The organism is Blautia sp. JLR.GB0024, from assembly GCF_037000545.1.
GTDB classification, from domain to species: Bacteria; Bacillota; Clostridia; order Lachnospirales; family Lachnospiraceae; genus Blautia; species Blautia celeris.
In genome coordinates, this window is the sequence record NZ_JBANBF010000004.1 from 57,672 (window position 1) to 115,342 (window position 57,671).

53 protein-coding genes and 1 other annotated feature (2 of these 54 cut by a window edge) are annotated in these 57,671 nt (G+C 45.0%); of the genes, 44 read left to right on the forward strand and 9 right to left on the reverse strand.

What is annotated here, in order from left to right; translation table 11 throughout:
• From V8Q34_RS11010 to V8Q34_RS11075, 14 genes are all read left to right on the forward strand, one after another.
• On the forward strand, window positions 1–1,233 hold the 3' portion of the coding sequence (locus V8Q34_RS11010) for a family 43 glycosylhydrolase (RefSeq protein WP_118593761.1). The gene continues 591 nt to the left of window position 1, outside the view; the window shows 1,233 of its 1,824 coding nt (coding positions 592–1,824); its start codon lies off the left edge, out of view; the stop codon is at window positions 1,231–1,233.
• Window positions 1,234–1,248: 15 nt separating this feature from the next.
• Entirely contained in the window at window positions 1,249–3,510 is a 2,262-nt protein-coding gene (locus V8Q34_RS11015) for a glycoside hydrolase family 3 C-terminal domain-containing protein (protein WP_335835431.1), read from the forward strand.
• 3 nt (window positions 3,511–3,513) lie between these two features.
• Window positions 3,514–4,878, forward strand: a complete 1,365-nt coding sequence (locus tag V8Q34_RS11020) for an MFS transporter (RefSeq protein ID WP_103733142.1) — start codon at window positions 3,514–3,516, stop codon at window positions 4,876–4,878.
• Window positions 4,879–4,985: 107 nt separating this feature from the next.
• Entirely contained in the window at window positions 4,986–6,125 is a 1,140-nt protein-coding gene (locus V8Q34_RS11025; protein WP_054352203.1) for an AraC family transcriptional regulator, read from the forward strand.
• Window positions 6,126–6,226: 101 nt separating this feature from the next.
• Window positions 6,227–8,611: a glycoside hydrolase family 3 N-terminal domain-containing protein gene (locus V8Q34_RS11030; protein ID WP_335835432.1), complete on the forward strand. Its 2,385-nt coding sequence runs from the start codon at window positions 6,227–6,229 to the stop codon at window positions 8,609–8,611.
• 56 nt (window positions 8,612–8,667) lie between these two features.
• A complete protein-coding gene (locus V8Q34_RS11035) occupies window positions 8,668–9,972 on the forward strand; it encodes a DUF5605 domain-containing protein (RefSeq protein WP_335835433.1) in 1,305 nt (434 codons plus the stop codon).
• Between the two features lie 19 nt (window positions 9,973–9,991).
• The gene (locus V8Q34_RS11040; RefSeq protein WP_054352206.1) at window positions 9,992–10,825 is read left to right on the forward strand and encodes an alpha/beta hydrolase; all 834 of its coding nucleotides are present in this window, start codon (window positions 9,992–9,994) and stop codon (window positions 10,823–10,825) included.
• A gap of 592 nt (window positions 10,826–11,417) precedes the next feature.
• Window positions 11,418–12,260 carry an AraC family transcriptional regulator gene (locus V8Q34_RS11045; RefSeq protein WP_335835434.1) on the forward strand — a complete coding sequence of 281 codons (843 nt, stop codon included), beginning with the start codon at window positions 11,418–11,420 and terminating at the stop codon, window positions 12,258–12,260.
• Between the two features lie 175 nt (window positions 12,261–12,435).
• On the forward strand, window positions 12,436–13,626 hold the full coding sequence (locus V8Q34_RS11050) for a Gfo/Idh/MocA family protein (protein WP_335835435.1): 1,191 nt from the start codon (window positions 12,436–12,438) through the stop codon (window positions 13,624–13,626).
• Window positions 13,627–13,731: 105 nt separating this feature from the next.
• Window positions 13,732–14,238: an SEC-C metal-binding domain-containing protein gene (locus V8Q34_RS11055; protein WP_335835436.1), complete on the forward strand. Its 507-nt coding sequence runs from the start codon at window positions 13,732–13,734 to the stop codon at window positions 14,236–14,238.
• Between the two features lie 68 nt (window positions 14,239–14,306).
• Window positions 14,307–15,083: a YdcF family protein gene (locus tag V8Q34_RS11060; protein WP_335835437.1), complete on the forward strand. Its 777-nt coding sequence runs from the start codon at window positions 14,307–14,309 to the stop codon at window positions 15,081–15,083.
• A 43-nt stretch (window positions 15,084–15,126) separates the two neighbouring features.
• A complete protein-coding gene (locus V8Q34_RS11065; RefSeq protein ID WP_244805889.1) occupies window positions 15,127–18,372 on the forward strand; it encodes an SNF2 helicase associated domain-containing protein in 3,246 nt (1,081 codons plus the stop codon).
• Window positions 18,373–18,799: 427 nt separating this feature from the next.
• A complete protein-coding gene (gene thrS, locus V8Q34_RS11070) occupies window positions 18,800–20,731 on the forward strand; it encodes a threonine--tRNA ligase (protein ID WP_033139449.1) in 1,932 nt (643 codons plus the stop codon).
• Between the two features lie 80 nt (window positions 20,732–20,811).
• Complete coding sequence (locus V8Q34_RS11075; RefSeq protein WP_033139417.1) at window positions 20,812–21,132, forward strand: DUF1540 domain-containing protein; 321 nt, start codon at window positions 20,812–20,814, stop codon at window positions 21,130–21,132.
• A gap of 54 nt (window positions 21,133–21,186) precedes the next feature.
• Here V8Q34_RS11075 and V8Q34_RS11080 read toward each other — a convergent pair whose 3' ends face one another.
• Window positions 21,187–22,542 carry a sodium-dependent transporter gene (locus V8Q34_RS11080; protein WP_335835438.1) on the reverse strand — a complete coding sequence of 452 codons (1,356 nt, stop codon included), beginning with the start codon at window positions 22,540–22,542 and terminating at the stop codon, window positions 21,187–21,189.
• Between the two features lie 404 nt (window positions 22,543–22,946).
• Between V8Q34_RS11080 and infC the strand changes: the two genes are divergently transcribed.
• The 5 genes from infC (at window position 22,947) to V8Q34_RS11105 (ending at window position 29,461) form a co-directional block, all read left to right on the forward strand.
• Entirely contained in the window at window positions 22,947–23,441 is a 495-nt protein-coding gene (gene infC, locus V8Q34_RS11085) for a translation initiation factor IF-3 (protein ID WP_033139419.1), read from the forward strand.
• A 37-nt stretch (window positions 23,442–23,478) separates the two neighbouring features.
• Window positions 23,479–23,676, forward strand: coding sequence for a 50S ribosomal protein L35 (rpmI, locus tag V8Q34_RS11090; protein ID WP_033139420.1), 198 nt, complete (start codon window positions 23,479–23,481; stop codon window positions 23,674–23,676).
• 36 nt (window positions 23,677–23,712) lie between these two features.
• Window positions 23,713–24,069 carry a 50S ribosomal protein L20 gene (rplT, locus tag V8Q34_RS11095; RefSeq protein ID WP_033139421.1) on the forward strand — a complete coding sequence of 119 codons (357 nt, stop codon included), beginning with the start codon at window positions 23,713–23,715 and terminating at the stop codon, window positions 24,067–24,069.
• 206 nt (window positions 24,070–24,275) lie between these two features.
• Window positions 24,276–24,524: a binding site (T-box leader), on the forward strand.
• Between the two features lie 95 nt (window positions 24,525–24,619).
• Window positions 24,620–25,126: a TRAP transporter small permease gene (locus tag V8Q34_RS11100; RefSeq protein ID WP_033139422.1), complete on the forward strand. Its 507-nt coding sequence runs from the start codon at window positions 24,620–24,622 to the stop codon at window positions 25,124–25,126.
• Complete coding sequence (locus tag V8Q34_RS11105; protein WP_335835439.1) at window positions 25,127–29,461, forward strand: DctP family TRAP transporter solute-binding subunit; 4,335 nt, start codon at window positions 25,127–25,129, stop codon at window positions 29,459–29,461.
• Window positions 29,462–29,574: 113 nt separating this feature from the next.
• Here V8Q34_RS11105 and V8Q34_RS11110 read toward each other — a convergent pair whose 3' ends face one another.
• Window positions 29,575–30,165, reverse strand: a complete 591-nt coding sequence (locus V8Q34_RS11110; protein WP_148392575.1) for a LysE family transporter — start codon at window positions 30,163–30,165, stop codon at window positions 29,575–29,577.
• Between the two features lie 172 nt (window positions 30,166–30,337).
• On the opposite strand from V8Q34_RS11110, the gene V8Q34_RS11115 reads away from it, so the two are divergent.
• The gene (locus tag V8Q34_RS11115) at window positions 30,338–31,024 is read left to right on the forward strand and encodes a polysaccharide deacetylase family protein (protein WP_033139424.1); all 687 of its coding nucleotides are present in this window, start codon (window positions 30,338–30,340) and stop codon (window positions 31,022–31,024) included.
• A 9-nt stretch (window positions 31,025–31,033) separates the two neighbouring features.
• Window positions 31,034–32,350 carry a replication-associated recombination protein A gene (locus tag V8Q34_RS11120; protein ID WP_103732140.1) on the forward strand — a complete coding sequence of 439 codons (1,317 nt, stop codon included), beginning with the start codon at window positions 31,034–31,036 and terminating at the stop codon, window positions 32,348–32,350.
• 67 nt (window positions 32,351–32,417) lie between these two features.
• On the opposite strand, the gene V8Q34_RS11125 is transcribed toward V8Q34_RS11120, so the two are convergent.
• Together V8Q34_RS11125 and V8Q34_RS11130 are read right to left on the reverse strand one after the other, a co-directional pair.
• Window positions 32,418–32,930: a DUF4364 family protein gene (locus tag V8Q34_RS11125; RefSeq protein ID WP_033139426.1), complete on the reverse strand. Its 513-nt coding sequence runs from the start codon at window positions 32,928–32,930 to the stop codon at window positions 32,418–32,420.
• A gap of 16 nt (window positions 32,931–32,946) precedes the next feature.
• Window positions 32,947–33,894: a TIGR01212 family radical SAM protein gene (locus V8Q34_RS11130; protein WP_335835625.1), complete on the reverse strand. Its 948-nt coding sequence runs from the start codon at window positions 33,892–33,894 to the stop codon at window positions 32,947–32,949.
• A 369-nt stretch (window positions 33,895–34,263) separates the two neighbouring features.
• Here V8Q34_RS11130 and V8Q34_RS11135 point away from each other — a divergent pair, with 369 nt between their 5' ends.
• The 11 genes from V8Q34_RS11135 (at window position 34,264) to V8Q34_RS11185 (ending at window position 44,530) form a co-directional block, all read left to right on the forward strand.
• A complete protein-coding gene (locus V8Q34_RS11135) occupies window positions 34,264–34,839 on the forward strand; it encodes a transporter substrate-binding domain-containing protein (RefSeq protein WP_227211639.1) in 576 nt (191 codons plus the stop codon).
• Window positions 34,840–35,034: 195 nt separating this feature from the next.
• Window positions 35,035–35,658: a DUF4867 family protein gene (locus tag V8Q34_RS11140; RefSeq protein ID WP_335835440.1), complete on the forward strand. Its 624-nt coding sequence runs from the start codon at window positions 35,035–35,037 to the stop codon at window positions 35,656–35,658.
• A 46-nt stretch (window positions 35,659–35,704) separates the two neighbouring features.
• On the forward strand, window positions 35,705–37,177 hold the full coding sequence (locus V8Q34_RS11145; protein ID WP_335835441.1) for an L-fucose/L-arabinose isomerase family protein: 1,473 nt from the start codon (window positions 35,705–35,707) through the stop codon (window positions 37,175–37,177).
• A gap of 112 nt (window positions 37,178–37,289) precedes the next feature.
• Window positions 37,290–38,759 (forward strand): xylulokinase, encoded by a 1,470-nt coding sequence (gene xylB / locus V8Q34_RS11150; protein WP_033141616.1) that lies wholly within the window; start codon window positions 37,290–37,292, stop codon window positions 38,757–38,759.
• 148 nt (window positions 38,760–38,907) lie between these two features.
• Window positions 38,908–39,627, forward strand: coding sequence for a phosphatase (locus V8Q34_RS11155; protein ID WP_118593757.1), 720 nt, complete (start codon window positions 38,908–38,910; stop codon window positions 39,625–39,627).
• A 135-nt stretch (window positions 39,628–39,762) separates the two neighbouring features.
• Window positions 39,763–40,071 (forward strand): YerC/YecD family TrpR-related protein, encoded by a 309-nt coding sequence (locus V8Q34_RS11160; protein ID WP_033141622.1) that lies wholly within the window; start codon window positions 39,763–39,765, stop codon window positions 40,069–40,071.
• Between the two features lie 243 nt (window positions 40,072–40,314).
• Complete coding sequence (locus V8Q34_RS11165) at window positions 40,315–40,827, forward strand: cupin domain-containing protein (protein ID WP_054352217.1); 513 nt, start codon at window positions 40,315–40,317, stop codon at window positions 40,825–40,827.
• Between the two features lie 16 nt (window positions 40,828–40,843).
• Window positions 40,844–41,527 (forward strand): 4Fe-4S dicluster domain-containing protein, encoded by a 684-nt coding sequence (locus V8Q34_RS11170; protein WP_256139213.1) that lies wholly within the window; start codon window positions 40,844–40,846, stop codon window positions 41,525–41,527.
• Window positions 41,528–41,558: 31 nt separating this feature from the next.
• Window positions 41,559–42,893 (forward strand): APC family permease, encoded by a 1,335-nt coding sequence (locus tag V8Q34_RS11175; protein WP_033141612.1) that lies wholly within the window; start codon window positions 41,559–41,561, stop codon window positions 42,891–42,893.
• Window positions 42,894–42,932: 39 nt separating this feature from the next.
• The gene (locus V8Q34_RS11180) at window positions 42,933–43,634 is read left to right on the forward strand and encodes a 4Fe-4S binding protein (RefSeq protein WP_052099498.1); all 702 of its coding nucleotides are present in this window, start codon (window positions 42,933–42,935) and stop codon (window positions 43,632–43,634) included.
• Window positions 43,635–43,858: 224 nt separating this feature from the next.
• Window positions 43,859–44,530 carry a TetR/AcrR family transcriptional regulator gene (locus V8Q34_RS11185; RefSeq protein WP_033141611.1) on the forward strand — a complete coding sequence of 224 codons (672 nt, stop codon included), beginning with the start codon at window positions 43,859–43,861 and terminating at the stop codon, window positions 44,528–44,530.
• Between the two features lie 96 nt (window positions 44,531–44,626).
• Here the strand turns inward: V8Q34_RS11185 and V8Q34_RS11190 are convergent, their stop codons facing one another.
• Window positions 44,627–45,355 carry a LytR/AlgR family response regulator transcription factor gene (locus V8Q34_RS11190; RefSeq protein WP_335835442.1) on the reverse strand — a complete coding sequence of 243 codons (729 nt, stop codon included), beginning with the start codon at window positions 45,353–45,355 and terminating at the stop codon, window positions 44,627–44,629.
• Between the two features lie 136 nt (window positions 45,356–45,491).
• On the opposite strand from V8Q34_RS11190, the gene V8Q34_RS27535 reads away from it, so the two are divergent.
• A complete protein-coding gene (locus V8Q34_RS27535) occupies window positions 45,492–46,064 on the forward strand; it encodes an accessory gene regulator B family protein (protein ID WP_442893848.1) in 573 nt (190 codons plus the stop codon).
• Here V8Q34_RS27535 and V8Q34_RS11195 read toward each other — a convergent pair.
• A complete protein-coding gene (locus V8Q34_RS11195; RefSeq protein WP_335835443.1) occupies window positions 45,989–47,323 on the reverse strand; it encodes a sensor histidine kinase in 1,335 nt (444 codons plus the stop codon). The genes V8Q34_RS27535 and V8Q34_RS11195 overlap by 76 nt on opposite strands.
• A gap of 128 nt (window positions 47,324–47,451) precedes the next feature.
• Between V8Q34_RS11195 and V8Q34_RS11200 the strand changes: the two genes are divergently transcribed.
• The 11 genes from V8Q34_RS11200 (at window position 47,452) to V8Q34_RS11250 (ending at window position 55,315) form a co-directional block, all read left to right on the forward strand.
• The gene (locus V8Q34_RS11200) at window positions 47,452–47,631 is read left to right on the forward strand and encodes a hypothetical protein (protein WP_227242662.1); all 180 of its coding nucleotides are present in this window, start codon (window positions 47,452–47,454) and stop codon (window positions 47,629–47,631) included.
• Window positions 47,632–47,699: 68 nt separating this feature from the next.
• Window positions 47,700–48,875: a C40 family peptidase gene (locus V8Q34_RS11205; protein WP_335835444.1), complete on the forward strand. Its 1,176-nt coding sequence runs from the start codon at window positions 47,700–47,702 to the stop codon at window positions 48,873–48,875.
• A gap of 32 nt (window positions 48,876–48,907) precedes the next feature.
• Window positions 48,908–49,921 carry a CapA family protein gene (locus tag V8Q34_RS11210; protein WP_335835445.1) on the forward strand — a complete coding sequence of 338 codons (1,014 nt, stop codon included), beginning with the start codon at window positions 48,908–48,910 and terminating at the stop codon, window positions 49,919–49,921.
• Between the two features lie 14 nt (window positions 49,922–49,935).
• Entirely contained in the window at window positions 49,936–50,334 is a 399-nt protein-coding gene (locus V8Q34_RS11215; protein ID WP_227242669.1) for a hypothetical protein, read from the forward strand.
• Between the two features lie 99 nt (window positions 50,335–50,433).
• Window positions 50,434–51,252 carry a hypothetical protein gene (locus V8Q34_RS11220; protein ID WP_227242671.1) on the forward strand — a complete coding sequence of 273 codons (819 nt, stop codon included), beginning with the start codon at window positions 50,434–50,436 and terminating at the stop codon, window positions 51,250–51,252.
• Complete coding sequence (locus tag V8Q34_RS11225; RefSeq protein WP_256139245.1) at window positions 51,242–51,994, forward strand: hypothetical protein; 753 nt, start codon at window positions 51,242–51,244, stop codon at window positions 51,992–51,994. The genes V8Q34_RS11220 and V8Q34_RS11225 overlap by 11 nt, the downstream gene beginning before the upstream one ends.
• Window positions 51,995–52,008: 14 nt before the next feature.
• Window positions 52,009–52,650, forward strand: a complete 642-nt coding sequence (locus V8Q34_RS11230; protein WP_335835446.1) for an ATP-binding cassette domain-containing protein — start codon at window positions 52,009–52,011, stop codon at window positions 52,648–52,650.
• Window positions 52,650–53,213, forward strand: a complete 564-nt coding sequence (locus tag V8Q34_RS11235; RefSeq protein WP_335835447.1) for a hypothetical protein — start codon at window positions 52,650–52,652, stop codon at window positions 53,211–53,213. Before V8Q34_RS11230 ends, V8Q34_RS11235 begins: the two co-directional genes overlap by 1 nt.
• 218 nt (window positions 53,214–53,431) lie before the next feature.
• The gene (locus tag V8Q34_RS11240) at window positions 53,432–53,896 is read left to right on the forward strand and encodes a helix-turn-helix domain-containing protein (RefSeq protein WP_335835448.1); all 465 of its coding nucleotides are present in this window, start codon (window positions 53,432–53,434) and stop codon (window positions 53,894–53,896) included.
• Window positions 53,856–54,587: an ABC transporter ATP-binding protein gene (locus V8Q34_RS11245; protein WP_335835449.1), complete on the forward strand. Its 732-nt coding sequence runs from the start codon at window positions 53,856–53,858 to the stop codon at window positions 54,585–54,587. The genes V8Q34_RS11240 and V8Q34_RS11245 overlap by 41 nt, the downstream gene beginning before the upstream one ends.
• Entirely contained in the window at window positions 54,584–55,315 is a 732-nt protein-coding gene (locus tag V8Q34_RS11250; RefSeq protein ID WP_033141608.1) for an ABC transporter permease, read from the forward strand. The genes V8Q34_RS11245 and V8Q34_RS11250 overlap by 4 nt, the downstream gene beginning before the upstream one ends.
• A gap of 61 nt (window positions 55,316–55,376) precedes the next feature.
• Here V8Q34_RS11250 and V8Q34_RS11255 read toward each other — a convergent pair whose 3' ends face one another.
• The 3 genes from V8Q34_RS11255 to V8Q34_RS11265 form a co-directional block, all read right to left on the reverse strand.
• Entirely contained in the window at window positions 55,377–55,973 is a 597-nt protein-coding gene (locus V8Q34_RS11255) for a DUF1836 domain-containing protein (protein WP_033141607.1), read from the reverse strand.
• Window positions 55,974–56,168: 195 nt separating this feature from the next.
• Window positions 56,169–57,281 (reverse strand): tyrosine-type recombinase/integrase, encoded by a 1,113-nt coding sequence (locus tag V8Q34_RS11260; RefSeq protein WP_054352222.1) that lies wholly within the window; start codon window positions 57,279–57,281, stop codon window positions 56,169–56,171.
• 174 nt (window positions 57,282–57,455) lie between these two features.
• A protein-coding gene (locus V8Q34_RS11265; RefSeq protein WP_052099715.1) for an Abi family protein crosses the window boundary here: on the reverse strand, window positions 57,456–57,671 show its end. The gene runs 798 nt beyond the window's last position; 216 of the gene's 1,014 nt are visible here — the last part of the coding sequence; the start codon falls outside the window, past its right edge — the gene reads right to left on this strand; its stop codon occupies window positions 57,456–57,458.

A 57,671-nucleotide genomic window follows, 5' to 3' on the forward strand; every position in this document is an offset into this window, starting at 1 on the left:
GTGGAAAACATGATTTCCATGATGAAGGATCAGGCAAAAGAAGAGGGGGCAGAACTGCCGCTTCCGGAGGAACAAGTAAAGGCGCAGCTTCGTGGATATTTCAGCAACCGGCCGTATATCGAGGGAGCCTGGATGACAAAACATGAAGGAAGATATTACCTCCAGTATGCAATACCAGGAACGGAGTATAATGTTTATGGAGATGGAACTTATATAGGAGATTCACCGCTTGGTCCATTTAAACCGGCAAATAACAATCCTTATTCCTATAAGCCCGGAGGGTTTATTACAGGTGCAGGCCATGGCTCAACCTTAGAGGACAGAAAAGGAAAGTATTGGCATATATCATCCATGCGTATCAGCCATAATGAGAATTTTGAGAGAAGACTTGGATTGTGGAAGGCCGGATTTGATGAAGATGGTGAACTTTTTTGTGACCAGCGGTTTGGAGACTGGCCAATTGCCATGGATGCTCCTGCCTTTGCAAAACCAGACTGGATGTTGCTTTCCTACGGAAAAAAAGTGAGGGTATCGTCCGGTGACGGTGCTCAGAACGTTACAGATGAAAATATCCAGACGATTTGGAAGGCAGCAGCGGCTGCTCCGGGAGAATGGGCAGAGATCGATCTGGGAGAAGTATATGATGTGTCAGCCGTGCAGATTAATTTTGCAGATGACGGAATTTTGCGTGAACTTCCAAAAGGACAAGAGCCAAAGGTGCTTCCATACGAAGAACGATGGCTGGATTTAGAAAAACAGGTTACTTGTTGGGTTATGGAAGGATCAACAAACGGGTCAGACTATGAGGTGCTTGAAGATAAATCACAGGCAAGGTCTGATCTGCCCCATGATTTCCTGGAGTGGGAAATCCCGAAGAGAGTCCGTTTTATAAAAGTGACGGTTATGAAGGTTCCATATGGTGCCAATCCATGCATTTCAGGAATCCGTATATTCGGAAAGGGAAATGGAACAATGCCTGCAATGGCCCGGGAAGTCAGCTTTGTACCGGAGAGTGAGATGGATTTAAAGGTGACCTGGGAGGCAGAAGAAGGTGTACATGCCAATCTTTTGTGGGGATATGCACCGGATAAAATGTATCACAGCCGAACAATCATGGGTGCCACGGAAGGCCGAATAGGAGCTCTGGTAGCCGGTCAGCCGGTTTACATCCGCGTAGATACCTTTAACGAAAATGGTATAACAGAAGGTAAAATCATAAAGGTGAGGGGATGAGAAAAGAGGCGGATCATGTACAGTAGAGAGATAAAAGAGAGATTACAGTCTATGACTATAGAAGAAAAGGCCAGATTGTGTGCGGGCAAAGATTTTTGGCAGACATGGGGAGATGAAGAATCCGGTATACCGCCCATGCTGATGACAGATGGGCCGAGTGGTCTGAGAAAGCAGACTGAAGCTACAGACCATCTGGGACTGAATGAGAGCAATACCGCAGTTTGTTTTCCGGCAGGATGTGCACTTGCATCTTCCTTTGATCCGGATCTGGTGGAAGCGGTAGGTACAGAGATTGGAAAACTGGCCAGAGCGGAAAACGTTGGTGTGGTATTAGGACCGTCCATTAATATAAAACGGTCTCCCCTTTGCGGACGCAGTTTTGAGTATTATTCGGAGGATCCCTATGTTTCAGGAAAGATAGCAGTTGGATTCATCAAAGGTATACAGAACCAGGGAGTGGGCGCAAGTCCAAAACATTTTCTGGCAAATAATCAGGAATATTACCGCCAGACAAGTAATTCTGTGGTGGATGAAGTGACAATGCGGGAAATCTATCTTCCTGCATTTGAGATGGCAGTAAAAGATGGAAAACCATGGACAGTGATGTGTTCTTATAACAGGGTAAATGGGACTTATGCATGCGAAAATAGCTTATATTTGACAGATATCTTACGGAGTGAATGGGGATTCGATGGAGTCGTTGTGACCGATTGGGGTGCCTGTAATGATCCGGTAGAAAGTCTGCAGGCAGGGCTGGATCTTGAAATGCCGGGACCAGCCAGGGATAATGTGAGGCGCATAGAAGAGGCAGTGAAAGACGGAAAGGTAAAGATGGAGATTCTGGACCGGGCAGTTGGAAGAGTTCTGGATATTCAGCAGCGGGCAGCAAAGCAGGAATGTATGCCGGCATATGATTTTGAACTGGGGCATGCAGCTGCACAAAAAGCTGCAGAGGAAAGTGCAGTATTATTAAAAAATGAGGAGCAGATTCTTCCTTTGAAAAAAGAAGACAAGATACTTTTCATTGGGGAATATGCGGATAAACCTCGATATCAAGGCGGAGGAAGCTCCCATATCCATCCATATAGAGTTACATCAGCAAAAAGTGCAGTGGCGGATATGGAAAACATTACTTTTGCTCAAGGATACTGTGATCAGGGTAAAAATAATGACAGGTTGCTTAGAGAAGCGGCAGAGCTGGCAAAGTATGCGGACAAGGTGGTAATCTTTGCTGGACTTCCGGAATACTTCGAATCAGAAGGGCTGGACAGAAACAAAATGGATATGCCGGAATATCAGAACCATCTGATTTGTGAAGTGGCAAAAGTTAATCCTAATATGGTTGTGGTGCTGCATAACGGGGCGCCTGTTACTATGCCGTGGGTGAATCAGGTAAAGGGAATCCTGGAACTTTATCTTGCAGGTGAAGCTGCCGGTGAGGCGGCTGTACGGCTTTTATTTGGTGATGTCAATCCTTCCGGGCATCTTGCGGAGACATTTCCACTGAGAGTAGAGGATACACCTGTCTATCCGTATTATGGCAGAGAAAAAGAGGATATTATTTACAGAGAAGGGCTGCTGGTGGGATACCGATATTACGGGACAGTGAAAAAGGAGACTTTGTTTGCGTTTGGCCATGGATTGTCTTATTCTGAATTTCGATATTCTAACCTGCAGCTTGACCGCAGGGAAATGACAGATTGTGAAACACTGCATGTATCTGTCGATGTAGAAAATATCAGTGATAGAACAGGAAAAGCACTGGTCCAGATATATGTGGAACCTTTACATGGGGTATCAGTCCGGCCAGTCAGAGAGCTTCGTGCATTTGAAAAAACAGAGTTGAAATCCGGGGAAAAGAAAAAGATACATATCCGGCTTGACAGGAGAGCATTTGCACAGTGGGATAAAGGACTGCATGACTGGTATGTACCGGAGGGAAGTTATGCGATACAGATTGGGGCGTCAGCAGAGCAGATTCTGCACACAGCGGAAGTGAAAGTAAAGCCTAAATATTTAAAAAAAGAAAGATTTACCATCAATTCGCCCATGGGTGATTTCAAAAAAAGTCCAAAAGCCATGAAACTTATGGGGCAGTTCTTTCCTCATATGCAGGAACAGCAGGATGAAGATATAGAAGATGAATTTATGAATAAAAAGGCACTGGAAGCCACGTCCAACGCAATGCCTCTGCGGGCAATGTTATCTTTTGCTCCGGGGCTTACATATGAAATGCTGGAGCAGTTGGTTGAGGCAGTCAACAGAGAAGGAGAATAAAAAATGAAAAAAGAAAAAAAGTATCAACAGGATCCATATAGAATGCGTCCAATTCAGATGGCAGGATGGTCCGGGAGAGCAATTTCCATAGCAGTCAATGTAATTGTTCTTATGCAGATTACCTTTTATTGTACGAATATCCTTGCTATGTCACCGGTTCTTGTAGGTACGCTGTTAATGGCAAGTAAGATTTTTGATGGTGTTACAGATATCTTTGCAGGTGTACTGATTGACAAAACAAAGACACGCTGGGGAAAGGCAAGACCGTATGAATTCAGTATATTGTTTGTATGGGCAGCAACAGTATTACTTTTCAGCTGTCCGGATTTGGGAAATCTCGGTAAGGCAGTGTGGGTTTTTGCAATCTATTCGTTCATCAACTGTATATGTGTAACACTGCTCAATGCTTCTGAGGCGGTTTATCTTGTCCGTGCCTTTAAGTATGAAGATGACAGAACAAAATTATTGTCTGTAAACGGTCTGCTTGTCATGCTCTTCTGCACGGCGGCTGGTATGGTTTTCCCAATCCTGATGGGAACTCTTGGAACGACAAAAGGCGGATGGACGACAATGACATTGATCATGGCAATCCCGATGATGCTGATTGGTATGGGACGGTTCCTGCTTGTAAAAGAAAAGGTGGATACAACGGCAGGTGCTGCAGTAAAAATAGGATTTAAGGATTTTGTTCCGGCAATGCAGAATAAATACATATGGATTTTTTGTGGAATCACTTTATTTGTAAACTTGATTAGCAATTCCGTTTCCAGTGTTGGAACTTATTATTTCGCATATGTGGTAGGTGATATCAAGCTTCTGAGTATTGTGAATATGCTGGGACTTATCACACCATTCCTTTTGTTGCTGATGCCAAAACTGCTGAGTAAGATATCCCTGAAACAGTTGTTTCTGTATTCATTTTTTATTGGAATCATCGGAAGCGTAATCAGAGGTATTGCAGGGGCCAATATACCACTGCTGGTTCTGGGCAGCTTATTCCAGTCACTTGCAAGTATGGCGCCCTCTTACTATACAGTTCTGCTGCTCCTTGATATTATGGATTACCATGAATGGAAAAAGGGTGTACGAGTGGAGGGTGTACTGAGTGCGATCAACAGCTTTGCCGGGAAACTGTCAGGTGGGATTGCTGCCGGCGGTGTAGGACTTCTGATGGGAATCTGTGGATTCGACGGGACATTGGCTGTCCAGTCTTCAACAGCAATGGGATCTATTGTGGCGCTGTACTGCTGGATACCTGCAGTACTGTATGCATTTCTGATTCTCTTTATCAGACTGTTTGATCTGGATAAGAAGATGCCGAAAATCCGTGAAGAACTGGAAGAAAGGCGAAAGGCTGCAGTACAATAAAAGAATCATATTCAAAAAAGCTCTGCTCGGTTCAGAAGAATTTTGGGCAGGGCTTTTTGTGCTGAATAAAGCCTCAAAATGTGATAGAATGAAATGAGGTGATTGGTATGGATAGAATAGAATTTTTTCTGAACAGACTTTATGTTGGGAGCAGGGTTCCTGTAAGTATATATAAAAGACAGTCAGACGAAACCGTAAAACATATCTGCATTCCAAAAGAAAATACGGATGCGGTGGAGTGGAATAGAGATGATGAGGCGATAGCCCGTTGGATGAAACAACTTGAGGAAATTGGAAAACCGTTTATTTACGGCAGTACAGAGACACATTTCTATGGAATGTTCACAGATGATGCAGGTACAGCCGTCGTGTGGGGACCGGTACAGGAAGACCTGCGGCGTCTGGCCAATGTGACAGCTTCCTCTTATTTCTTTCTGACTGGCAGACAGATGATAGAAGAGGAGGTGGAGATCCATTGGGTGGGAGAATATCATATACTGCAGGATGCAAAAGGATATGAAATGTATCTGCTCGATAAGTCTGAATGGAACAGAATCCATAACAGTATTGAATATGAGACTGTATTCTTAGAGGCAATCGAACGAGGGGATTTGGAGAAGTTATTTGAACTTTCAAAAATGCCGGAGCCGGAAGGTGTCGGACAGGTTGCCTGGGAGGAAAAGAAACGGATGGAATATCTTTGTGTGGCAAGTGTTACGCTGTGCTGCCGTGCAGCGGTACGCGGCGGAGCAAATCCGGAGGAGGCATATGATCTGTCTGATTATTTCCTGCAGAAGCTGCAGCAGACAAAGGACATGAAAGATATGAAAAAATTAACTTTTGACATGGAGCTTACCTATGCGAAATTAGTACGCAAACAGAAGAGCCGACAGAAAAAAAACCTGCATGTGGAAAGATGTAAAGATTATATTGCCAATCATCTGCGGACAAACTTTAAAGTACATGACATAGCGGATGAATTATCGATTAATCGGACATATCTGTCCAAAATCTTTTCACAGAATGAAGGAATGACAATACAGCAGTATATTTTGCGGGAACGCTGCGAACACGCATCCAATATGCTGCGGTATACAAATTATCCGATTTCCATCATTGCGAATTATTTTTGTTTTTCCAGCCAGAGCCATTTTACAAAGAAGTTTCAGGATGTATATGGAGTGACACCAAAAGAATACCGCAAACAGAATAAATATATAGAAAGTTATCAAAGACAGAGACAGTAACAGAAAAACAATATACGTATTAAAAGAACAACATCCGTGATATGAAAAATACGGGTGTTGTTTTATTTTAGAACAAGATAGAATGATTAAGGAGAACAAGAATGAAAACAAGAACAAAATTAATTGATAAAGCATCCGTTAAGAAGGTTCTGGGAGAATTGACCATTGATGAAAAGCTGAATCTTGTGGGGGAATATTCTGCGTGCCATACGCTGGCGATTCCGGATATGGACATTCCTTCTTTGTATCTGCTGGATGGGGCAACCGGTGTTAATGGAAATCAGATATTACTCGACTATTTAAGTGCGCCGGAGCGTGCAGATGCTGTAGAGGAGACAAAAAAACTGTTTACCAGATTTACAGAATTGGCGGTATTGAATGAAATAGACCTCGATGAGGCAGAAAAACAGTATAAAGAAGAACCAATGATGCTAAATGTGATTCAGCATATGAAACACTTTCGTCCTCGGGGAAAAGAGTTTCTGTGCTTTCCCTCGGGGATTAATATAGGCGCTGCCTTCGATAAAACTGTAGCAAGAGACATCGGTGAGGCTATAGGACAGGAAATGCGGGCATCAGGGGTGGATATCTGCATGGGGCCGAATGTGGATATTATCAGGGATCCCCTTGGTGGACGTGGTTATGAGATGTACGGCGAAGACCCAAGACTGGTGGCAGATACCGCAGTCGAGGTGATCAAAGGAATACAGTCCGCCGGAACAGCCGCCTGCGCAAAACATTTTCTGGCTAATAACCAGGAAACAAACCGCAATACTGCAGATACACATGTATCGGAACGTGCGCTGCGGGAAATTTACGGCAGAGGATTTCAGGATTCGGTTCAGAGGGCAAACGTTCTGACTATCATGAGCGCGTACAATTCTATTAATGGAAAATTTTCATCTTATAACGGGGAAATTCTAAATGATTGGCTCAGAAAAGAGTGGGGATTTGATGGTACAGTTGTCTGTGACTGGGGAGCGGTAAAAGAGAGAAAAGCAGAGGCGATCATGGCGGGTATGGACATGATTCTCTGTGGTCCGACGGATATGACAGAGGTAAAAAAGCAGCTGGAAAATGGTACTTTTTCTATAAAAGACTTGGACAGATCTGTAGAGCGGATTCTGAATCTGATTCTTAGGATACGAGACAGCAGGGCTGGGAAAGAGTTTATTTATAAGCGGGAGGAAATTTGTGAGAAAATGCGCCGCTGCATTGCTGCCGGCAGTATTCTGTTAAAGAATGAAGGAGGGGGGCTTCCACTGAAGCAGAGCGGTAGGGTTACATTTTACGGAAAACGCAGCAAGAAATTTATGGAATGCGGCACCGGGTCTACTGCAGTGATAACAGGTATACATAGTAATGTATTTGAAGCATGTGAAAAATACAGGGATGTTGTGATTTCATATGAGGATATGGATAATGCCGATGTACTGGTCTATACCGTTACGGCACCGGCGGGGGAGAATGCGGACCGTGCAGACATGGATATAGAAAAGGAAGACAGGCAGAGGCTTCCCCGGGTGTTGAAGCTGGCAAAAGAAAAAGGGCTAAAGACAGTTGTCCTTCTGAACGTGGCAGGTCCGGTGGACATGAGAACATGGGAGAAATATGCTGACAGTATATTGTGTATTTTTATACCGGGATGTATGGGCGGCGTAGCAGCTGCAGATATGCTGTTTGGCGAAGCGTATCCGGGAGGAAAGCTGCCGGTGACATTTCCGAAAAGGCTTGAGGATACACCGTGCTATCCGAATTTCCCAGGGGAAGGAAACCATGTGTACTATGGGGAAGGGATCTTTGTGGGATACCGCAGTTATGAAAAACGTAAAGTGGAGGTACAGTATCCTTTTGGTTACGGTTTATCCTACACAAAATTTGAAATAAGCTGCAGGGAAAAGGAAAGGATATTCCGCGTTCTGGAGGAAGACACGCTTGATATTTCTGTTATAGTAAAAAATACAGGTCATTGCAAGGGAAGTGAAGTGGTACAGATTTACGCGTCAGAAGAAAATCCTCATGTACTTCGGCCGGTTAAGGAACTGGTTGGATTTGCAAAAGCAGAGCTGGAGCCCCAGGAGGAACAAGAAATATCTGTGCAGATAACAAAAGATGCATTCCGGTACTTTGATGCTGATAAAAAGAGCTGGATACTGCCGGTTGGAAAGTTTAAACTTTATGTAGCTACATCTTCAGCCAAGGAGGATATCATTGCAGAAATTCCCCTGCGGATCATTGGGGAGAGTGCATACAAACTAAACGGAAACAGCAGAGTTTCTGAAGTGATAAAGAATAAAGACGCAGTACAAATCGTAGATAAATATACAGATGGACTGCTGGAGAAGATGGAAGAAGGGGATCTGGCTATGATGTTGAATGACAAACTTGCGGATTTTCTTGGTATGGTGATGATATCCATGGTACCGGATGCAGTAGAACTAAATGAAATACTGACATCTCTTTCAGATGAACTTGAAGCGTTATAGATACAGATAAATTTGCTGCGGCAGATAAAAATCAGGAGAAAGAAAGGTGCAGATAAATGAATGGGAACAGGAAATACGGAAAGGTATTAACAAAAGGATGCAGGTTTGAGTATGAGGACGGTACACCGTATATCCCTTTTGGCACAACGGTGTATGCATTGTTATATCAGCCGGAATACAGGATTAGGGAGACTTTGGAGACACTCAGGATTTCACCGTTTAACAAAATCAGGTTTTGTATTTTTCCCAAATATTATGAGTATGTACGTGAAGAACCGGATGTGTTTCCGTTTGAAATGGAAGGGAATAAGATATGTGTAGATCGTCCGGTGGAAATATATTGGAAGCGCCTGGAGACAGTTCTGGATGAACTGGAGGAAATGGGTGTGCAGGCAGACCTCATTTTATTCCATCCATATGATAAATGGGGATTTGCGCATCTGACCATGAGTGAACGAAAAAAATATCTATCCTATATTATTCAGCGAATCTCAGCTCGAAAGAATGTCTGGTGGAGTCTTGCAAATGAATATGATGTAATGTATGATTTTAAGGAGGAGGACTGGAGGGAACTGGAAAGTTTTCTTGCAGATAAGGATACTCAGAAACATCTTATAAGCTGTCATAACTGGCAGAAATTTTATGATTCTTCTCACGATACCATAAGTCATGTTTCCATACAATCCTGCTGGTATCAGGAGGCAGGGACTCTAATGAAAAGGTATGGAAAACCGGTAATTTATGACGAGATGGGATATGAAGGGAATCTGCAGCAAAACTGGGGGAATCTTTCTGCTTTTGAAGTAGTGAACCGGTTCTGGTGTGTATACACACAGGGAGCTTATGCCTCCCATGGGGAAACTTATTATGCAGAACATGAGGTACTCTGGTGGGCAAAAGGCGGCCGCTTAAAGGGGGAGAGCCCAAGGCGCATTCAATGGCTGAAGGAAATCCTGGAAAGTTTTCCGGGAGCCTTGTCTCCGGTAGTTTCCGGATATGAACAACAGGGATCAGGGGATACACAGGAAGATAACAGTGCATTGCTGCAGAAGCTGATGCAGCTTCCGGAGTCCATTCGAGGTTTTGCTTTTGCAATGACAAAATTAACGGAAAAAGAAAGAATGCTGCTTGCAGATCCTCAGTATTTTGGACATTTTAAAGAGAAAGTATATCTGCGGTATTTTGCCCGCAGCTGTCCTTCTATTTGTTCTATGAAACTTCCGAAAACCGGCTGCTACAGCGTTGAGGTATTGGATGTCTGGGAAATGACCCGGACACAGATTTATGCGGCAGCAGTGGGAGAGATTGAAGTCCGTCTTCCGGCAAAAGAAGGGATTGCAGTACTCGCATGTCAAAATTAATAAAAGGAGAAAACAGATTATGGCCTTTATCCAAATGAATATATTATCACAAAATTTAATGCGCACAGTTCCGGTGAATGTGATCCTGCCGGTAGACAAGCAGCAGATGCCGGGAATGCCGGCCAGAGAGGAGAAACCATACAAAACGCTTTACCTGCTCCACGGAATCTTCGGAAACTATATGGATTGGGTGACAGGGACTAAGATCATGCGGTATGCGGAAGAGCACGATCTGGCGGTTGTCATGCCTTCCGGAGATAATTCTTTTTATGTGGATCACCCGGAAGCCATGAACAATTACGGGAAGTTTGTGGGAAAAGAGTTAGTGGAGATGACCCGGAAAATGTTTCCTCTTTCAAGAAAAAGGGAAGATACCTTTATCGGCGGTCTGTCAATGGGCGGAGCCGGAGCTTTGTTAAACGGGCTGAAGTATCATGAGACATTCGGATATATTGTGTCTCTTTCCGGAGCGTTCCTGATAGAGGAGCTGCCCCACAGGACAAACGATACCGTAAATGTGCTTGAAAGAAGAGATTACGCAGAGAGCATCTGGGGAAATCTTGATCAAGTGGCTGAAAGTGAGAATAACCCCAAATATCTTGTCAGGCGAATAAAAGAAGAGAATGCAGAGTTTCCAGAAGTGTACATAGCATGCGGAGAGCAGGACAGCCTGAGAGATGTTAATCTGGATATGTATCATTTTCTGAAAGAAAACGGGGTGAATGCAGTATATGAAAGCGGAGCAGGGGCTCATGAATGGGATTTCTGGGATACCTATATCAAACGTGCCATGGAATGGCTTCCTACAGAGAATACAGGGTTGGGAAGAAACAGCGGAAATGTGGGAATATAAAATAGGGCTGTGCTCTGTTAAATTACTACGAATGAATTGATACAATCTGCTGCATTTTGTTATGTTATCAAATGTTTTAGCTTTAAAAGAAGTATGTCTGGAACCACCTGAATTTACAGGCGTCTTGGCATACTTCTTTCTCCTCTGCGATTTCCTTTTGTCTACGACCAAATGCTTTTACCATGTCATTTTCGTACGTTTTAAAATCAATCTTGTAATCATTATAACTTGGGATGGTGTTGGCATCCAGGGATTTTCCACGAAAACAGACATATCTCCTGACAAACCCCAGACTCCTGGAAACATAAGGGTTCCTGAAATTCTGACAACACTTTGACAACAGTTTGACAACAGTTTTTAGGCCCACTTTACCACTTCACATTATGTAAAACCCCTGTAACCAGTGGGCTTCTTCCGGTTACAGAGGCTTCAAAGGGGAGGATAAGTATTTCTACTTTTTCTTTTGTAATCCTCGAAGAGCGTCACATCTTTGTGCCTTCCCTCCGTGGACTACTTATAGTATGACCGGTATCAAACAAGCTATACAAAAGAAATGAAAAAAATTATTTTTTTTTATCCATGGAGCAAAATTATGAAAAAATACTTCCAGGGATGTGCAGTGAATAAGTATGTCAACATCACATCCGTATTCACCATATACGAAAAAATCTTTGAAGATACCTATTATTTTGACGGCGAATCCCACGACTTCTGGGAATTTGTCTGTGTACTGGACGGCTCACTGGGCGTGACGGCCGGGGAAGATGTATGTATTCTGGAAAGAGGCCAGTCCGTTCTGCACCGTCCCATGGAATTCCACCGTCTCTGGTCGGAAAAAAAGACAGAGCCTCATATCTGTGTGATCTCTTTTGCCGCAGACGCTATGCCTCAGATAAAAGAAAAGCAGTTTCAGTTGACTGAGGAAGAATACAATACCATATCCGGCCTAATGGAAAAAGCGGGCAGCATTTTCCACAGAGACAGGGAAATCTTTGTAAAAGGGGTCCATTCCGGAAAAGAGGCGGAGTCCCAGATCTTTTTTAATACCTTTGAGAGTTTTCTTCTGTCCGTTCTCACCGAAAAAACTCCCGGGATGGATGCCTATGTTTCCGTCAGTGCAGACAATTACCGATTCATTGTCCGCACTTTGGAAAAACATATTACAGAGCATCTCACCCAAGCAGACATTGCAGGACTCTGCAATATGAGCCCGGCATCTCTGAAAAAAACATTTTCAAAATACGCCGGGATCGGCATCATGACATATTTTACACAGATGAAGATACGCCGTGCCATGGAGCTGCTGAAAGAAGGATACGGCATCAATGAAACCGCGGAAGTTCTGGGCTTCTGTGACAGGAACTATTTCAGCACAGTCTTCAAACGCACTACAGGGGAATCTCCCGCAAACTATCTGAGAAAACAGCAGCAATAAAGCTGCGGAAAAATTCAACAGAATATATCTGCACAAAATGTTATCCGATATCAAATATAATATCCCCAAATACCTATAGAAATTTGTATTCGGCTATGTTACAACTAAAACATATTAAAAATTTAAAACACTCTATAGCAAAATACATCACACAGACAGAAAAGGAGCCGGTCAAATGGAGAAACTGAGAGTCGGAATCATAGGATTAGGATGCAGAGGATACAGCCTTATGCGGGATGTCATTCTCAGAATGCAGGATGTGGAGGTGACTGCAGTCTGCGATGAATATAAGGACAGAGTACAGGCAGCGTCAAAACTTGCAGAGGAAGCAGGCGGTAAGCTGCCCCTGGCGGCAGTTGATGTGCAGGAGGTACTGGACAGCCCCCTGGTTGACGCTGTGGTTATAGCTTCTGCCTGGGAAAGCCACATTCCCATTGCGGTGAGAGCCATGCATGCCGGGAAGGCAGTGGGCATGGAGGTAGGCGGTGCCTACAGTGTAAAACAGTGCTGGGATTTGGTGGATGCCTGGGAAGCCACAAAGGTTCCCTTTATGCTTCTGGAAAACTGCTGCTATGGCAGAAGAGAAATGATGGTCATGAACATGGTAAAAAAAGGAATATTCGGGAAGATCATCCACTGTAAAGGCGGCTATCTCCACGACCTGCGGGAAGAGATCGCCGGAGGAAAAGAAAACCGTCATTACCGCCTGAGAAATTACATACACAGAAACGCGGAGAACTATCCGACCCACGAATTAGGTCCCATTGCCCAGATCCTGAATATCAACAGAGGCAACCGGATGCTTACACTCACTTCAACAGTATCCAAAGCGGAAGGCCTTAGGGAATATTTATCAGACAGCACATCCGCATTTGCTCAGGGAGACGTGGTGAACACCGTAATAAAATGTGCCGGAGGCGAAACCATTCTTCTCACACTCAACACCACCCTGCCCAGATTCTACAGCCGCGATTTCACAGTCTGGGGGACAAAGGGCATGTATGAGGAAGCGACCGATTCCGTTTTTTTGGATAAAATAGACGCGGCGTATGATTTTAAATGGAAAGAAAAATGGGGTAATGCCGCTGAATATGAAAAGGATTACGAGCATCCCACATGGAAAAAATTTCTAGCAGAGGGTATAAAGGGCAGTCATGACGGCATGGACTGGCTGGAGTTTGAAGCATTCTTTGACAGTGTGAGAAATCACAGACCATGCCCCATTGATGTGTACGATGCAGCGGCGTGGATGTCCGTCACTGCCCTTGCAGAAGAGTCTATTGCCCTTGGCGGACATCCCGTGGCAATTCCTGACTTTACAAATGGAAAATGGATCCTGGCAGGGGAAAACCGCGAATACGCCTGATAAAAGTAAGGATTGAAAAAATCCGCCATATCGTATATACTATATCTGTCAGGCGTTTCGGGACGCCTCAAAAATACGATAATAAGTAAAAGGTGGTAAAGATACATGGCATTATTACAGGAATGGAGAGATGTTGCTTATTCTCAGGAAGCAGACAAAGCGCAGCTGCAGAAATTCTGGACCAACTATTTTCTGATCGAAAAAGGAATCTATGAGAAACTTCTGACCAATCCGGACGAAGTAGTTCGCGGCACAGTGAAAGACCTGGCTGATAAATTTGAAGTTGACGTTATGACCATGGTCGGATTCCTGGATGGCATCAATGACAGTCTGAAAGTACAGAACCCGATTGAGGAGATGGACGAGAATACCGAGGTAAATCTGGGATTTGATAATGAAATGCTCTACAAGAATATGGTAGACGCAAAAGCAGACTGGCTGTATGAGCTTCCCCAGTGGGACGAGATCTTCACAGAGGAGCAGAAAAAAGAGCTGTACAAGGAGCAGAAGAAATCCGGTACCGTCGTAAAAGGACCGAAAATCGGACGTAATGATCCATGTCCATGCGGAAGCGGTAAAAAATATAAACACTGCTGCGGCAGAAATAAATAATCAAATAAGATGCAGTATTTTCAGAGGGGCGGTGGAGAACCGCCCCTTTGTGTTTAGAAAGGATACGAATGAAGACTTTATGCATGATCCTGGGGAGCCTTTGTTCCCTCTATTTTATAGGAATCACAGTTTATGCGGGCCTGTCCTCCCTGTTTCCCTGCATCTGGGCAGCAGGCGGTGTTTTCTTCTATGGAATCGCCATACTTCTCCATCTGAACAGCAGACACGGCGTGCTGGCCGGATTTTCACTTCCGCCGGTTATAAAAAACAGTCTGATTGTTCTGGCAGCCCTCTGCATCCTTGTCTTTTTGACAGTGGAGGCTCTGATATTTACGGGGATGTTCCATCATCCTTCGGAAAATCTGGACTACCTGGTCGTGCTGGGCGCCCAGGTAAACGGTACAAAGCTGAGCAACTCCCTGAGACTCCGGGTGGAGCGTGCCGGGGAGTATCTGGAGGAAAACCCTGAAACAAAAGCAGTCCTCTCCGGGGGAAAGGGAACAGGGGAGGATATCACAGAAGCTGAGGCCATGTACCGCTTTCTGGAGAAAAAGGGCATCTCCCCGGAACGCCTTCTGAAAGAGGAGCATTCCACAAACACCAGCGAGAATCTGAAATTTTCTCTGGAGATCATTGATAAAAAGGAAGACAACAGAGGAAAAGAGGCATCCATCGGGGTAGTTACCAACAATTTTCATGTGTACAGAGGTGTCAGCCTTGGGAAAAAGCTGGGATGCAGGCATGTGGAAGGAATCCCGGCAAAAAGCAACGCGTTTTTACAGGTGAATTATCTTGTGAGAGAATTTTTCGGGGTCCTGAAGGACAAAGCAGTGGGAAATATGTAAGAGGCAGTAAAAACGTTAATTTTCAGCAATCGGAGAAGAAGAAATGTTAAAAATCAGTACGATCAAAGACAATTGTTTTCCTGCCATGTATCAGCGTGGGAAAGCACTTTTTGACAAAAAAGCCTATAAGAGTTTTTTGGTTGAGGACTATCTGGAAGACGACAAAGAAGTCAGTGCCCAGGTGAAGGGAAGCGAAGGCAAATGGTATGAGACAACAGTTGTCTTTGATGCAGAGGATGAGATCACGGATTATATCTGCAGCTGTCCGGCAGCCGGAGCGTATTTGGGTATGTGCAAACACTGCGTGGCAGTGGCGCTTGCCTACCGGGAGACCCAGATGCCGGCAGATTCTCTTGGTACCGTTGATTTTCCTTCAAAAACCCCCGCAAACCGCAGGACATCTGATACCCTGAAGGATACCATTGCAAAATACGCGGTGAGGAACAATGCGTATCTGCTGGGGGAGTATTACGGACAGGTACGCCTGGAACCGATCATCACCTCTTCTTATAACCAGTTTCACATTGAATTTAAAATAGGTGCCGGCAAGCTGTATGTCTTAAAAAATATCTGTAAAATGCTGGACTGCGTGGAAAAGGGAAAATATGATTCCTATGGAAAGAACCTGGGCTTTATCCACGACCGCTCTGCCTTTACTCCGGAAGCTCTTTCCTGGATCGACCTGCTGACCGACTGCCTGAAGACGCAGTTTCACAACATGGAGTTCAGCAGCCAGGTATACAGTTCCAATTTCCGTAAAATCGGTTTGAGCAATTACGGCATGGACAGGGTCCTGCAGAAATATACAGGCGGAACCATAGAGATAGACGGAAAGCCTTATCAGGTCATCTGCGGCAATCCGGTGATCAGGATGGAAATCGTAAAGACAGAGGAGGAGGGCGCCAGTATTTACCTGCATTCTCCAAAGTGGATCAGGGGTACGGTCCATGACTATCTGCAGACAGAGGATACGATCTATCAGTGTACGCCGGAGTTTTCCAGGGATATGATGCCCATCATCAAAGCGCTGAATACGGACAGTATACAGTATTACCAATATCAGCACAGGGACCGCACCATTTTTCTCAATAGGGAGGATTATACCGCGTTCTGCGCAGCTCTGCTCCCTATATTGGAACAGTATGCGGATATCCAGATGAATGACATTGATTTTGACGAATACCAGCCCCAGGAGGCAGAGTGCAGCGTCTACCTCAGTGTGGATGAGAAGATCCGGGACGCCATCTGTATGCGTGCACAAGCCGCTTACGGAACCACGGTCTATGATCTTTTTGACGACGTGGACCCCTCCAGCCAGTACCGCGATATGCAGAGGGAGGGGGACCTGAAAAGATGCCTGGAAAAGTATTTTGACATCTGTAAAGGTACAGGGGAACACTGCGGCCTGTGTACCTCAGAAGAGAAAATGTATGAGCTTCTGGACATGGGATTCCATGAAATCCGTGAACTGGCAGCGCTTTTTGTAGATGATAAGATCCGTGGAATGCGCATTCTCCCCTCTCCGAAGGTCAATGTGGGCATTGGTCTGTCCGGGGATCTGCTGAATCTGGATATCCGGGTGGAGGACATGGATCCGGGAGAAATGGAACATATCCTTCGGGGATACCGCAGACGGAAAAAGTATTACCGTCTGAAAAGCGGTGATTTTATCAGCCTGGAAGACAATGGCCTTTCCCTGGTATCTGAACTCTCCCAGGGACTTTCTTTTGACGAGAAAGAGTTTGGGGAAGGCAGTTTCCAGGCTCCAAAATACCGGGCTTCCTATATAGCGGAAACCCTGAAAACACATTCCGGCAAAGTGGATGCCAGACGAAGCACGGAATTCAAACAGCTCATCCGAGATATGAACAGCTATCAGGACAGTGATTTTGAGATTCCCGGAGAATTGAACGCGGAACTGAGAGAATATCAGAAGAACGGATTCCGCTGGCTGGCCATGCTGTCCCAGTGGGGCTTCGGCGGCATTCTGGCGGATGATATGGGGCTTGGCAAGACACTGCAGGTCATCGCACTGCTGGAAATGAAGAAGGAGGGCGCGCTGATCGTCTGTCCTGCCTCCCTGGTCTATAACTGGGAAAGCGAAATCCTCCGGTTTGCGCCTGACCTGACAGTAAAAGTGGCGGTTGGAAACAGCCGGCAGAGGGAAGAAATCATAGAACATGCGTCTAAAGAAGATATATTGGTGACCTCCTATGATCTTCTGAAACGTGATCTGGATCTGTACAAAGAGAAGGTCTTTCCATATATGGTCATAGATGAGGCACAGTACATCAAAAATCCGGCCACCCAGGCTGCAAAAGCTGTGAAGGAGATACCGGCGGTACACCGTCTGGCACTGACGGGAACCCCTATTGAGAACCGGCTCAGCGATCTGTGGAGTATTTTTGACTTCATTATGCCGGGGTATCTGTACAGCTACAAAAAATTCAGGGAAGAGCTGGAACAGCCCATTGTCCAGAATGAGGACGGGAACGTCATGGAGCGGCTGAAACGGATGGTGAACCCCTTTATTCTGCGCAGAAAGAAACAGGATGTGTTAAAAGACCTGCCGGACAAGCTGGAGAAGACCATCTATGTGAAGATGGAGGAGGAGCAGAGAAAGCTCTACGACGCCAGGGTTGCCAGACTGCAGATGGAGCTGTCAGGCCAGAGCGAGGAGGATTACCAGAGCCAGCGCATGAAATATCTGGCAGAGCTGACAGGGCTGCGGCAGATCTGCTGCTCCCCTCTGCTCTGCTACGAGAATTACAGAGGCGGTTCCGCAAAACAGGAAAGCTGTGTGGAGCTGGTACAGGATTTAGTACAGGCGGAACACAGGATTCTGCTGTTTTCCCAGTTTACCACCATGCTGGAACTGCTTGCAGCGGAATTTGACAAGGCGGGAATTTCTTATCTCTATCTTTCAGGGAAGAATACAAAAGAACAGCGCCGGGAGATGGTGAAAAAGTTCCAGAACGGGGATGCCCAGGTCTTCCTTATTTCCCTGAAAGCAGGGGGAACGGGGCTGAATCTCACAAAGGCGGACGTTGTCATCCACTATGACCCGTGGTGGAACGTGGCAGCCCAGAACCAGGCTACAGACAGGACCCACCGCATCGGACAGGAGAATATTGTAACAGTCATGAAAATAGTGGTGAAGAATACCATAGAGGAGAAGATTCTGTCTCTCCAGGAAAAGAAGGCCCGCCTTGCGGAAAACGTTATGGAAGGGCAGGCAGTGGCAGACCACAGGATCAGCAGGGAGGATCTTCTGGAGCTGCTAAAATAGTGCCGGATGCGGGCAGAGTCCCTGTGTTCTCTCAGAGAAAAATGGTTGACAAAAATATTTCTGCCGTTATAATGAAAAGTAGATTCATACAGAAAACGCGATGACGAGACGAGTAAAATGCGGAAGTTCCCAGAGAGGGCTGCGTATGCTGGAAGCAGCCTGTTCAGGAAGCATTTGAAAACTACCTCCGAGCGGCCCCGATCCGGCCCGGTGATTCCGTTATCATCAAATGAGTGGTGAACCGGTCTTCTGAGAAGAAGACAGTGTACAACAAGGGTGGAACCGCGAGTAATGACAGTTACCCGTCCCTTGCAGTCAGAAATGGCTGCATGGGACGGGTTTTTTGCTGCGCGGGAAAGCGGCAAAGGAGTCCGCCGTCATCGCAGGAACCAGCAAATGCAGAGAGAAAAGGAGAAGCAGAGGAATTATGATTATCACATTAAAAGACGGGTCAAAGAAAGAATATGATCATGCCATGTCTGTGATTGATATCGCTTCTGATATCAGCGAAGGTCTGGCAAGAATGGCTTGTGCCGGAGAAATGGACGGACAGGCAGTGGATTTGAGAACAGTTGTGGACAGCGACTGTGAGCTGAGCATTCTGACCTTTCAGGATGAGGGAGGCAAGGCAGCATTCCGCCACACCGCATCCCATATCATGGCCCAGGCGATCAAGCGCCTGTATCCGGATGCCAAGCTGGCGATCGGACCATCCGTTTCCGACGGCTTCTATTATGATATTGACAGGGAAATCCCCCTGACAGCGGAGGATTTGGAAAAGATCGAAGCGGAAATGAAGAAGATCGTGAAGGAAGGCCTGCCCCTGGAACGCTTTGAACTTCCGAGAGAGGAAGCCATTGCCTTCATGAAAGAAAAGGAGGAGCCTTACAAAGTAGAACTGATCGAAGACCTGCCAAAGGATGCTGTGATCAGCTTCTACAGACAGGGAGAATTTACAGACCTGTGCGCAGGCCCCCACCTCATGACTACAAAACCGGTGAAGGCATTCAAGCTCACAAGCCTTGCAGGTGCCTACTGGAGAGGCAGCGAGAAAAATAAAATGCTCACCAGAATCTACGGCACGGCATTTACTAAGAAAGCAGATCTGGAGGAACATCTGGCAAGGATCGAGGAGGCCAAAAAGCGTGACCACAGAAAGCTGGGCAAAGAGCTGGGCCTGTTCATGATGCGGGATGAGGGACCCGGATTCCCCTTCTTCCTGCCAAAAGGCATGGTGCTGAAAAATACCCTTCTGGATTATTGGAGAGAGATCCACACAAAAGCCGGCTATGTGGAGATTTCCACTCCGATCATGCTGAGCCGCCATCTGTGGGAAACCTCAGGTCACTGGGATCACTATAAAGAGAATATGTACACAACCGTCATTGACGAACAGGATTTTGCCATTAAGCCCATGAACTGCCCGGGCGGCATTCTGGCTTACCAGTCTGAACCGCGTTCCTACCGCGACCTGCCCCTGCGCATGGGAGAACTGGGACTGGTACACCGCCATGAAAAATCAGGTCAGCTTCACGGACTCATGCGTGTGCGCTGTTTTACACAGGACGATGCCCACATTTTCATGACACCGGACCAGATCAGGGATGAGATCAAGGGTGTTGCCAGCCTCATTGACCAGGTTTACAGCCTGTTTGGATTCAAATACCATGTGGAGCTGTCCACACGCCCTGAGGATTCCATGGGAAGCGATGAGGACTGGGAGATGGCAACAGAGGCTCTGCGGGGCGCTCTGGATGACCTGGGACTTGACTATGTGGTAAATGAAGGGGATGGTGCCTTCTACGGACCGAAGATCGACTTCCATCTGGAGGACTCTATCGGCAGAACCTGGCAGTGCGGAACGATTCAGCTTGACTTCCAGCTGCCCCTTCGTTTTGAGCTGGAATACATTGGCGCTGACGGGGAAAAGCACCGTCCGATCATGATCCACAGGGTAGCATTCGGCTCCATTGAGCGTTTCATCGGTATTTTGATCGAGCACTTTGCAGGTGCATTCCCGACCTGGTTATCACCAATCCAGGTGCGTGTTCTGGCAATCTCCGACAAATATATGGATTACGGCAAAAAAGTCCTGGCAGAGCTTCAGGAGGCGGGAATCCGTGCGGATATGGATACAAGGGCTGAGAAGATCGGATACAAGATCCGTGAGGCCAGACTGGAAAAGATTCCGTACATGCTGGTTGTAGGCGCCAAAGAAGAGGAGGAGGGCCTTGTGTCCGTGAGAAGCCGTTTCCTGGGCGATGAGGGACAAAAAGACCTGGGCGGATTTATCACAGCCATCAAAGAAGAGATCAAAAGCAGGGAAATCCGTGAAGTGAAAGCAGAAGAGCAGAAATAAATTTATAAAAAAATCAATGGTATAAAAAAGTACAGCCGGACGCATACTATTTCCGACGAAATTTAAAGGAGGAAATGACTATGCCATTATTAAGCTGTACTGCAAGAACCTGTATTTATAACAAAGATGAATACTGTTCCAAGGGAGACATTTTGGTAGACGGAAGCGATGCAAAGGTTGCAGACGAGACCTGCTGCCGCAGCTTTGAGGAGAGAGGAGAATCTGCATCCAATTCAGCCGCTGCTGAAAGCTGCGGATGCCGTACCATTGATGTGGACTGCCGCGCATGTACCTGTACCTTCAACAAAGAAGAGAAATGCCATGCAGACAAGATCACCATCACAGGCGGAAGTGCCTGTCGCTGTGACGAGACAAAATGCGGAAGCTTTGAAAAACGATAAGATATGAAAAAGAGCCGTACCTGTGGAGAAATCACAGGTATGGCTCTCTTTTACTCAGACTTTGATCCAGCCCATTGCCTCAGAAACTGCAAAAATCAGAATCATGATCAGGCAGATAGGTGCAATCCATTTCAGCATTATTGTATAGAATTTTTTCATTTTGAACGGTCCGTTCAGCTCCACTTCATCACACACAGCTTTTGGTTTGATGAAGAAACCGATACTGATACAGGTCAGAATGGCTACGATCGGCATCAGCACACTGTTGCTCAGGAAGTCGAAGAAATCCAGAAGTCCCAGTCCGATGATCTGGACGAAATCCAGCGGTCCGAAACCGAGGGATACCAGTGTGCCCAGAAGCAGTACATATATGGTGACCACAATGGTAGTTTTCCTTCTGCTCCAGCCCAGTTTGTCGCGGATGATAGACACATTGGTCTCCATCAGTGAGATGGAGGAGGTCAGTGCCGCGAACAGCACCAGAAGGAAGAAGACTGCACCGATCAGTCCGCCCAGTGTCATGTTGTCAAATACCTTAGGCAGAGTGATGAACATCAGGGATGGTCCCTTGCTCAGCGCCTCTTCATTGCCGCCGGAGAATGCGAATACGGACGGAATGATCATAAGACCTGCCAAAAAGGCGATTCCGGTATCGAATATTTCAATCTGACGGACAGATTTTTCCAGGCTGTTGTCCTTCTTCATATAGGAACCGTAAGTGATCATAATACCCATAGCCAGTGACATGGAGTAGAATAACTGTCCCATGGCAGCCAGCACTGTGGTAGCTGAGAAACGGCTGAAATCAGGCAGCAGATAGTATTTCACACCTGCACCTGCACCCGGTCTTGTGATACAGAAGACAGAAATGCCCAGTGTCAGTATGATCAGCACAGGCATCAGGATCCTGCTGGCTTTTTCGATTCCTTTTTCCACGCCGGCGATCACGACAATGGAAGTCAGCAGAACGAAAATTGCAAACCACAGCACCGGTGAACCGGCCTGGGTAATAAATCCGGTAAAATAGTCATCCCCGGCAGCAGCAGATACATTGCCGCTGACAAAAGTGATCAGGTATTTGATCACCCATCCGCCGATAACACAGTAGTAGGGCGTGATGATAAACGGAACGATACAGGCCAGATATCCGACGAAACCAAATCGTTTGTCCAGCTTTCTGAAAGCTCCGACTGCGCTCAGACCGGTTTTCCGGCCAATGGCAATCTCTGTAACCATCAGTGTAAACCCTAGTGTTACGGCGAGAATAAGATAGACGAGTAAGAAAATGCCTCCTCCGTATTTTGCTGCAAGGTACGGGAAGCGCCAGAGATTTCCAAGACCGACCGCGGAACCCGCAGCGGCAAGGACAAATCCCATCTTGTTAGAAAATGCTCCTCTTTTTTTCTCCATGATTCTCTCCCTTTTTTCGATGCTTTGCGCATCTTTTGTTGTATGTGAAACATTATGCCATTTTTTCAGACAAAAGACAAGATTTTTCTTATAAAAATAATAAACAAAATTATATTTAACACTTGACGGGGCGAAAATGGTGTGATAAACTTACCTAGTCTGAAGAAAAAGAAAGCAGAGTATCCACTCTCACCTTAGCACAATCGCGTGACTATGGTTAATACGGTAATAAACGAAGCGCCTTCAGCGTTTTCTTTATGCGGATATGTGTGGATAGTCGATTGTCGTCTATCCATTTTTTTCTTGTTTCTTTCAGGATGTTTTATGAGGTGGAAGGCCGGACGGCCGGCCAAGAACAGAGTGTTTTATCAATATTATGGAGGTGCACTACAATTAGCGATTTAATGATTAATGAACAAATCAGAGACAAAGAGGTACGTCTGATCGGCGCGAACGGAGAACAGCTTGGAATCATGTCTGCCAGAGATGCGCAGAAGCATGCAATGGAAGCAGGGCTTGACCTTGTAAAGATTGCCCCGACTGCGAAACCGCCCGTATGCAAAATTATCGATTATGGTAAGTACAGGTACGAATTAGCACAGAAAGAAAAAGAAGCTAAGAGGAAACAGAAAACCATAGAGATTAAGGAAGTGCGTTTGTCCCCTAATATTGAGGAAAACGACCTGAACACCAAGGTCAATAATGCCAGGAAATTCTTAACCAAGGGAAATAAAGTCAAAGTGACCTTACGTTTCCGCGGAAGAGAGATGGCACATATGTATAAGAGTAAACACATCCTTGATGAGTTTGCAGAGTCTGTAGCTGATATCGCGGTGATTGAAAAAGCACCGAAGGTAGAAGGCAGGACTATGACCATGTATTTGACAGAAAAACGTTGAACACGTTCACTAAAAGAGTCTAAGGAGGAATACAAACATGCCAAAAATGAAAACAACGAAAGCTGCTGCTAAGCGCTTCAAAAAAACAGGTACAGGATTATTAAAGAGAAATAAAGCTTACAAGAGCCATATCTTAACAAAGAAATCTCAGAAGAGAAAGAGAAACCTGAGAAAAGCAGCTATCACAGATGCAAGTAACGTAAAAGCAATCAAGAAAATTTTACCGTACATCTAATTACAGGATAGGTTCTAGAACAGGAGGAAATTAAGAATGGCAAGAATTAAAGGCGGATTAAACGCTAAGAAAAAACACAATAGAGTATTAAAACTGGCGAAAGGTTACAGAGGAGCACGTTCCAAACAGTACAGAGTTGCAAAACAGTCTGTTATGAGAGCTCTGACAAGCTCCTATGCAGGAAGAAAGCAGAGAAAACGTCAGTTCAGACAGTTATGGATCGCACGTATCAACGCTGCAGCAAGAATGAATGGTCTGTCCTACAGCAAATTCATGTATGGCTTAAAGCTGGCTAACATTGACCTGAACAGAAAAGTTCTGGCTGATATGGCTATCAACGATGCAGAAGGCTTTGCAACACTGGCAGAGCTGGCTAAATCCAAAATTGCTTAATTCGTAAGGAACATACAGCCGCTGCCCCAAGGAGCAATCCCGGGGCAGCGGCTTTTTTTCTGATGCGTGTTACAAATTGCACGCTGCTGTCCCGCCAGGTGTTTTCAGGCCCAAGGCCCCGTAAAAAAGTATTGACGTAATTCTGAAAAAGAAGTAAAATATCCATTAAGATATTATAAAATATTAGATGTGAACAATCAGAATTTGTAAATTCGATGAAGGGAAGCATAAGTTTCAGGATGGATGTTCAGAGAACTGCCGGCAGGTGTGAGGCAGGCGTCCGGGAGGCTTATGTATCATCCCGGAGAAGCAGCGCTGAAAGGCCGTTATGTTTGATTAGGCGCTGACGTAGGTTCCACGTTACAGGAAACACATATGTCAGTATGTTGCAAGTGCCGGCAGGGGCAACCCTGCGCGGAAAAAGGGTGGTATCGCGGATTCAGTTCGTCCCTCATGATTGGGGGGCTTTTTTTATGCTCTAAATGTGCGCCCTGCACGGGCATATGTGTGCGATTTTATATGTCTTACTATAACAAGAGGAGGAAATGTGATGAAAGTCTACAAGAAGATCATGGATGTGCTGGCAGCGGCTGAGAAGCTGATCCTGGCTGCATCCACACTGCTGATCCTGGTTCTCACCGTGGGAAATGTATTTTCCAGGAAAGTAATACACCGCTCCTGGTCATTTACGGAAGAGCTGGTGGTGGCAGTTTTTGTATTGATCACACTTATGGCAGCCGCTCTGGCCTGCCGGGAAGGAGAGCTGGTAAGCCTTACGCTGGTAACGGACAGGCTGCCCGGGAAGACAAAGAAACCCGTTGTCGTCCTTGTGACTGTGCTCTCAGTGATATTTACTGTAATATTGTTTAAATACGGCATGGATAAGGTGCTGACCCAGCTTGCCAATGGAAAGAGGACCTTTGTGCTGAACTGGCCGGAATGGATCTTCTGGTCCTTTGTGCCCATTGGCTCCGTCTGCATGATCCTGCATTTTGTGGAATACTGTATTGATTTCTGTACGGATTTTAAATTTGTCAAGAGAAAGGAGGAGGCGTAAATGGTAAGTGCGGTATTGTTTTTATCCTTTTTTATCTTTCTGATCCTGAATGTTCCCATTGCCATCTGTCTGGGCCTGTCCTCCGTGTGCGCGATTCTGTACTCAGGTACATCCCTGACGATCGTGGCTACCAATATGTATTCCGGCATCAGCAAGTTTCTGCTGCTGGCGATTCCGTTTTTCGTGTTGTCCGGAAATATTATGGCAAAGGCGGGAATATCCAAACGTCTCATTAAGTTTGTAAATACCTGTGTGGGACACAGAAGAGGCGGCATTGCCATTGTGTGTGTTATTGTGGCCTGCTTCTTCGGAGCAATTTCCGGCTCCGGTCCGGCTACGGTTGCGGCGCTGGGCGCGGTTCTGATCCCGGCTATGGTGGAGGAGGGAGGCTTCTCGGCACCGTTTTCCACGGCAATGATGGCAACGTCAAGTTCCATTGCCATTGTCATACCCCCCAGTATTGCGTTCGTGGTATATGCATCCATCACAGGTGTATCGATTGCGGATATGTTTGCCGGCGGTATCCTGCCCGGAATCCTTATGGGACTTGCACTGATCCTTGTGATCATGATCGAAGTCCGCAGAAAAGGTATCCAGCCAACAACTAAGAAAGCTACCTGGGGCGAGAGGTTCCGCGCGTTCGGTGACGCGTTCTGGGGATTTCTGATGCCGGTTATCATTCTGGGCGGTATCTATGGCGGTATTTTCACACCGACAGAGGCAGCAGCCGTTTCCGTGGTATACGGACTCTTTGTGGGTATGGTCATCTACAGAGAAGTCAAGTTCAGGGATTTGATCGATATCTTTGTGGATTCAGCCAAGACCACAGGCGGTATCATGCTCATTGTGGCATGTGCGTCCCTGTTTTCTTTTGTCTGCACAAAGTTCGGAATCTCCCAGGCAGCCTCGGAGCTTTTAGGAAGTGTTGCCCACAATCAGTTCATTTTCCTTCTGATCGTGAATGTGATCTTCCTGATCGCGGGATGCTTTATTGATGCCAACTCCGCCATGTACATATTTATTCCCATTATGCTGCCGGTCTGCAAGGCGCTGGGATATGACCTGGTGGCCTTCGGTATTCTGGCAACCGTCAACCTGGCGATCGGACAGGTAACGCCTCCTGTGGGTGTCAATCTGTTTGTCGCCATCAGTATTAAGATCAAAAAGGGACTGGAAGTCAGCCTGCAGCAGATATCCAGGGCAGTTGTGCCCATGATCGCAGCGTGTGTAGTGGTGCTGCTGATGGTCACATATATCCCCCAGATATCTGTGTGCCTGCCCAAGGCTTTTGCCGGAAGCTCCTATACGGGAACCTCCAAGCTGACAGATCATGCGGACAGTACAGCCGGGGACAACAGTTCTGAGGATTACAATGAGATTGGTGACTACAGTGATCTGGGGTGGGAAGAGCAGACCTGGAATTTTGCCTGCTCCACCACGGAGACCAGTACCTGGGCAAAGGCCGGGGAACAGTTCGGAAAGCTCATGGAGAAAGCCACAGGCGGCAAAGTACACGTAAAAGTATACGCGGCTGACCAGCTTACCAACGGCAACCAGTCCGAGGGTATCCAGGCCCTGATGAACGGAGACCCAGTACAGATCTCCATGCACTCCAATCTGATCTACTCTGCTTTCGATCCGCGCTTTAACGTGGTATCCCTGCCGTTTATCTTTAACTCTGTGGAGGACGCAGATGCCAAACTGGACGGCGAGGCAGGGGAAAAGATGAATGCGCTTCTGGAGGAATACGGACTGCACTGTATGGGTATGGCAGAGAACGGCTTCCGCCAGCTCACCAACTCCGTCAGAGAAGTGAAGACCGCGGAGGATATGAAAAACCTGAAGATCCGTGTGGCAGGCTCCAATCTGCTGATGGAATGCTACAAGAGATGGGGCGCTGATGCCACCAATATGAACTGGTCTGAAACCTATACCGCCCTGCAGCAGAATACGGTGGAGGGGCAGGAGAATCCCCTTCCGGCCATCGACGCGGCCAGTGTGCAGGAAGTGCAGAAATACTGTTCCATGTGGAATGCCAACTATGACTGTCTGTTCTTCTGCATCAATGAGGAGCTGTACGGCAGCCTTACACCGGAACAGCAGAAGGTAGTGGACGAGGCAGGAAAGAAGGCTGTTGACTATGAGCGCGATATCAACCGCTCCGGTGATGATGAGATCAAAGAGCGCTGGACCAAACAGAACGGCGTGAAGATCACAGCGTATGAGGACCTTGATATTGACTCCTTCAAGAATGCCGTTGCAGACATTCCGCAGTGGTATCAGGAGGAGCTGGTAAAAGAGGGATATGACGAAGCAGAGGTAAAAGAACTGATAGAAGCCTTTACCTCCGGGACATCCGGTAATTATGAAGTGGAAGACAGAAGCGACCTTGCCTGGGAGGAGCAGACCTGGAACTTTGCCTGCTCCACCACAGAGACCAGCACCTGGGCTGAGGCAGGGCGTAAATTCGGTGAAATGATGGAAAAGGCCACAGGCGGCAAAATTCATGTGAATGTCTATGCTGCCGACCAGCTTACCAATGGAAACCAGTCCGAGGGCATCCAGGCCCTGATGAACGGGGATCCGGTGCAGATATCCATGCATTCCAACCTGATCTATTCTGCCTTTGACCCGCGTTTCAATGTGGTATCCCTGCCCTTCCTGTTCGATTCTGTGAAGGACGCGGACGCAAAACTGGACGGGGCAGCCGGTGAGAAGATGAAAGAGATCCTGGAGAGCTACGGCGTGCACTGCATGGGCATGGCTGAGAACGGTTTCCGCCAGCTCACCAACTCTGTCAGGGAAGTAAAATCCGTGGATGACATGAAGAGCCTGAAGATTCGTGTGGCAGGTTCCAATCTGCTGATGGAATGCTACAAGAGATGGGGCGCTGATGCCACAAATATGAACTGGTCAGAGACTTATACCGCTCTGCAGCAGAACACCGTGGAGGGCCAGGAAAATCCCCTTCCGGCTATTGACGCAGCCAGTGTCCAGGAGGTACAGAAGTATTGTTCCCTGTGGAACGCCAACTATGACTGCCTCTTCTTCGGCATAAACCAGGAAGTCTATGACAAACTGACACCGGAGCAGCAGGAGGTTGTGGACGAGATCGGCCAGAAGGCCGTGCAGTATGAGCGTGAGATCAACCGTGCCGGTGATGATGAGATCCTGAACCGCTGGCAGACAGAAAACGGCATGGATGTGACAGCGTATGAAGACCTGGATATTGATTCCTTCAAAAAGGCTGTGGAGGACATTCCCCAGTGGTATGAGGAGGAACTGGTAAAAGAAGGGTATGACAAGGAAGAGGTCAGGGAACTGATCCGCGCGTTTACTTCTGCGGAGGGAAGCACCGCAGAGTATTCCATGGAGGATTCCAGTGATCTTGACTGGAACGCACAGACCTGGAATTTTGCCTGTTCCACCACGGAGACAAGTACCTGGGCAAAAGCCGGTGAAAAATTCGGGGAGCTGATGGAGCAGGCCACAGGCGGCAAAGTAAAGGTAAATGTCTATGCTGCCGACCAGCTCACAAACGGAAATCAGTCCGAGGGCATCCAGGCCCTGATGGACGGTGATCCGGTACAGATCTCCATGCACTCCAATCTGATCTATTCAGCCTTTGACCCGCGTTTCAATGTGGTCTCCATACCGTACTTATTCCAGTCCGTGGAGGACGCGGATAAGAAACTGGATGGGGAAGGCGGAGAGAAGATGAAAGAGATCCTGGGAGAATACGGCCTGCACTGTATGGGCATGGCGGAGAACGGATTCAGGGAACTGACCAACTCCGTACGGGAGATCAAGTCTGCAGAGGATATGAAAGGGCTGAAGATTCGTGTGGCAGGCTCTAATCTGCTGATGGAATGCTACAAGAGATGGGGCGCTGATGCCACGAATATGAACTGGTCAGAGACTTACACGGCTCTGCAGCAGAACACTGTGGAGGGGCAGGAGAATCCCCTTCCCGCTATCGACGCAGCCAGTGTCCAGGAAGTACAGAAATACTGCTCCATGTGGAATGCCAACTATGACTGCCTGTTTTTCTGCATCAATCAGGAGCTGTATGACAGCCTGACACCTGAACAGCAGAAGGTAGTGGATGAAGCAGGCGCAAAAGCGGTAAAATACGAGCGTGAGATCAACCGCGCCGGAGATGATGAGATCAAGACGCGCTGGGCGAATCAGAACGGCGTGAAGATCACCGAATATAAAGATCTGGACATTGATTCCTTCAAAAAAGCAGTTGACGGGATTGATGACTGGTTTGTCAAAGAACTGAAATCACAGGGATATGATGACGGACAGAATCTGGTGAATGCTTTTAAATAGTATAAAATAAGAACTGCCGCCGATACTGCATTCCGAGAGGGAAGCCGTACCGGCGGCAGTTTTTGTCTGTCCGTAAGCTGACCGGATGATTTACGGATTTCAGGTTTGACAGCCTACAGGATCAGTTTTACAGAGCAGCGGACAAGCAGCAGTGCAATGATGATATTGAATGCAATATAATACTTATTGTACCATTTCTGAAAGATGCTCCCGATCAAAGCCCAGACAAGATTTCCTGTGGCGCCGAAGAATGTCAGGAAAAAGGCAAAGAAGATCAGCGCCGGAACCCCGCTTTCATAGGGCAGGACATAGCTGCTCAGAGCAGAGATGCCGTACAGGATAACTTTTACATTGATAAACTGCAGCAGAAAACCAGAGGCAAAAGAAGGCGCTTTTCCTGTGCCGTCATCTGCCTGCACAGGCTTTCTCTTAAGCACTGTAAAGGCCAGATACAGGATATAAGCCGCGCCTATGTATTTCAGATAGGGTACCACTCCGGGCAGCAGTTTTCCAAGCCCCACACTGAAGACTGCACAGAGAAGCATAATAGTCAGAAATCCGGTCCATATACCGGTGATCAGTTTCATGCTCCGTTTCAATCCGAACTGTCCTGTGGTACTCAGAAGCAGTACATTGTTAGGCCCGGGCGACCATCCTGTCACCAGGGCGTATACAGCCAGTGAAGATAATACATCGAATGTCATGTCAAAACTCCCTCCCTCGGCCGGCAGCACGATAGGTTTTGTTCCGGCCTGTTGCTGCAGACATTGTGAAATTATTATTTTGATATTTTATCATATTGACGTGTGAAGAGAAAGTCTTTTCAGAAAAATAAATACATATAAATAGAAGGAACAGTTTGGCCGGAGTTGCAAAATGAGTAAAAATAAAATATGGCTCTGTCTGGCAGTCTTTCTGGTTCTGACAGCAGCGGCAGCACTGAAATACAGTACGGAGTCTGTCGGACAGATGCACATACAGACAGCTGGTGAACTGTCCGATGAGGAGCACCCAAAGATTGCGCTGACCTTTGACGACGGCCCTCATGCGGTCTATACCCCTAAACTTCTGGATGGTCTTAAAAAGCGCGGCATCCATGCCACCTTTTTTCTGATCGGCAAGAATATTGAGGGAAATGAGGAGCTTGTGAAACGGATCCAGGAAGAAGGACACCTGATCGGCAGCCATACCTACAATCATGTGCAGCTCAATAAATTATCTGAGTCAAAAGCCAGGGATGAAGTGTTAAAGGGATGTAACAAGATATATGAGACCACAGGAACCTATTCCTCTTTTGTGCGCCCGCCCTACGGCGCCTGGAAAAAGAACCTGGATTTCTGCATTACCATGATCCCTGTGTCCTGGAATGTGGATTCACTGGACTGGAAAACGCAGAATACAGAAAAAATTGTAAAAAGGGTAGTGAAAGATGTGGAGGAAGGTGATATTATTTTAATGCACGATATTTTTGATACCTCCGTGGAAGCTGCCCTGCAGATCGCGGATGCGCTTACGGAGGAAGGGTACCAATTTGTGACAGTGGATGAACTGTTGCTGGAATAGGAGAACATAATGGATCTATTTGATTATATGAAAGAACAGACTCTGGAGAATGAATCGCCCCTGGCCTCCAGGATGCGCCCCACGACACTGGAAGAGGTGGTGGGGCAGGAACATATCATCGGTAAAGGAAAGCTGCTTTACCGTGCCATCAAAGCGGACAAGCTGGGCAGTGTGCTTTTCTACGGGCCTCCGGGCACGGGAAAGACCACGCTGGCCAAAGTCATTGCCAATACCACCAGCGCCCAGTTCCAGCAGATGAATGCAACGGTTGCCGGAAAAAAGGACATGGAGGAAGTGGTGAAAAAGGCGCAGGACTATCTGGGCATGTACGGGAAGAAAACGATCCTTTTTATTGATGAGATACACAGGTTCAATAAGGGACAGCAGGACTACCTTCTTCCGTTTGTGGAGGACGGAACCCTGATCCTCATAGGCGCCACCACAGAGAACCCCTACTTTGAGGTAAACAGCGCCCTGATCTCCCGTTCCATTGTCTTCGAGCTGAAGCCTCTGGAGCGTGAGGACATCAGCAGGCTTCTCATTCGGGCCGCCACGGACGTGGAGAAAGGGATGGGAAGCTATGATGTGGATCTGGAGGAGGATGCTAGGGAGTTTCTGGCGGATATCGCCGGCGGGGACGCCAGGGCAGCACTGAATGCCCTGGAACTGGCTGTGCTTACCACAGAAAAAGCGGCGGACGGAAAGATACATGTGACCCTGGATGTGGCCTCCGAATGCATCCAGAAACGGGTGGTGCGCTATGACAAGACAGGTGACAACCACTATGACACTGTGTCCGCATTCATAAAGAGCATGCGCGGTTCTGACCCGGACGCGGCAGTTTATTATCTGGCAAAGATGCTGTATGCAGGTGAGGATATTAAGTTCATTGCCAGAAGGATCATGATCTGCGCCTCAGAGGATGTGGGAAATGCAGACCCGCAGGCGCTGGTGGTGGCAGTGGCAGCAGCGCAGGCAGTGGAGCGCCTGGGCATGCCGGAAGCACAGATCACCCTTTCCCAGGCCGTGACCTATGTTGCAAGCGCCCCCAAGAGCAATGCTGCCTGCATGGCAGTTTTTCATGCATCCGAATCTGTGAAGTCTGTCCGCACAACCGTACCGCCCCATCTCCAGGATTCCCATTACAAAGGGGCAGCCAAGCTGGGACATGGTGTGGGATATAAATATGCCCACGATTATCCGAATCATTATGTGGAGCAGCAGTATCTGCCTGCAGAGATATTGGGGAGTCATTTTTATGAACCTACGGAGAATGGGTATGAAAAGAATATCAGAGATTATCTGGAACGGATTCGCAGAGGATAGAGGTTAGTATGCCCGGGGGCATTGTGGAACTTATGGCACAGCTAATATGCCATAAGCCACACAATGCTCACAGAAGCATATCCAGCAGGCTTTCATATACCTGTTTGCTTTTGTTTTTCCATGCCGCACACAGCGCTTCTGCTGCTTCTTTTGTGGGCACGGTCAATGTCATATCTATGAGGGGGATATCTCTTTCTTTTGCCTGACAGCGCACGAGATACCCTTCCTTATCACTTTTGTAGTAGTCAGCCATGGCGGAGCGTTCTTCCTTCAGTTCCATGGAGTTCTCACGGAAGAATTCCCCGATATCTTTTTTGATATCCTCGGATACCTCCGTTCCAAAGTATTCCAATGTCTGATTTCCCGATTCCGTTATCTTCAGATAAGAAGCATTGCGCACAGTCTCGGAGCGCACCAGGCCGGACTCGATCAGCTCAGAGATTGCCTGCTGGAGATGAAAGTAATTGGTATATCCTTTGTCCAGTATAAATCCTGATATCTGTGCGTTGCTCAGTGGGAAATCCACCTTCTGCAGCATGTATAGTATGATCAGTTTGTATAAAGTGAGTGGTTCAGCCATAAAGAATCCTCCTTTTTCATGCCCTCTGCGGTACATCGGAATCTGTGCAGAGCCGTCCCTGGTAAGCGCCCCGGACCTTGCACTCATGGTGCAGGGTATTGAGGACTGTCTTCTTGGCACTGCTCCAGAGCGGTGCTAAGAGAAGCTCTTTCGGCCCGTCCCCGGTAAGCCGGTGTATTACGATGCGGGGGGACAGGTGTTCCAGACAGGCAATGACAAGATCTATATATTCCTCCATTGTATAGACAGAGAATCTGCCGTCCTCATAGTCCTTAGCCAGGTCTGTGCCCTTCAGGACATGGAGAAGCTGCAGCTTGATTCCCTGGATATCCTGTGTATTTAAATAGGACATGGTATCCAGAATATCTTCTTTTGTTTCGCCGGGAAGTCCCAGAATTGTATGCACGATAACCTCCAAATTCCGTGCCCTCAGTCTGCGCACGGCATCCTCAAAAACAGAGAGGGGATACCCTCTTCGGATGTATGCAGCAGTGCTGTCATGCATGGTCTGCAGTCCAAGCTCTACCCATACCGGCTTCTGTTCATTTAATTCAGCCAGAAGCTCCAGCACATCCTCCCCCAGACAGTCAGGCCGGGTACCGATGGACAATGCCACAATATCGGGATGTGAAACAGCCTCCGTAAAAATCTTCCGGAGATATTCCACAGGTGCGTAGGTGTTGGTGTATGCCTGAAAGTAGGCGATAAAATGGGCCGCATTTCTTTTGCTGCGTATTTTAGCTGCCTGCTCATCAATCTGCTGTATGACAGACAGATCCCTGTCACCCGCAAAATCACCGGAACCGCCTGCGCTGCAGAAGATACAGCCTCTGTTTCCCAGCGTACCGTCCCGGTTGGGACAGGTCATGCCGCCATTCAAAGCCACCTTATAAACTTTTTCTGAAAACCGCTCCTTCAGCATATGATCAAAAGAGTGATAGGGTTTTCCATTCCATGCATTCATATCCAGAAACCTTTCCGTTGTATGCCGCAGCCGCTCCATTAAGGAACCGTTGCGGTCTGTTTCTATTATCATACCAAAAGGAAAAATCTTTTACAAGTGAAAATACGAAAGGTTAGCCGTGAACAGTATCCTTAAGTTACTGTTCACGGCCAATGTTCCGCGAGGTGTTTTGCGAAGCAAAATCCCGAGTTGGCCAGCGCCAAAATGCAATTTATTGCATTTTGTGTGCATCGCGAAGCGTGTTACTGGGCACGCAGTGAACAGTAACATCCTTAATATTTTCACAGTTATTTGACAAAAAGAGCCGGGCATGTTATGTTTTTTCATAGGTATTTGCAAAATGGAAAACAAAGAATGAGGTGGTTATAATTGAAGAAAAATAAAATCCGCCGTATGGTCTGTGCTTTGGCAGCAGCAGTTCTGACGGCGGCGGCGCTGACCGGATGCGGAACCCCAAAAGACTGTGAAGGGGAGGGGAAGATCACAACCATTGAAAAAGGCGTCCTGAAAGTAGGCATCAACCTGAAAGACGGCTCCATGGGCTATGTGGATGAAAACACAGCAAAACCCGCTGGCTTTGCCCCGGATACAGCCGCCAAAGTGGCAGAAAAACTCGGACTTTCCCTGGAGATCATAGACACCACAGAGGAAAATCTTCTGAATTCCCTGGATGCAGACTTATATGACTGCGTTATCTCTACGGTAGGCATAACCGAGTGGAATAAAGAACACTACTCCGCCACAAAAGCCTACGCAGATGTTTCATCGGTACAGGATAAACTGGGAGAAAAAGCGGAATATACCAAACTTGCCGTATTTGGCAAAAAGGGAAGCTGTCTTATCCCGGCCATACAAAATCAGGCTTTGAGTCCGTTGATAAAGGACGGAACGCTGAGTGAGATTTCCAAGAAGTATCTGGAAAAAGATATCATAATAAAAAAGTAAAGAACAAGGCAGAATGCGGAAACGTCTGGATTCTGCCTTGTTCTTTTATTATTTCGGGCCGGTCGGCCGCCTTACGGACACCATCCTCAAAAAACTTGTTATTTTTTCAAAAAACATCTTGATTTTTCCCTCCGTCAATGGTAGCATGAGTATATAGTTTAATGGATAAACTAATTCATAAGGAGGTCAATTCCCATGAAAATTTTAAATGTCAGGGATGCCGAATTCAAGGCCTATGGTAAGGTCGTGGAAGGTCTTGATGTGAGCAGTCTTCTGAAAGCGCTGGAGGAAACGCCAAAGCCCGACGATGTCATCTATGTTGCATCGGATGAGAAGCTGGAAGCCTGTGATTGTGTTGAGAAAATTGCATACAGCCTGTTCGGCGGAATGCCCATCCAGATAGGCTACTGCAACGGAAGCAACTATCTGCTGAACGCGGTGGAATACCACAGGGACAGCGAGGTGAATGTAGCGCTGACCGATCTGATCCTGATTCTCGGAAAAGAGCAGGATATTGAAGCAGACAGTACATATGACACATCAAAGATGGAAGCGTTTTTAGTGCCGGCAGGAACCGTGATCGAGGTTTACGCTACCACACTGCACTATGCTCCATGCAATGTAAACGGAAACAAATTCTGTACGGCAGTCATCCTTCCGAAAGGAACCAACACAGACGCGCCGGCTGCACAGAATAACACCGGTGAGGACAAACTCCTTTTTGCCAGAAACAAATGGCTGATCGCCCACAAGGACGCCAAAATCGAAGGTGCATTTGAGGGATTGATCGGTGAAAACCTGTCCGTAAAGGATTGTTGAGCAGAAACCAATTTAAATAAAGATAAAATTCAGGAGGATAAGAATTATGAATTTAACAAACATGCCGGAATTAAAACTTGGTATTGTGGCTGTAAGCCGTGACTGTTTCCCAATGTCTCTGTCAGAGAACAGAAGAAAAGCAGTCGTTGCATCCTACAAAGGGGAGATCTACGAATGTCCGACTGTTGTGGAGAGCGAAACTGACATGCAGAAAGCTTTAAAAGAGCTGCGTGAGGCAGGCTGCAACGCCCTGGTTGTTTACCTTGGCAACTTCGGACCTGAGACAGAGGAAACACTTCTGGTTAAATATTTCCACGGACCGTCCATGGTAGTGGCTGCCGCTGAGGAAAGAGGCGACAACCTGGTTCAGGGCCGCGGCGACGCATACTGCGGTATGCTGAACGCAAGCTACAACCTGAAACTGCGCAACTTAAAAGCATACATTCCGGAATACCCGGTAGGAACACCGGAAGAAGTGGCAGAGATGATCGCAGACTTTGCACCGGTTGCACGTGCGCTGGTAGCAGTGAAGAACCTGAAGATCATCAGCTTTGGCCCGCGCCCGCAGAACTTCCTGGCATGCAACGCACCGATCAAACGTCTCTATGACCTGGGCGTTGAGATTGAAGAAAACTCTGAATTAGACCTGTTTGAGAGCTACAAGAACCATGCAGATGACCCGCGTATCCCGGATGTTGTAAAAGATATGGAGAGCGAGCTTGGTGAAGGCAACATGAAACCGGAAATCCTGCCGAAACTGGCACAGTACGAGATCACACTGCTTGACTGGGTTGAGGCTCACAGAGGATGCAGAAAATATGTGACCCTCACAACAAAATGCTGGCCTGCATTCCAGACCCAGTTCGGATTCGTTCCCTGCTATGTGAACAGCCGTCTGACAGGACGCGGTATTCCGGTATCCTGTGAAGTGGACATCTGGGGAACTCTGAGCGAATACCTGGGAACTGTTATCAGTAAGGATGCCGTTACGCTTCTGGATATCAACAATACCGTGCCGGCTGATATGTATGAAGGTGAGATCAAAGGCAAATACGACTATACACACAAGGATACCTTCATGGGCTTCCACTGCGGCAATACCGCATCCGGAAAACTGTCCTTCTGCTCCATGAAATATCAGATGATCATGGCAAGAACCCTTCCGGAAGAAGTGACACAGGGAACCCTGGAGGGAGATATCGCTCCGGGTGAGATCACATTCTACCGCCTGCAGAGCACAGCAGACTGCAAGCTGCGCGCATACATTGCACAGGGCGAGGTTCTGCCTGTTGCAACACGTTCCTTCGGTGCCATCGGTGTGTTCGCGATTCCGGAGATGGGACGTTTCTATCGCCACGTTCTGGTTGAGAAGAACTATCCGCATCACGGAGCTGTTGCTTTCGGACACTTTGGAAAAGCATTATATGAAGTATTCAAATATTTAGGCGTGGAAGTGGAAGAGATCAACTACAACCAGCCAAAGGGCGTTCTGTATCCCACAGAAAATCCATTTGCATAAACCGCAGAGTGATCTGCTGACAAAATCCAGGAGGCTGCCCGAAAGAGCAGCCTCTATCTGAACATGCTGCCAAAGCGGAGCATGTATTTATATGAAATAAGGAGAATCAAGCATGTTATATATTGGCGTGGATTTAGGAACCTCTGCCGTAAAGCTGCTTCTGATGAACGGCGAAGGCAAAATAGAGAAGATCGTTTCCAGGGAATACCCGCTTTCCTTCCCTCATCCCGGCTGGTCTGAGCAGAAGCCGGAAGACTGGTGGAAAGAGAGCCTGGAAGGTATCCGGGAACTGACTGCAGACTGCGACAAAAGCCAGGTGGCCGGCATCAGCTTCGGCGGACAGATGCACGGACTGGTTATCTTAGATGAGCAGGACAATGTGATCCGTCCGGCTATTCTGTGGAATGACGGAAGAACCGGTAAGGAGACAGACTATCTGAACCAGGTGATCGGAAAAGAGAAGCTGTCCCAGTATACAGCAAACATCGCATTTGCGGGATTTACCGCACCCAAGATCCTTTGGGTGAAAGAAAATGAACCGGAAAACTTTAAAAAGATCAAAAAGATCATGCTTCCAAAAGATTATCTGGCATACAAACTGTCCGGAACACACTGCTGTGACATGTCAGATGCCTCCGGCATGCTGCTTCTGGATGTAAAGAACCGCTGCTGGTCAAAAGAGATGCTGGATATCTGCGGAATCACGGAGGAACAGATGCCGAAACTCTTTGAAAGCTATGAAACGGTGGGCACTCTGAAACCGGAGCTTGCCGCCGAGCTGGGCATTCCGGCCTCCTGTAAAATCGTGGCAGGCGCAGGGGACAACGCAGCCGCAGCAGTAGGTACGGGAACCGTGGGCGACGGCATGTGTAATATCTCCCTCGGAACCAGCGGAACTATCTTTATTTCCAGCAAGGATTTCGGTGTGGACCCCAACAATGCCCTTCACGCGTTTGCCCATGCAGACGGATGCTATCATCTGATGGGCTGCATGTTAAGCGCTGCCTCCTGCAACAAATGGTGGATGGATGAGATCATCGGCACAAAGGACTATGCAGGAGAACAGGAAAAAATTGAGAAGCTGGGCGAGAATAATGTGTATTTCCTGCCTTACCTGATGGGAGAGCGCTCTCCCCACAACAACCCCAACGCCAGAGGAACCTTCATTGGTCTTACCATGGACAGCACAAGAGCTGATATGACACAGGCCGTACTGGAAGGCGTTGCCTTTGCCATCCGCGATTCCTTCGAGGTGGCAAAATCCCTGGGTATCCGGATCGAGCGCACAAAAATCTGCGGTGGCGGCGCAAAAAGCCCGCTGTGGAAGAAGATGATCGCCAATATCCTGAATATCAAGGTGGATGTCATCGAATCCGAGGAAGGCCCGGCCCTGGGCGGCGCTATGCTGGCTGCTGTGGCAAACGGTGAATTTGCTTCTGTGGAAGATGCTGCTGCCAAAATCGTGAAAGTGATCGACACTGTGGAGCCGGAACCGGAACTGGCTGCAAAATATGAGGAAAAATACCGCAAGTTTGCAAAGATTTATCCCACAGTGAAAGACCTTTTCAGTGAGATTATTTAAGAAATGTTAAGATTACTGCTGCAGCAGGCCTATAATAAGCCTGCTGCAGCAGTTTTTTTCCGTATCCTTATCCGGTAAATGTTGCTTTCCCGCGGCAAAGTGTGCTATACTGTCCCAGTGTAATCGAGAGATATATGAGGTGAAAATAATGAAATACGTTCTGGATGTGCATACCCATACCCTTGCAAGTGGGCATGCCTATAATACAATCCGTGAGATGGCCATGGCTGCATCTGAAAAAGGGCTGGAGTTGCTGGGCATCACGGAGCATGGAGTTGCCATGCCCGGCACCTGCAATGCCTTTTACTTTGACAATACAAAAATGCTGAACCGCCGCATGTTCGGCGTGGAAATGCTGTTCGGCGTGGAAGCCAATATTATGGACTATAACGGAAACCTGGATATGGAGGAGCGTCTTATGAAGCGCATGGACGTGGTGATCGCCAGCATGCATATCCCCACCATCAGGCCCGGAACCCGGGAAGAGAATACCCATGCCTATCTGGGAGCCATGAAGAACCCCTATGTGGATATTATCGGGCATCCGGATGACGGGCGTTATCCCGTGGATTTTCTGGCACTTGTGCAGGCCGCTAAGGAGTACCATGTACTGTTGGAGCTGAACAACAATTCCCTGGACCCCCGCTGCAGCAGGGAGAACGGGGAGGAGAATGTGAAGACCATGCTCAAATACTGTATGGAATATCAGGTTCCCATTGTCATGAACAGTGACGCCCATGTGGACGAGCTGATCGGCTGCCGCTGCTATTCGGAAAAAATCATAGAGGCAATGCAGTTTCCCGAGGAGCTGATCGTCAACCGTTCTGTGGAAGAATTGAAGAAATATGTGCATAAAAACAAAAATTAATAAAAATTTAATACTTTAGTACAAAAAAATCGCACAAGACTGCTTTACTTTAAAATTTTAGTGTGCTACTATATATACGGGTGATGTGTTACTACACTTGGGGTGAAAACTAAACAATAAGGAGAATGTATGTATATGAGCAAGAAAATTCATACGGAGGCAGTAGACTCCCTGTTTGATGCTGTCCTCAGTTTAAAGAACAGAGAAGAATGTTATCTTTTTTTCGAGGATGTGTGTACAATAAATGAGATTCTTTCCCTTTCACAGCGCTTTGAAGTTGCCAAGATGTTAAAGGATAAGAGAACATATCTGGATATCTCTGAGAAGACAGGGGCGTCCACTGCTACGATTAGCCGCGTCAACAGAAGCCTGAATTACGGCAATGACGGATATGAGATGGTCTTTGAGAGATTAGCAGACAAAAAAGAAGAAACAGAAGCATAAAAAAGCGAAGCCGGAACTTGGAAAAGTTCCGGCTTTTCTTTTTTTGTCCCATCATATTGCCGGGACAGGGGACATACACTTTAATAGAATAAAAAGGCAGTGTTTTACTTGACACCACTGAACATGTTCAGTATAATATAGACAAGATTAGACTGAACGCGTTCAGTTAGTGGGAAGGCATTAAGATTCCAGCGCTTTTTGGAAGTGCACACCAAGGAAGCGCTGCATATGGGAGGTAAGAAAATGAATAAAAGAAAATGGGAACATCTGATCATATCTCCGGATTATGTACCGCCGGTGATGGATGATGAAAGAGATGACAAAGGAGATATCAAAACAGGGAGAACACTGGGGCAGACCTACAGCTCCTCCGATTTATTTCCGGACTGTAAGGTGAATATGAGCCTGTCCTGGTTCTATGAAATCCCAAACAAGAATCCATATGTGGATGAACATGTACATGATGTGGATGAGCTGGTATTTTTCATGCCCAATTATAACGGTGTGGGAGATGATATCAATGCCGTGTGGGGGGAGGCTGATTTTTATATTGACGGAGAGCCTTATACCATAACGAAAAATACATGCATCTACTGTCCGGCAGGGGTTAAGCACTGTCCCATCGTTTACAAGGAGATCATCCGCCCACACTGCTTCATGACCATTCTGCTCACCAGTGAATATGTGAGAGAACAGGCCGGCAGGATTGTAAAGAATATAGGCGGAAAGTTCATTGAGGTAGGGGAAAGCAAGTAGACAAAGGGGAAAGCATATGGAAGAGAAAGACATTTTATGGGGCCTTACGGATTCCAATACCATGGAAGAAGTGCGGGAAAAGGCATTTGCTCTTATCGGAAAGATACGCTTCATGCCGGCAGCCACTGTGAATGAGGGACAGCCTGAGAACAGGATTCTGGATTTTAACCGGCTCAGTGACGGAAATCTGTATTTTATGACATCCAGGGGCAAACCCACGTATGAACAGCTCTGCAAACGCCCGCAGCTTGTGATGAATACGCTGATTGACGAGCGATATTCCCTGCGCCTGAGCGCATGGGTCAGCGAGACAACAGACCAGGCGGTATGGGATGAATTTTTCAAACTGAATCCCGGTACAAAAGAGATGTACCGGAAAAATTTTGACATAGTAGCTCTTTACCGGATCGACAGAGGGGAAGGGGAAATCTTCCATCTGTATGCCAATGAAAGGATACGCAGGCTGCGTTTTGCCTTCGGCGGGGAAGAGATACGGCCAATGACCTACCGCATCACAGAGGAATGTGTGGGCTGCGGTATCTGTCAGGAAAACTGTGTGGAGAGAGCGATCCATCAGAAAGATGACGGAAAATATTACATAAAAGAGATGGATTGTGATGACTGCGGCATCTGCTATACGAAATGTCCGCAGGCAGACACGGCACTGATCTGCCGTTTGAAGGAACAAGGGGAAACTTGAGGTTTGGGATGAGTGTGAGAGGTGAAAATTTATGGCAAAAACAAATGCTGATGGTTCAAAAAGTTTAGGTCGCGGCGATCTGCTTGCGATCGCAATCGGTAACGTGATTGGCGGCGGTGTTATGACAATGACCGGTCTTGCCATTGGAATTACAGGGCGCTCCATTGTCCTGTCCTATATTATCTGCGCGGTCATGGTTACGATCGTTGCGCTGCCGCAGTTCTTTTTATCAGGGACTATCCGTATGAACGGCGGTTTCTATACACAGGCTGCCATGTTCGGCGGCAAGTGGTTTGCAGGGCTGTATTCTGTTGTGTTCGTCAGTTATTTCTTTGGCGCGACTATGTATTCCGCTTCCTTTGCGGATTATGTGCTCTCCGCATTTCCGGAGATCAACGGCAAGCTGGTGGCTTTCGGAATCCTGACCGTATTCGTGGTTTTAAATCTCTGCGGAATCCAGGTGGCAGCAAAGGTACAGTATGCGCTGGTTATTATTCTGGTCATTGCGCTGCTTCTGTTTACCGGGTTTGGAATTATCCATCTGGAACCGGGGTATTTTGATGAGAATCAGTTCTTTACAAGTGGTTTTACGGGAGTTATGTCCGCGGCGGCACTGCTGTCCATGGCTACAAGCGGTGCTACCTTTATTATCAATATGAGCCGTGAGGCCAAGAATCCGAAAAAAGATATTCCGTTCTGTATCGTTGTGGGAACCGTGATCGTTACTATTCTTTACATCGGTGTCGGTGTGGTGGCAGCAGGTGTGTTCCCGGTAGAACATGTGGCAGGTCAGAACCTGTCCAAGGTGGCAAGGGAGATCCTTCCCGCTCCGCTGTACATTTTCTTCATCGTGGGCGGTGCCATGGTGGCCCTGGTCACATCCCTGAACGCCAATCTGGGATGGCTGCAGGCTCCTATTGCCCAGGCAGCAGAGGACGGCTGGTGGCCGAAGATATTTGCAAAACGTAATGACAAGTTTGGTACGCCTCATTATATTATCCTGACCATCTATGTGCTCTGCTCAGTTATCATATTAAGCGGCATGAACGTAGGAGATATTGCGAATATCGGAAATACACTGGCAAACTGCGTACAGGTCATTCTGTGTCTGGCGATCATCACCATGCCTAAGAAAATACCGGAGATCTGGAAACGCTCCCAGTTCCATATCAATGACAAATTATATACATTTTTATGCGTCATGGGTGCCATTGTCAGTGCGGCATTTGTTTACTATGAGTGTCTGGAGATCCACATGAATTATGTGATCGGAATTCTGGTCTATCTGGCTGTTGCATGTATTTATCCGCTGATCCGCCAGAAATTCCACAAGGTGGAGATCGAGGTCAGCTACGAGGAAGCATAAGGGTTACAGAAGAAAATATCAGATTGGGGAGGTATTGTAATGTCAGATTTTAATCCGGCTCCGGCTCTGGGGCTGACGGAGAAAAGTTCCAATGAAGAAATCAAAAACGCGGCGTTTCAGTTTGTCCATGAAGTGGGCTATATGGTGTTCGGCACAACAGCCATAGACGGGAAAATGCCTACAGCCAGAGGGCTGGAGGTACACTATCTGGATGGAGAAGGCAATTTTTATATAGGAATTGCCAAGGGCAAGCCGGTCTATTATGAACTGCAGAAGAATCCCTACCTGGTAGGAACGATCATCCGGGAGACGGTGAAGCGCCTGTCTGCCAGTGTCAGGCTGAATGCCCATGTGACGGAGGTTGACCCAAAAGAGCACCCGGAGATCTATACAAAATACTGGGAACTGAATCCGGGAACCAAGGCATTGTACAGAAAGGACCTGGATATGTTCCGTATCTTTATCCTGGACAGCGGGGAGGGGGAGATTTTCCATCTTCCTGAGGATGACATTGTCTGCCGCCTGCGCTTCTGCTTCGGCGGCGCACAGGTCCGTCCCTGGGCTTATGTGATCGATCCGGAGCGCTGTGTGGGATGCGGCACCTGTGAGGAGGTCTGCATGGAGGATGTGATCCATCCCACGGCTGACGGCAAATATGAGATTAAACATTTTGGCTGCCTGGAGTGCGGACGCTGTGCCATGAATTGTCCGAATGACGCCATTGACTGCAACTGCAGGTAAGGAAATCTAAACAGGAAAATCTCTCTGTATGGGCAGGGAGATTTTCTTTCTTTATGCAGGAACACATATGGCAGGGTGTCTGCAGAGGCAATGGTTCATCTTGACTGAACTATTACCTGCAGAGGGGGAACAAGCCAGAAAGTGGACAATAATCGTTGACTTCTAAAAATAAGACTGCTATTATGGGAGTGCCGGAATATTTATGAAAAGTTGAGGAAGTATTTATGGGAACAAATGCGGGAGAAGGAAAAAAACAGGAAAATAAGAAAGAAGAGATTCTGAAAGTATCCCGGGAATTTTTTATAGAGCAAGGGTATGAGAAGACAAGTATGCGGCAGATTGCGGCTGCCGCTGATGTGAGTCTGGGACTGGTGGCCTATCATTTCAAGACAAAACGTGACATTGCGCTGGAGATCGTGCAGCGGATGTACCACCGGTTTGCCGCATTTGCAAAAATGTATGTGAGCCGGCACAAGAAGCCGATCCTGTACTCAGGACTTCTTGTCAATCTGAATTACATGGTCTTTTCCTCGGAGAAATATGAGGCATTCTACCGGGACATACTGCGCAATGATATACTGCTTGATGTGATTGCAAAGTCAGGTGTGGAGACTTACATGAGTATCCGGGATAACTACAGGCCGGATCTGTCCGACGAGGAGGCAGAGAAGATGGGATGGTACGGGAACTTTATCTCTGTCAGCATGGAACGGACTCTGGTGCTCTATGACGACAGTCTGGAGATGATAGAGGGAAGTATCCCGGATGTGATCTTCAAGTCCTATATGGGTCTGTGGAGATTCCCGGATGTGGATGAGATCATGGAGGAAGTCTGTGTGGAGAGCCGGGTGCTGGCGGAGAAGATTTTGAGTGAGCATCCGGAGATTTATGGGTGAGATAATTGATTGGGGAGAGGCATGGATAGACCAGCGGACGGTCTTATCCATGCCCTTTTTCTTTGGAGAGTAAAGCATAGAAACTGGTATTTCAGATTAAATACTCTCTCGAATCTTTTTTAGATAACGGACAGAAATGTCACAGGTGTAACCGGCGCTTAATTGTACACAATGGTTTTTACTATCAATACTTTTGATATGGTTTTTATTTACAATGATTGAACTGTGACAGTGAAGCATGTAGGGAGCAAGAGTGGGTTCCAATTCTTTAATGCTGCCACGGATCTCATGAGTACCGTTTACAGTATAGATAAGTAGTTTATGAGTTCCTGGTACTTTAGTGATATAATATATGTCTTCCTGATACAACTGAATAATTTGGCGGCCTTCTTTTATTTTTAAAGTATCAGATGACTGGGCTGGATGAAATTCTCTTTCATGTATAGTATCGAGAGAATGGGCGATACGGTCTCTGATCTGCGCAGGGCTGTCTTTTGCAATGAAATCTGTGGCTGTTATCTGATATTCCAGGATGGTCAGGCTCAATTCCGAATGGGAACTGATAAATATTATATATCCATCAGGATCCAGTTCACGAATTTCCTTTCCAAGCTCAATTCCCTCCTTTCCGGTGCCAAGGTCAATATCCAGAAAATAGATACCTTTGCCGTGTTCTTTGCGGACTGCGGTCAGTATATCATCTGCATTATCGACTGCACAGATAATTTCCATAGAGTAATCGTGAAACAGCAGATGCTTACGGACCGCGTCTTCATACAGGCGGAGAAGCTGTGGTTCATCTTCACAAATGAATATGGAAAGCATGTGGACCTCCTTTGTGAGAACTGACATTTATGGCGCAAATGGGCACATATATGTCATTTTTTACATTTACATTATAGCATGTGATAGGATAAAGTGCATAGAAAAATGAATCAGTAAGGAGTTAAGGGAGTGATAAATGTTGTATAGGAAAATAGCAAAGTGTATATTGACATATTCTGAGGAGGAATGCAGCGAAGAATTATTGGTTTATGGAATGGAGGTTTTAGGGGCATCATGGATTAAAATACTGTTTTTTTTATTAATTGGAATATGTACAGGATTCATAGGAGAAAACTTACTGATTCTAGGTGTTTTCTGCAGTTTGCGTTCTCAGGCGGGCGGCAGACACTGTAAAACCAGTTTAAGGTGTTCAGCTGCAATGTTAATTATTATTTATGGATCAATTTTAATGAGTTCCATAATTGAATTACCTCCTCTTTTTTTGGTTGTTTGTTTACCATTTTATTTATATATTTTATATTGTTATGCCCCGTTATTTTCAAGAAATAATGAAACTGAGAATGGAAAAAAGATAAAAAAGAAAAAGGCGACATCTTTTATATTGATAGCCGCCTTTACGGTTGCTGCAGTATTAGTGACTATACCCAGAATAAGAGGGATGATTTTTTTTGCCTACACAGCAGAACTATGTACTCTTTTACCTTTAGAGGAATATTTTTCCGGTAGTTTGAGTTGTTGCAGAAAATAGTTGTCATGGCAATTGGTTTTATGCAGAACATTAGGATATCGGCTGAGAATTTTCTGTGCGTTGGGCAAGCCGATACCATGTCCATCTCCTTTTGTGGTATATCCAGTATCATATAAATGATTCAAATTACTGATTGGAGTACTACAGGAGTTCTTTACTATTATAGTAAGATAATCCTCATCCTTTAGAATACCGCAGAACAAGGTCTTTTCATCGGTTTCTGCTGCTGCTTCTATTGCATTATCCAGGAAGATGCCGATTACCCTGGCCAGATCCATGGAATCCATACTGGGAATAGTATCGATAACTTCAGGGATATGGATTTCCATATGTAGACATTGTGATGAGGAAAACATAAGTTTTTGGTAAATGATGCTTTTTAATTCCAGAACATGAAGATTTCCAAGTGTGCCAAGGGATAATGTCGAATTAGTAAACTGATCTTTAGTAGATAAAATTTTGGTATGAAAATATGTATCCAGGCCGCTGTAATCGTTTTGTTCAAAATAACAGTCCATAGTAGTTAAAATATTTAAATAATCATGACGGAAGGAACGCATTTGTTGATAAAGATTTTCAAGATTCTTGGTATAATCCCTTAGATTCTCGTATTCTGCTATTTTTCTTTTTTCATCAGCTGCTTTATTTACTGTTTTTACAATAAAATATAGTAGGGCACCGGTAAGGGTAAAGTAGGCAAGGAAAAGAAGGCTGTTGATTACCAGTACATTCGGAGGATATCCCAAACGTTCACCTGATGTGAAATTGAATATAAAGATAATAACACAGGATATTAAAAAGGTTAAAATAAAAAATAGTAAATTTTGGTTAAAATAAAATTTGTGTAAGAGCCTTCTTAGATAATATCCTAATATATAAGTTACGAGGTAAGAAAGAATGAGAAACAAAAAATCAAAAATTAAACCATAAAATAGGTTTAAATTCATAATATTTATATGAAATAAGATGTATCCAAGAGAAAGACAAATATAATTAAGTGTAACACTTATTATATAGCCCAAAAGTGCAAATATACAACTTAAAGGTTTTGATTTCTGTGTGATTAAAATATTTATAAGAATAGTAATTAAGCAAAAGAAAGTCCCATAATTTCCAATTGTATCAGCAGTTAAATAGCAAATTAGAAAAGTTTCTAAAATGAGAAAAAATTTAAACTTCATGGTTATTTTATTAGGTAGCATGTTAGTGCAGGCAAATGTAAAAGTAAAAGCGCCTAAAGCTAATTCTAAATAATACATTCTTAAATCTCCTATGACAAATATGCCGTAAATTCATACAATTATGTCTGTTTGTGCTTTTTCTAAATAATTTGGTGTACTATAAAGAAAATATAATTAAAGAATAAATGATTTTTAGGAGGTTGTCAATGGCGATAAGAAACGTAAAAAATTTAAAGCATAGAGTATTAAAGGCAGGGATCGATTTAGTTTTACAAAATGCAATAAAAGAATATAAGACTAGTAGACCAATTACTATGTATGAATCTGAAATTCCAGAAACCGTAAGACATGAATTAGAATATAAAATATTGATTACAAAGATATAATATCCAAAGTTAAAACCCGGGAAATAGCGATGGATTTTATATAAATAAACGAAAAAAGAGGAACAGATATGAAAAACAAAAAGATTGCGATAATTTTAGGAACAGTCATGTTATCAATGAATATGGCAATACCAGCTAGTGCAGCAGAGGGGGAAGGGGCAGCTATTGTAGTAGAGGAGCCTTCAGAAGAATCAGTTGTGCAGAATCCAATAGAAGACAGCCAGGATACTGATAACGAATCTGAAGCGCCTGAATCAGAGGAAGTCCAGGAGAATATTGAAACGCCCATAGTGGAAGAGCAAGATTTGATGAAAGAAAGTAATATTGAGAAAAATGAACAGGAAGGAGATCAGATAGAAGAGAATGAAACGGTAGCTGCTGAAGTTAATGATATTCCTGACCCTGCAGAAAATCTGCCGGATAACAATATACCATATGAAGTAAGACAGGCTATGATGCATATGCGCAGTGGAGGAGATACTAATACACCAACTACAATTGCAGGGAGTTGGATTCAAGAAGCAGATGGGCGCTGGTGGTATAAACATAATAACGGATCCTATACGAAAAATGCATGGGAGTATATTAATGGTTCTTGGTACCATTTTGATGCGTCAGGATGGATGCAGACAGGTTGGCTGAAGATTGGCAGCACATGGTATTATTTGAAGAGCAGCGGAGCAATGGCCAGTGGCTGGGAAAAAGTAAATGATAAGTGGTATTATATGGACGCAAGTGGAGTGATGATGACAGGTTGGGTTTCTGTTGGAGGAAAATGGTACTATATGGATACTAGCGGAGCTATGGTGACAGGAACACGGGTTATTGATGGTGTTACATATACCTTCGCTTCCAGCGGAGAAATGACTAGTAGCAGTGCCAGCGCAAATAAGGGCAAACAAATTGTAGATTATGCCGTACAGTTTGTTGGTAATCCGTATGTTTCCGGAGGAACAAGCCTTACGAATGGTGCAGATTGTTCGGGATTTGTACAGAGTGTATTTAAACATTTCGGAATTTCTTTACCAAGAACAACATATGAACAAGTTGAAACAGGTACATCAATCAGTGTTAGTAATTTACAGCCAGGAGATTTGGTCTTTTATTATCCAGGGATTACACATGTAGGTATTTACATAGGAAATAATCAAATTGTTCATGCTGCAAATACAAAAACTGGTATTGTAACTTCACCTTTGGATTGGTGTGGTCCGGTACAGGCATGCAGACGATGCTGGAAGTAATGTCCGTGATTTATATAAGGGGATAATATACAATGAAAATGAACTCCCGAGTTTCCAGAATTGAACAGGTAAAAAGACAAAAAATATGTATTATTCTTGTTCTGCTGACTCTGTTTTTTATATTGATTTTATGCTATTTTAGAGAGAATGTAAAAAAAAGACAAATAGAAATTACGCAAGAAGAGTATAAGACATTGCAGGAAATTACCATAGGAGCAATAGGAACTTGTACATTGGGAGATAGCAGAGGCTCAAGCAAAGAGGGGAGTTTTTCTCAGAAATATATGGAGGTAGAGGATACATCATATTTCTTTAAAATGGTATATGATGAGTTGAGCAAATGTAATATCGCACTGACGAATCTGGAAGGGGATTTGTCAGAAGAAGAACATGCTGAAATTAAATATCCGATTAAAGGAAAAAGTGAATATGTAGAAATTTTGAAACAAGGAGCTTTAGGAGTAGTTAATTTGGCAAATAGCCGCAGTCATGATTATGGAAAAGATGGATATTATGATACTTCGCTTGTATTAAATCACGCAGGATTATTAACTTTTGGTTATGATAGAATAATACAAAAAACGATAAAGAATATACAAATAAGTTTTTTGGGAGTTGATGTTCTTAATGAAGAAACAAAGCCCGAGATATTACTTGAAAAAAATATGATATCAGCCAAAAATATGGAATCAGACATTATTGTGGTTTGTTTGAATTGGGGAGACATATCAGATGTAGTACCAAATAAAAGCCAAAAAAACTGGGCACACAGAGCTATCGACTTAGGTGCAGATTTGGTACTTGGATACCATCCTATGCGATTACAGGGAGTGGAAGAGTATATGGGTAGATATATAATATACAGTTTAGGGAATTTTTGTAATGGAGCGCAAAAGGAACCGGATTACTGGGAAACAGCTATATATAAGGTTAAGTTCTATATTCAGAATGGCAAATTGTTGAAAGTTGGTGAACCAGAAGAAATACCATGTTATATATCTTCACAAAAATTAATAAATGATTATCAGCCAACACTAAAGCAATAATGAGGAGGAATAAGATGAAAAACCGATTAAAGAGATTAGTAGTAGCTATATCAGCATTTTCAATCATTGTAGGGGGAACCTTATCCGTTCAGGCAAGGGAAATTGGAGAGTTTTCAAGTTTTAAAGTTACATATAAGGGAGCAGAAAAGTTTACAGGATACTTATACAAAGCAGTTACTAATGGTAATGGAGTAGTGAATTTGAGTAATGATACAGGTACAGCCTGGATAACTGCAAATATGAAGAATTCTGACGGAGTATTTCGTGGTGGTGTTAATCTGCAAAGAGGTACCAGAAAAGAATTCTCTTCCACAGGTACAGCGGGATATAAGTATAGGCTTGGATTGAAAAAAACAAACAATACTGGAGGTGGCTCTGTAGTAATTAAAGGATCGTGGTCACCAGATGCCTAATGTTTAGTGGTTTTCAGGGCTGTGGTATTCTTAGTAATATCATGGCCTTGAATTTGTTTAAAGAATGGTAAGGTTTATAGAGGGACAGGTAATTAATATATGAAAACTATTAATAAAATAAGATTTAACCAGCCATATTTCTACATCAGTATAGGCATATTACTCTTGATTTTAAGCATTAGTTGGTTTTTTGAAAGCTATTTTGCTGAAGTAATGTTTTTTATCGATTACAATGCCCCTGATTTAATCGGCATTGCTGATGCAAAAAATGAGCTTTTGGAAAGTGTACTCACGTGGGAACGGTTTATTGATGCTTCTATGAGATATGTTGTGAATATATTTCCATTATTTGCAATACTGCCGGTAATACCCTTTGGCTTTGAAAGACAATCATATTTTATTTTTGGAGCCGCTCGTTTTAAAAATTATACCCGGGAATTATATTGTACTATTTTAAAATACTCTATTTGGGGTGGGATATGTATAAGTGCAGGATTTTTTATATATTTTTCAGTGGCAAGCTTATTTATGAAACCTTCTATAAATGATATAGGCGGCTTCTCAGCAATCTTTCCACCTGATTTTTATTCAAATCATCCTTATTTATTTTTCGTATTTCTTTCATTGACGATTTATTTTGCTGTAGGGGTAGTATTTGCAGGAATGGCATGTGTTATTTCTTTGTATACAGATAAAGAATTTTATATGTTGTGTATTCCGATTTTAGTATATATTGGTGATTCCTATTTGGGATATTCAATAAACTTTCTTCCATTTAAAATTTCAGAAAGTGTTTGTGCTTTCAACACACTATATTCCACAGGACAAATATTTATACCTTTGCTGCCATTGGCAATTGGGGACGTTCTACTGGCTATATTTGGGGTGCAAAAAAGGAGGAAAGCGGTTGACCTTTAAATACTGTTTTAGAGGATGGATAAGTGCATCCATTATAGGTGGTTTTGTTGGAGGGCTTTCTGTAGTGGGTATACTGAAAAAACTTGAAGAACTTGTAATAGAACAGGAACTACATCTTACAAGGTATGATTATTTTAACCTTCTATATGTTACAAACGATTTTGATACATATTCGTATTTATCTAAAGATAATATCAGTTTGTTGTTTCTGCCAGTGGTATTCTATATTGTAGGAAATATTCTTGTTGCAGGAGAATTTTTATTGAAACCTCAGGATTATTTTTCATTTTATTATAGTCGTGTACAGAAAAAACAGGAAGCAATGAAACTAATAAGAGGATGTGGCGGAAGCCTTGTAGGATGTTATATCCTGTTTTTTTTGATTACAGTATATGTGGCTTCCTTTTTATGTATACCAGATGGGGTATACAGTCTTAACATGCCGGAATATAAACTTTTGCTCTTTTTAATTCTTCATGGGACAGGGCAATGGATAGCATTTTTATTATTACGAGAGATTATGTTATTTATATATTGTAAAATGGGAGTAAGCGCATCTTTTAGTATAGGGTTTCTCTCATTGTTGTTACTATTATTATTGGATATGCAGATGGATACTTGTAATTTACTATTATTTATGCCGAAAAATTATTTTGTAGACAGTATTATAATAATGGCGGTAAGTTATAATTTGATTCGGTTTTTGAATAATAGATTGAAACACATGGACTTGCCTCATTGAGAAAGAGAGAAAAGATGATTCAACTAAAACATGTTTCAAAAAAAATTAAAAAGCAATTGATTTTAGATGATATAAGTGTTCAATTGAAGAATGGTAGATGTTATGGATTTACAGGATATAATGGTTGTGGAAAGACTATGCTGCTAAGAGCAATCTGCGGTTTTTTAAGTGTTGATTCGGGACAAATTATTATAGATGATAAAGAACTTGGAAAGGATATCGATTTTATTCAGGATGCGGGTATCCTTATAGGAGAAGCAGATTTTCTCAATTCCAGAAGTGGATTTGAAAATTTAGAAATACTTGCACAGATACGGAACAAAATAAAATCGGAAGATGTAGTAAATTTTATGAATAGCATGGGGATTCTGGAGGAAAAAGATAAAAAAGTCCGCTATTATTCTTTAGGAATGAAACAGCGTTTGAGACTGACGCAGGTATTTATGGAGAACCCATCTGTTTTAGTATTAGACGAGCCATTTAATGCTTTGGATAAAGCCGGAGTGAAAAAAATACAGGATCTGTTGGTATTGGAAAAGAAAAAAGGAAATTTATTATTGTTAACCAGCCATGACCAAAGTAAAATTGAGCTTTTATGTGATAAAGTATTTGAAATAGAAAATGGACGTATTATTAGTGAAAGAGGACACGATTAATGAAAAAGAAAATTATACTGGGAGCAGGAATGATTCTACTGCTATGCATGGTTCAGGGCTGTTCTATGGAACCGGACTATAAGAGGAACAGTAGTGAAAGTGATGTCGTGACGGAAAAACAGCAGAAGGCTGCTCTTGAGGAGGAAGAAGCTTTTGATAATAGACCTCGGTTTTCTGTCAGTGTGGAAAGCATTGCAGATAAATTAGAAAAGTATGAAGGGTTTAAGGCGGGGAAAGACGCTCAGCTTTGTATTATGATGCCAAAAGATGAGAGTTTTGAGATTCAGGTGGGGGAGTGGGGCAGCAGTACCGCAGAAACTATTTACTACACAATATATGCAAAATCACCCATGAAAAACGACAAGATCAAAAAAGAAGTTTTGAAAAGCGTTAAGTGTATACTGGAACTGCTGGGGGAAGAATATCGGGAGGAGTTTATAATAGATAAATTTGCATGTATTACGAAACCGGAACAGATAGAAACAGAAAAATACTCAGAGAAGGTTGAAATGTTTTTCGGAAATATGGGAGATGATTTTGATTTCAGGATATCTCCGCTATAATTGGTTTCGGCACCGACAAAAAAGTTTATAATAAAAATGGGTCAATAAGTCTGTTATCAGCCCCTTGTCGTTTTGACAAGGGGCTAATAATTGTTTACGGGCAGGCTTATTTTTATAAATTTCATTTACGCAACTGAAAATAACAGTTTCTGTTAACACAGATTGGTAGAACTATCCCCATCCGGGCGTTATACTTAATGGAAAGGAGTGTGAAAAATATGATTTCTGTGAATTTGAATACACTGAGGAAACAGATGGGCTACTCCCAGGAGGAGGTGGCTGAGAAAATCGGTGTTTCCCGTCAGGCAGTGGCAAAATGGGAGAACGGTGAGACCGTGCCGGATCTGGATAATACCGTTGCTCTTGCCGAACTGTATGGGGTGAGCATAGATAATCTGGTGAATTATCAGGCAAAGAAGGAAGGACTGCAGATTCCGCCGAAGGGAAAGCATGTATTTGAATCTGTGAATGTGGGTGAGAGGGGACAGATTGTCATACCGAAAAAGGCGAGGGATATTTTCAATATTAAACCGGGTGACAGTCTACTGATCCTTGGGGATGAAGAGCAGGGCCTTGCCATGGTGAAGACAGAGATTTTCATGGAGCTTGCCAAGGAAATTCTGGAAAAAGGGGGAAGATTTGATGAGGGCAATCGAGACGAACAATCTGACAAAGAAATATAAGGATGTGACTGCTGTGGATGACCTGTGCCTGTCTGTGGAACAGGGAGAACTGTTTGCGCTTCTGGGTGTGAACGGGGCAGGAAAAACAACCACGATCAAGATGCTTTCCTGTCTGACCGCGCCCACATCCGGAGATGCCAGGCTGCTGGGGGACAGTGTGGTGACAGCACCTATGAAGGTGAAGGAAAAAATCAATCTCTCGCCCCAGGAAACAGCGGTAGCTCCCAACCTGACTGTGCGGGAGAACCTGGAGTTTATCTGCGGGATTTACGGAATCACAAAAGAGGAGGCAGCCGGTAAGACTGAGGATATGATCAAGAGATGCAGCCTGGGCGAAATAGCCGGAAAAAAAGCCGGAACACTGTCAGGAGGATGGCAGAGACGTCTCTCTATTGCCATGGCACTGATATCAGAACCGGATATTCTCTTTCTGGATGAACCCACGCTGGGGCTGGATGTGATGGCAAGAAGAGAACTTTGGGAAATGATCGAGGGATTAAAGGGTAAAGTGACAGTGGTGCTCACCACTCATTATCTGGAGGAGGCGGAGAGCCTTTCCGACAGAATCGGCATTATGGCCGGGGGCAGGCTTTCTGCGGTTGGAACTGCAGAGGAGCTGATGAAAAGGGCCGGAAAGGAAAAATTTGAGGAGGCGTTTGTAGTTCTCTGCAGGGGAGGCAGTTTATCATGAAAATAATGGCATTTGCATCACGTAACGCCAAGGAAATATTAAGGGACAAGACGAGCCTGGGATTTGGGATTGGATTTCCCGTGATCCTGCTGCTGCTTTTGTCTCTTATCGGGGCAAATGCACCGGTGGATCTGTTTGATGTGGATAAGCTGACACCCGGGATCGCTGTATTCGGTATGTCCTTTCTCTCACTTTTTTCAGGAATGATCATTGCAAAGGACAGAACAAGTTCCTTCATGATGCGGCTCTTTGCCTCACCTATGGAGTCAGGGGATTTTATAGCCGGATATACACTTCCGCTGATTCCCATGGCAGTGGCACAGATTCTGATCTGTTTTGTCACTGCCCTGTTTCTTGGGCTTTCCGCCAGTCTGAATATTCTGCTGACTGTGCTTGTCTCCATACCGGCAGCACTGCTGTTTATCGGGATTGGCCTGCTGTGCGGCAGTGTGTTCAATGATAAACAGGTGGGAGGCGCCTGCGGCGCTCTGCTCACCAACCTGAGCGCATGGCTGTCCGGGACTTGGTTTGATCCGGCCATGGTTGGCGGTGTATTCGGAAAACTGGCAAAGAGCCTGCCTTTTCTGCACGCAGTGGATGCGGGGAGATATGCCCTTGCAGGGGAATACGGAAAGATCATGCCGGAACTTTGGTGGGTTCTGGCCTATGCTGCAGCGGTGGATGTGATCGCTGTTTTGGTGTTCAGACATAAAATGAAAAGTGAATAGAGAATAAAACATGCTGCTTTCGGGAGTGAAAACCCGAAAGCAGCATTTAAATTGTACTTTTTTATTTTTTCGGTTCCGCCATGTCATCAATGAGTTTTTCAATCACCTGTTTTTTAACATATACGTCAAAGCTCAGCATACAGATAAATGCAAATTTTTTCAGGAAATCCTGGTTTTCTTCCTCTGCATTTTCGTAGGAATCACAGGCCATTTTGTATTTTCGGACAATGTCTTTTGTCAGGGGGTCAATCTGCTTTATCTCCAGATGCATGATTTCATTGTAAATGTCAGTCAGGCTCAGCTCGCCGTCCTTATTGAAATACTTTTCTGTGAGTGGTCCCAGCAGAACCTGGATATCATTGATGGACAGAATGTTTTTAAAATAGTAGATAAAGGTCAGCATCAGCAGATGCTCTTTTGTATATTTCTTCTTCACCGGCGGCGGGAGAAGGTCGTTCTTGGCATAGTTGTTTATCATGGTTTTGGTCAGAATCTTGTCGTCCGTGTGGCGCTTGGAGGCGGACAGGTGATTCTCCATGAAAGTGGTTACCTGATCCATATATAAATCAATTCCCGGAATTTCCTCAGGCTTTATATAGTCAATACGGGAAATACTAGCCAGAATACTGTTCAGCATGTCTTTGGTATCAATTGTCATCTTATCACCTCTACGCTCTATTATATAGTTTTTAAAACTATTTGTAAAGACCAGATTTCTTTTGGTGGCTATATGGCGGAAAAACCCAGTAAAATCAAGGGTTTCGAGGGCTTTCGCTTGCTTTTTCGCGGAACGAAGAATACCAAAAAAATCCCCCTTTTTCCCCCTTTTGTCCCCTTTTTGTCCCCTTAAAAATCACCCGACAATATGGATATTTTTAATTTGTTCTTCTTCCTGCTCTTTTAGTTTCTGTGTAACATGTAAATATATCTGTTTTGTTATAACACTATCCTCATGGCCAAGGCGCCGAGAGATAGCATCAAGGGTCATTCCATTGGCAAGCAATAGGGAGGCGTGAGTGTGCCTGAGAACATGAGGCGTAACCTCGAAGCCCAGAACTCTCTCCGCAGTCCGTTTGAGGGCATTATTATAGACGATGTAAGACACATAGTCACCATGCGTATTGCAGACAAACAATTTGGTGCGGTAACCCTTGAACACACTTTCTTGTTTGGTGAAAAGTAGAATATCCCTGCACGCCTTTTCGAGCTCTGGCTGCATATACACATCCCTGTTAGAGGAGATCGTCTTAGGTGCATCTATACTTTTCTTTGCGGGGAAAATTCTCTTATTAATGTGGATAACATGCTTGGCAAAGTCAATGTCTTGTGTATTTAGGGCAATAGCCTCTCCAATTCTCAGACCGGATAGAGACAGGAACTTAGTTAGTAGTTCCCATTTCTTACTCTTAAAACCAGATAGGAGTTTTTGCAGTTCATCCGATTCCAGAAATTTATCCTCCAGCTTTTCGCGGCGCATGGTATCCTTGAAGGGTTTAAATTTCCCCAGGAAAGAAATATCAGCTATGTAATCATTCTCATAACCCCAGCGGAAGATTGCATTTATTCTGCTCCGGATATTGTTCAGATAACTATTTGGCTTGCCTGTCCTGATCAGAGTTTCTTTCAGAAAATTGGCTGTTATCCGGCTCACCATTATATCTCCATCGAAAATATTGAGGATGGAGTTACACAGATAATAGGTAGAGTTGTAAGAGGATTTCTTTACAGACAGCTTTTGGAAGTCCAGGTATTTCTCAATCAGATTACCGAGTGTAAGGTCAGATTCTTTCTGGTGTCCAGTCTGCCGCTCCTCGATCATGTGCGTTAAGGTCTCCAGAGCTGTCTTCCTGGCAGAGGCCGTGTTCTTATTAAGGGTAACAGAGACACGTTTTTGTTTGCCGGTTAAATAGTCTTCGTACTGTTCCACATACTTGAATTTTCCGTTTTTTTGTTTTTCTGTCCACATTCATATCATCCTCTCTTTTTGTAATTGCCGAAAAAGGGCACAAAAATAACAGCCAACAAGAACAATTGTTCCGCTTGCGTGGCTGCTCCGGAGATGATACAATATTATTGCTTATGTAATACTGCATATCTTCGGATATGTGATCCGGTCTCTGTTGGCGCAGGGGCCGGTTTTTTAGTGGTCTTTGTATTTGTTGTTAATAAACTCAGCAATTCGAATTATCAGATTTTCTGGTAGATTAAATACATTTAAAACAGATTTCCCACAAAACTGAATTTTTTTTTCGGTATATGGTGAGAACAGGAGTGATAAATCCACCAAAAAGTTTTCTGATAGGTAAGAATCATTTAATAATATGCAAATTATTAATATTACAGAATATAGGTCATT

Coding starts and splice junctions, on each gene's coding strand:
- V8Q34_RS11075 (WP_033139417.1), top strand. CDS start 20,812: ATGCCATTATTAAGCTGTACTGCAAGAACCTGTATTTATAACAAAGAT.
- V8Q34_RS11060 (WP_335835437.1), top strand. CDS start 14,307: ATGAAGACTTTATGCATGATCCTGGGGAGCCTTTGTTCCCTCTATTTT.
- V8Q34_RS11125 (WP_033139426.1), bottom strand. CDS start 32,930: ATGGCTGAACCACTCACTTTATACAAACTGATCATACTATACATGCTG.
- V8Q34_RS11130 (WP_335835625.1), bottom strand. CDS start 33,894: ATGAATGCATGGAATGGAAAACCCTATCACTCTTTTGATCATATGCTG.
- V8Q34_RS11140 (WP_335835440.1), top strand. CDS start 35,035: ATGAAAATTTTAAATGTCAGGGATGCCGAATTCAAGGCCTATGGTAAG.
- thrS (WP_033139449.1), top strand. CDS start 18,800: ATGATTATCACATTAAAAGACGGGTCAAAGAAAGAATATGATCATGCC.
- V8Q34_RS11220 (WP_227242671.1), top strand. CDS start 50,434: ATGAAAACTATTAATAAAATAAGATTTAACCAGCCATATTTCTACATC.
- V8Q34_RS11035 (WP_335835433.1), top strand. CDS start 8,668: ATGAATGGGAACAGGAAATACGGAAAGGTATTAACAAAAGGATGCAGG.
- V8Q34_RS11110 (WP_148392575.1), bottom strand. CDS start 30,165: ATGACATTCGATGTATTATCTTCACTGGCTGTATACGCCCTGGTGACA.
- V8Q34_RS11250 (WP_033141608.1), top strand. CDS start 54,584: ATGAAAATAATGGCATTTGCATCACGTAACGCCAAGGAAATATTAAGG.
- V8Q34_RS11080 (WP_335835438.1), bottom strand. CDS start 22,542: ATGGAGAAAAAAAGAGGAGCATTTTCTAACAAGATGGGATTTGTCCTT.
- V8Q34_RS11105 (WP_335835439.1), top strand. CDS start 25,127: ATGGTAAGTGCGGTATTGTTTTTATCCTTTTTTATCTTTCTGATCCTG.
- V8Q34_RS11100 (WP_033139422.1), top strand. CDS start 24,620: ATGAAAGTCTACAAGAAGATCATGGATGTGCTGGCAGCGGCTGAGAAG.
- V8Q34_RS11195 (WP_335835443.1), bottom strand. CDS start 47,323: ATGTATTATTTAGAATTAGCTTTAGGCGCTTTTACTTTTACATTTGCC.
- V8Q34_RS11040 (WP_054352206.1), top strand. CDS start 9,992: ATGGCCTTTATCCAAATGAATATATTATCACAAAATTTAATGCGCACA.
- rpmI (WP_033139420.1), top strand. CDS start 23,479: ATGCCAAAAATGAAAACAACGAAAGCTGCTGCTAAGCGCTTCAAAAAA.
- V8Q34_RS11025 (WP_054352203.1), top strand. CDS start 4,986: ATGGATAGAATAGAATTTTTTCTGAACAGACTTTATGTTGGGAGCAGG.
- V8Q34_RS11030 (WP_335835432.1), top strand. CDS start 6,227: ATGAAAACAAGAACAAAATTAATTGATAAAGCATCCGTTAAGAAGGTT.
- V8Q34_RS11210 (WP_335835445.1), top strand. CDS start 48,908: ATGAAAATGAACTCCCGAGTTTCCAGAATTGAACAGGTAAAAAGACAA.
- V8Q34_RS11215 (WP_227242669.1), top strand. CDS start 49,936: ATGAAAAACCGATTAAAGAGATTAGTAGTAGCTATATCAGCATTTTCA.
- V8Q34_RS11160 (WP_033141622.1), top strand. CDS start 39,763: ATGAGCAAGAAAATTCATACGGAGGCAGTAGACTCCCTGTTTGATGCT.
- V8Q34_RS11190 (WP_335835442.1), bottom strand. CDS start 45,355: ATGCTTTCCATATTCATTTGTGAAGATGAACCACAGCTTCTCCGCCTG.
- V8Q34_RS11205 (WP_335835444.1), top strand. CDS start 47,700: ATGAAAAACAAAAAGATTGCGATAATTTTAGGAACAGTCATGTTATCA.
- V8Q34_RS27535 (WP_442893848.1), top strand. CDS start 45,492: ATGTTGTATAGGAAAATAGCAAAGTGTATATTGACATATTCTGAGGAG.
- V8Q34_RS11235 (WP_335835447.1), top strand. CDS start 52,650: ATGAAAAAGAAAATTATACTGGGAGCAGGAATGATTCTACTGCTATGC.
- V8Q34_RS11245 (WP_335835449.1), top strand. CDS start 53,856: ATGAGGGCAATCGAGACGAACAATCTGACAAAGAAATATAAGGATGTG.
- xylB (WP_033141616.1), top strand. CDS start 37,290: ATGTTATATATTGGCGTGGATTTAGGAACCTCTGCCGTAAAGCTGCTT.
- V8Q34_RS11055 (WP_335835436.1), top strand. CDS start 13,732: ATGGCATTATTACAGGAATGGAGAGATGTTGCTTATTCTCAGGAAGCA.
- V8Q34_RS11260 (WP_054352222.1), bottom strand. CDS start 57,281: ATGTGGACAGAAAAACAAAAAAACGGAAAATTCAAGTATGTGGAACAG.
- infC (WP_033139419.1), top strand. CDS start 22,947: ATGATTAATGAACAAATCAGAGACAAAGAGGTACGTCTGATCGGCGCG.
- V8Q34_RS11020 (WP_103733142.1), top strand. CDS start 3,514: ATGAAAAAAGAAAAAAAGTATCAACAGGATCCATATAGAATGCGTCCA.
- V8Q34_RS11155 (WP_118593757.1), top strand. CDS start 38,908: ATGAAATACGTTCTGGATGTGCATACCCATACCCTTGCAAGTGGGCAT.
- V8Q34_RS11170 (WP_256139213.1), top strand. CDS start 40,844: ATGGAAGAGAAAGACATTTTATGGGGCCTTACGGATTCCAATACCATG.
- V8Q34_RS11115 (WP_033139424.1), top strand. CDS start 30,338: ATGAGTAAAAATAAAATATGGCTCTGTCTGGCAGTCTTTCTGGTTCTG.
- V8Q34_RS11180 (WP_052099498.1), top strand. CDS start 42,933: ATGTCAGATTTTAATCCGGCTCCGGCTCTGGGGCTGACGGAGAAAAGT.
- V8Q34_RS11015 (WP_335835431.1), top strand. CDS start 1,249: ATGTACAGTAGAGAGATAAAAGAGAGATTACAGTCTATGACTATAGAA.
- rplT (WP_033139421.1), top strand. CDS start 23,713: ATGGCAAGAATTAAAGGCGGATTAAACGCTAAGAAAAAACACAATAGA.
- V8Q34_RS11200 (WP_227242662.1), top strand. CDS start 47,452: ATGGCGATAAGAAACGTAAAAAATTTAAAGCATAGAGTATTAAAGGCA.
- V8Q34_RS11240 (WP_335835448.1), top strand. CDS start 53,432: ATGATTTCTGTGAATTTGAATACACTGAGGAAACAGATGGGCTACTCC.
- V8Q34_RS11065 (WP_244805889.1), top strand. CDS start 15,127: ATGTTAAAAATCAGTACGATCAAAGACAATTGTTTTCCTGCCATGTAT.
- V8Q34_RS11165 (WP_054352217.1), top strand. CDS start 40,315: ATGAATAAAAGAAAATGGGAACATCTGATCATATCTCCGGATTATGTA.
- V8Q34_RS11230 (WP_335835446.1), top strand. CDS start 52,009: ATGATTCAACTAAAACATGTTTCAAAAAAAATTAAAAAGCAATTGATT.
- V8Q34_RS11175 (WP_033141612.1), top strand. CDS start 41,559: ATGGCAAAAACAAATGCTGATGGTTCAAAAAGTTTAGGTCGCGGCGAT.
- V8Q34_RS11255 (WP_033141607.1), bottom strand. CDS start 55,973: ATGACAATTGATACCAAAGACATGCTGAACAGTATTCTGGCTAGTATT.
- V8Q34_RS11045 (WP_335835434.1), top strand. CDS start 11,418: ATGAAAAAATACTTCCAGGGATGTGCAGTGAATAAGTATGTCAACATC.
- V8Q34_RS11145 (WP_335835441.1), top strand. CDS start 35,705: ATGAATTTAACAAACATGCCGGAATTAAAACTTGGTATTGTGGCTGTA.
- V8Q34_RS11050 (WP_335835435.1), top strand. CDS start 12,436: ATGGAGAAACTGAGAGTCGGAATCATAGGATTAGGATGCAGAGGATAC.
- V8Q34_RS11185 (WP_033141611.1), top strand. CDS start 43,859: ATGGGAACAAATGCGGGAGAAGGAAAAAAACAGGAAAATAAGAAAGAA.
- V8Q34_RS11120 (WP_103732140.1), top strand. CDS start 31,034: ATGGATCTATTTGATTATATGAAAGAACAGACTCTGGAGAATGAATCG.